Origin of the sequence: Staphylococcus sp. Marseille-Q5304, assembly GCF_943737015.1 — a bacterium.
Classification (GTDB): Bacteria; Bacillota; Bacilli; order Staphylococcales; family Staphylococcaceae; genus Staphylococcus; species Staphylococcus hsinchuensis.
The window spans coordinates 2,133,845-2,189,219 of sequence record NZ_CALSFP010000001.1; the positions used below are offsets into that span (position 1 = coordinate 2,133,845).

General features: G+C 31.0%; 52 protein-coding genes and 8 pseudogenes (1 of these 60 only partly in view). 43 read left to right on the forward strand and 17 right to left on the reverse strand.

Features of this window, described 5'->3' with window-relative positions; translation table 11 throughout:
• The 5 genes from NGI30_RS10605 to NGI30_RS10620 form a co-directional block, all read left to right on the forward strand.
• Positions 1-79 carry the 3' portion of a permease gene (locus NGI30_RS10605; RefSeq protein ID WP_251943807.1) on the forward strand. The gene continues 806 nt to the left of window position 1, outside the view, so 79 of the gene's 885 nt are visible here — the last part of the coding sequence; its start codon lies beyond the left edge, outside the window; the stop codon is at positions 77-79.
• A gap of 13 nt (positions 80-92) precedes the next feature.
• The gene (locus NGI30_RS11420; protein WP_095327645.1) at positions 93-221 is read left to right on the forward strand and encodes a hypothetical protein; all 129 of its coding nucleotides are present in this window, start codon (positions 93-95) and stop codon (positions 219-221) included.
• Between the two features lie 342 nt (positions 222-563).
• Positions 564-2,624 carry a heavy metal translocating P-type ATPase gene (locus NGI30_RS10610; protein ID WP_251943809.1) on the forward strand — a complete coding sequence of 687 codons (2,061 nt, stop codon included), beginning with the start codon at positions 564-566 and terminating at the stop codon, positions 2,622-2,624.
• 17 nt (positions 2,625-2,641) lie between these two features.
• Positions 2,642-4,072 carry a multicopper oxidase family protein gene (locus tag NGI30_RS10615; RefSeq protein WP_053031306.1) on the forward strand — a complete coding sequence of 477 codons (1,431 nt, stop codon included), beginning with the start codon at positions 2,642-2,644 and terminating at the stop codon, positions 4,070-4,072.
• A 19-nt stretch (positions 4,073-4,091) separates the two neighbouring features.
• On the forward strand, positions 4,092-4,637 hold the full coding sequence (locus NGI30_RS10620; RefSeq protein ID WP_053031304.1) for a DUF1541 domain-containing protein: 546 nt from the start codon (positions 4,092-4,094) through the stop codon (positions 4,635-4,637).
• 318 nt (positions 4,638-4,955) lie between these two features.
• On the opposite strand, the gene NGI30_RS10625 is transcribed toward NGI30_RS10620, so the two are convergent.
• A complete protein-coding gene (locus NGI30_RS10625) occupies positions 4,956-7,457 on the reverse strand; it encodes a beta-mannosidase (protein WP_251943811.1) in 2,502 nt (833 codons plus the stop codon).
• A 631-nt stretch (positions 7,458-8,088) separates the two neighbouring features.
• Between NGI30_RS10625 and NGI30_RS10630 the strand changes: the two genes are divergently transcribed.
• From NGI30_RS10630 to NGI30_RS10670, 10 genes and pseudogenes are all read left to right on the forward strand, one after another.
• Positions 8,089-8,685 carry a hypothetical protein gene (locus NGI30_RS10630; RefSeq protein WP_251943813.1) on the forward strand — a complete coding sequence of 199 codons (597 nt, stop codon included), beginning with the start codon at positions 8,089-8,091 and terminating at the stop codon, positions 8,683-8,685.
• Positions 8,686-8,696: 11 nt separating this feature from the next.
• Positions 8,697-8,843 (forward strand): class III lanthipeptide, encoded by a 147-nt coding sequence (locus NGI30_RS11470; protein WP_353505251.1) that lies wholly within the window; start codon positions 8,697-8,699, stop codon positions 8,841-8,843.
• 56 nt (positions 8,844-8,899) lie between these two features.
• Positions 8,900-11,458 (forward strand): class III lanthionine synthetase LanKC, encoded by a 2,559-nt coding sequence (lanKC, locus tag NGI30_RS10635; protein ID WP_251943814.1) that lies wholly within the window; start codon positions 8,900-8,902, stop codon positions 11,456-11,458.
• A gap of 7 nt (positions 11,459-11,465) precedes the next feature.
• The gene (locus NGI30_RS10640; protein ID WP_251943816.1) at positions 11,466-11,591 is read left to right on the forward strand and encodes a class III lanthipeptide; all 126 of its coding nucleotides are present in this window, start codon (positions 11,466-11,468) and stop codon (positions 11,589-11,591) included.
• A gap of 23 nt (positions 11,592-11,614) precedes the next feature.
• Positions 11,615-11,734, forward strand: coding sequence for a class III lanthipeptide (locus NGI30_RS10645; RefSeq protein WP_251943818.1), 120 nt, complete (start codon positions 11,615-11,617; stop codon positions 11,732-11,734).
• Between the two features lie 163 nt (positions 11,735-11,897).
• A complete protein-coding gene (locus NGI30_RS10650) occupies positions 11,898-12,518 on the forward strand; it encodes an ABC transporter transmembrane domain-containing protein (RefSeq protein WP_251943821.1) in 621 nt (206 codons plus the stop codon).
• 35 nt (positions 12,519-12,553) lie between these two features.
• Entirely contained in the window at positions 12,554-13,516 is a 963-nt protein-coding gene (locus NGI30_RS10655) for an ABC transporter ATP-binding protein (RefSeq protein ID WP_251943823.1), read from the forward strand.
• A gap of 109 nt (positions 13,517-13,625) precedes the next feature.
• Positions 13,626-13,918: pseudogene (locus tag NGI30_RS10660) on the forward strand (PadR family transcriptional regulator).
• Complete coding sequence (locus NGI30_RS10665) at positions 13,905-14,471, forward strand: HAAS signaling domain-containing protein (RefSeq protein WP_251943827.1); 567 nt, start codon at positions 13,905-13,907, stop codon at positions 14,469-14,471. Before NGI30_RS10660 ends, NGI30_RS10665 begins: the two are co-directional and overlap by 14 nt.
• Positions 14,468-14,863 (forward strand): NDxxF motif lipoprotein, encoded by a 396-nt coding sequence (locus NGI30_RS10670; protein ID WP_251943829.1) that lies wholly within the window; start codon positions 14,468-14,470, stop codon positions 14,861-14,863. Before NGI30_RS10665 ends, NGI30_RS10670 begins: the two co-directional genes overlap by 4 nt.
• A 408-nt stretch (positions 14,864-15,271) precedes the next feature.
• Here the strand turns inward: NGI30_RS10670 and NGI30_RS10675 are convergent, their stop codons facing one another.
• The gene (locus tag NGI30_RS10675; protein ID WP_251943832.1) at positions 15,272-16,249 is read right to left on the reverse strand and encodes a tRNA dihydrouridine synthase; all 978 of its coding nucleotides are present in this window, start codon (positions 16,247-16,249) and stop codon (positions 15,272-15,274) included.
• A 318-nt stretch (positions 16,250-16,567) separates the two neighbouring features.
• Between NGI30_RS10675 and NGI30_RS10680 the strand changes: the two genes are divergently transcribed.
• The 3 genes and pseudogenes from NGI30_RS10680 (at position 16,568) to NGI30_RS10685 (ending at position 18,700) form a co-directional block, all read left to right on the forward strand.
• Entirely contained in the window at positions 16,568-17,332 is a 765-nt protein-coding gene (locus NGI30_RS10680; RefSeq protein WP_251943834.1) for a tandem-type lipoprotein, read from the forward strand.
• A gap of 1 nt (position 17,333) precedes the next feature.
• Positions 17,334-17,617: pseudogene (locus NGI30_RS11525) on the forward strand (hypothetical protein); the annotation flags it as partial.
• Between the two features lie 304 nt (positions 17,618-17,921).
• A pseudogene (locus tag NGI30_RS10685) lies at positions 17,922-18,700 on the forward strand (tandem-type lipoprotein).
• 536 nt (positions 18,701-19,236) lie between these two features.
• On the opposite strand, the gene NGI30_RS10690 reads toward NGI30_RS10685, so the two are convergent.
• A complete protein-coding gene (locus tag NGI30_RS10690) occupies positions 19,237-20,058 on the reverse strand; it encodes a low temperature requirement protein A (RefSeq protein ID WP_251943837.1) in 822 nt (273 codons plus the stop codon).
• 410 nt (positions 20,059-20,468) lie between these two features.
• Between NGI30_RS10690 and NGI30_RS10695 the strand changes: the two genes are divergently transcribed.
• The 5 genes from NGI30_RS10695 (at position 20,469) to NGI30_RS10715 (ending at position 24,937) form a co-directional block, all read left to right on the forward strand.
• Positions 20,469-21,248, forward strand: coding sequence for a tandem-type lipoprotein (locus NGI30_RS10695; protein WP_251943839.1), 780 nt, complete (start codon positions 20,469-20,471; stop codon positions 21,246-21,248).
• A gap of 30 nt (positions 21,249-21,278) precedes the next feature.
• Positions 21,279-22,061, forward strand: coding sequence for a tandem-type lipoprotein (locus tag NGI30_RS10700; RefSeq protein ID WP_251943841.1), 783 nt, complete (start codon positions 21,279-21,281; stop codon positions 22,059-22,061).
• Between the two features lie 30 nt (positions 22,062-22,091).
• The gene (locus NGI30_RS10705) at positions 22,092-22,877 is read left to right on the forward strand and encodes a tandem-type lipoprotein (protein WP_251943843.1); all 786 of its coding nucleotides are present in this window, start codon (positions 22,092-22,094) and stop codon (positions 22,875-22,877) included.
• Positions 22,878-22,980: 103 nt separating this feature from the next.
• Positions 22,981-23,679 carry a type 1 glutamine amidotransferase domain-containing protein gene (locus NGI30_RS10710; protein WP_251943845.1) on the forward strand — a complete coding sequence of 233 codons (699 nt, stop codon included), beginning with the start codon at positions 22,981-22,983 and terminating at the stop codon, positions 23,677-23,679.
• 334 nt (positions 23,680-24,013) lie between these two features.
• Positions 24,014-24,937: a hypothetical protein gene (locus NGI30_RS10715; RefSeq protein ID WP_251943847.1), complete on the forward strand. Its 924-nt coding sequence runs from the start codon at positions 24,014-24,016 to the stop codon at positions 24,935-24,937.
• Between the two features lie 402 nt (positions 24,938-25,339).
• Here NGI30_RS10715 and NGI30_RS10720 read toward each other — a convergent pair whose 3' ends face one another.
• Positions 25,340-26,074 (reverse strand): NAD-dependent protein deacylase, encoded by a 735-nt coding sequence (locus tag NGI30_RS10720; RefSeq protein WP_251943849.1) that lies wholly within the window; start codon positions 26,072-26,074, stop codon positions 25,340-25,342.
• 273 nt (positions 26,075-26,347) lie between these two features.
• On the opposite strand from NGI30_RS10720, the gene NGI30_RS10725 reads away from it, so the two are divergent.
• The 5 genes from NGI30_RS10725 (at position 26,348) to NGI30_RS10745 (ending at position 31,505) form a co-directional block, all read left to right on the forward strand.
• Positions 26,348-27,718, forward strand: coding sequence for a YfcC family protein (locus NGI30_RS10725; protein ID WP_251943851.1), 1,371 nt, complete (start codon positions 26,348-26,350; stop codon positions 27,716-27,718).
• Between the two features lie 42 nt (positions 27,719-27,760).
• Positions 27,761-28,654, forward strand: a complete 894-nt coding sequence (locus NGI30_RS10730; protein ID WP_251943852.1) for a succinylglutamate desuccinylase/aspartoacylase family protein — start codon at positions 27,761-27,763, stop codon at positions 28,652-28,654.
• 12 nt (positions 28,655-28,666) lie between these two features.
• A complete protein-coding gene (locus NGI30_RS10735) occupies positions 28,667-29,485 on the forward strand; it encodes a MurR/RpiR family transcriptional regulator (protein WP_251521715.1) in 819 nt (272 codons plus the stop codon).
• 12 nt (positions 29,486-29,497) lie between these two features.
• A complete protein-coding gene (locus NGI30_RS10740; protein ID WP_251521718.1) occupies positions 29,498-30,625 on the forward strand; it encodes a M20 family metallopeptidase in 1,128 nt (375 codons plus the stop codon).
• 211 nt (positions 30,626-30,836) lie between these two features.
• Positions 30,837-31,505: a M15 family metallopeptidase gene (locus tag NGI30_RS10745; protein WP_251521721.1), complete on the forward strand. Its 669-nt coding sequence runs from the start codon at positions 30,837-30,839 to the stop codon at positions 31,503-31,505.
• Positions 31,506-31,696: 191 nt separating this feature from the next.
• Here the strand turns inward: NGI30_RS10745 and sph are convergent, their stop codons facing one another.
• The gene (gene sph, locus NGI30_RS10750; protein WP_418129332.1) at positions 31,697-32,632 is read right to left on the reverse strand and encodes a sphingomyelin phosphodiesterase; all 936 of its coding nucleotides are present in this window, start codon (positions 32,630-32,632) and stop codon (positions 31,697-31,699) included.
• A 330-nt stretch (positions 32,633-32,962) separates the two neighbouring features.
• On the opposite strand from sph, the gene NGI30_RS10755 reads away from it, so the two are divergent.
• The 9 genes from NGI30_RS10755 (at position 32,963) to NGI30_RS10795 (ending at position 41,721) form a co-directional block, all read left to right on the forward strand.
• Positions 32,963-33,586 carry a DUF805 domain-containing protein gene (locus NGI30_RS10755; protein ID WP_251943854.1) on the forward strand — a complete coding sequence of 208 codons (624 nt, stop codon included), beginning with the start codon at positions 32,963-32,965 and terminating at the stop codon, positions 33,584-33,586.
• 138 nt (positions 33,587-33,724) lie between these two features.
• The gene (locus tag NGI30_RS10760; RefSeq protein WP_251943857.1) at positions 33,725-34,234 is read left to right on the forward strand and encodes a cupin domain-containing protein; all 510 of its coding nucleotides are present in this window, start codon (positions 33,725-33,727) and stop codon (positions 34,232-34,234) included.
• A gap of 177 nt (positions 34,235-34,411) precedes the next feature.
• The gene (locus NGI30_RS10765) at positions 34,412-35,905 is read left to right on the forward strand and encodes an aldehyde dehydrogenase family protein (protein WP_251943860.1); all 1,494 of its coding nucleotides are present in this window, start codon (positions 34,412-34,414) and stop codon (positions 35,903-35,905) included.
• Positions 35,906-36,154: 249 nt separating this feature from the next.
• Positions 36,155-37,003 carry an AhlS family quorum-quenching N-acyl homoserine lactonase gene (gene ahlS, locus NGI30_RS10770; RefSeq protein ID WP_251943864.1) on the forward strand — a complete coding sequence of 283 codons (849 nt, stop codon included), beginning with the start codon at positions 36,155-36,157 and terminating at the stop codon, positions 37,001-37,003.
• 12 nt (positions 37,004-37,015) lie between these two features.
• Positions 37,016-38,146: a zinc-dependent alcohol dehydrogenase family protein gene (locus NGI30_RS10775; RefSeq protein ID WP_251943867.1), complete on the forward strand. Its 1,131-nt coding sequence runs from the start codon at positions 37,016-37,018 to the stop codon at positions 38,144-38,146.
• A gap of 219 nt (positions 38,147-38,365) precedes the next feature.
• On the forward strand, positions 38,366-39,241 hold the full coding sequence (locus tag NGI30_RS10780) for an ABC transporter ATP-binding protein (protein ID WP_251943870.1): 876 nt from the start codon (positions 38,366-38,368) through the stop codon (positions 39,239-39,241).
• A complete protein-coding gene (locus NGI30_RS10785) occupies positions 39,238-39,969 on the forward strand; it encodes an ABC transporter permease (RefSeq protein WP_251521743.1) in 732 nt (243 codons plus the stop codon). Before NGI30_RS10780 ends, NGI30_RS10785 begins: the two co-directional genes overlap by 4 nt.
• A gap of 61 nt (positions 39,970-40,030) precedes the next feature.
• Entirely contained in the window at positions 40,031-41,122 is a 1,092-nt protein-coding gene (locus NGI30_RS10790; protein ID WP_251944010.1) for a sensor histidine kinase, read from the forward strand.
• Positions 41,119-41,721, forward strand: a complete 603-nt coding sequence (locus tag NGI30_RS10795; RefSeq protein ID WP_251521746.1) for a response regulator transcription factor — start codon at positions 41,119-41,121, stop codon at positions 41,719-41,721. Before NGI30_RS10790 ends, NGI30_RS10795 begins: the two co-directional genes overlap by 4 nt.
• 118 nt (positions 41,722-41,839) lie before the next feature.
• Here the strand turns inward: NGI30_RS10795 and NGI30_RS10800 are convergent.
• The 7 genes and pseudogenes from NGI30_RS10800 to NGI30_RS10830 form a co-directional block, all read right to left on the reverse strand.
• Positions 41,840-42,055 (reverse strand): annotated as a pseudogene (locus NGI30_RS10800) (hypothetical protein); the annotation flags it as partial.
• A 472-nt stretch (positions 42,056-42,527) separates the two neighbouring features.
• Entirely contained in the window at positions 42,528-43,295 is a 768-nt protein-coding gene (locus tag NGI30_RS10805; RefSeq protein WP_251521749.1) for a tandem-type lipoprotein, read from the reverse strand.
• Between the two features lie 15 nt (positions 43,296-43,310).
• A complete protein-coding gene (locus tag NGI30_RS10810) occupies positions 43,311-43,523 on the reverse strand; it encodes a hypothetical protein (protein WP_251943872.1) in 213 nt (70 codons plus the stop codon).
• Between the two features lie 4 nt (positions 43,524-43,527).
• Positions 43,528-44,298: a tandem-type lipoprotein gene (locus NGI30_RS10815; RefSeq protein ID WP_251943874.1), complete on the reverse strand. Its 771-nt coding sequence runs from the start codon at positions 44,296-44,298 to the stop codon at positions 43,528-43,530.
• Positions 44,299-44,527: 229 nt separating this feature from the next.
• Positions 44,528-44,920: pseudogene (locus NGI30_RS10820) on the reverse strand (hypothetical protein).
• Between the two features lie 98 nt (positions 44,921-45,018).
• Positions 45,019-45,693, reverse strand: a complete 675-nt coding sequence (locus tag NGI30_RS10825; protein ID WP_001105987.1) for an IS6-like element IS257 family transposase — start codon at positions 45,691-45,693, stop codon at positions 45,019-45,021.
• A gap of 108 nt (positions 45,694-45,801) precedes the next feature.
• On the reverse strand, positions 45,802-46,368 hold the full coding sequence (locus NGI30_RS10830; RefSeq protein WP_044466833.1) for a DsbA family protein: 567 nt from the start codon (positions 46,366-46,368) through the stop codon (positions 45,802-45,804).
• Between the two features lie 174 nt (positions 46,369-46,542).
• On the opposite strand from NGI30_RS10830, the gene NGI30_RS10835 reads away from it, so the two are divergent.
• On the forward strand, positions 46,543-46,857 hold the full coding sequence (locus NGI30_RS10835; RefSeq protein ID WP_251943876.1) for a hypothetical protein: 315 nt from the start codon (positions 46,543-46,545) through the stop codon (positions 46,855-46,857).
• Between the two features lie 35 nt (positions 46,858-46,892).
• Positions 46,893-47,123, forward strand: a complete 231-nt coding sequence (locus NGI30_RS10840) for a hypothetical protein (protein WP_251943878.1) — start codon at positions 46,893-46,895, stop codon at positions 47,121-47,123.
• Positions 47,124-47,590: 467 nt separating this feature from the next.
• On the opposite strand, the gene NGI30_RS10845 is transcribed toward NGI30_RS10840, so the two are convergent.
• Positions 47,591-48,265 (reverse strand): IS6-like element IS257 family transposase, encoded by a 675-nt coding sequence (locus tag NGI30_RS10845; protein ID WP_001105987.1) that lies wholly within the window; start codon positions 48,263-48,265, stop codon positions 47,591-47,593.
• A 56-nt stretch (positions 48,266-48,321) separates the two neighbouring features.
• On the opposite strand from NGI30_RS10845, the pseudogene NGI30_RS10850 reads away from it, so the two are divergent.
• From NGI30_RS10850 to NGI30_RS10865, 4 genes and pseudogenes are all read left to right on the forward strand, one after another.
• Positions 48,322-48,936: pseudogene (locus tag NGI30_RS10850) on the forward strand (replication initiator protein A); the annotation flags it as partial.
• A gap of 16 nt (positions 48,937-48,952) precedes the next feature.
• Positions 48,953-49,249, forward strand: a pseudogene (locus tag NGI30_RS10855) (protein rep); the annotation flags it as partial.
• Between the two features lie 877 nt (positions 49,250-50,126).
• Complete coding sequence (locus tag NGI30_RS10860) at positions 50,127-50,915, forward strand: HAD-IIB family hydrolase (protein WP_011304070.1); 789 nt, start codon at positions 50,127-50,129, stop codon at positions 50,913-50,915.
• Positions 50,916-51,090: 175 nt separating this feature from the next.
• Positions 51,091-51,429, forward strand: coding sequence for a DUF4260 family protein (locus NGI30_RS10865; RefSeq protein WP_251943880.1), 339 nt, complete (start codon positions 51,091-51,093; stop codon positions 51,427-51,429).
• Positions 51,430-51,576: 147 nt separating this feature from the next.
• Here the strand turns inward: NGI30_RS10865 and NGI30_RS10870 are convergent, their stop codons facing one another.
• From NGI30_RS10870 to NGI30_RS10885, 4 genes and pseudogenes are all read right to left on the reverse strand, one after another.
• Complete coding sequence (locus NGI30_RS10870) at positions 51,577-51,993, reverse strand: VOC family protein (protein WP_069821423.1); 417 nt, start codon at positions 51,991-51,993, stop codon at positions 51,577-51,579.
• A 237-nt stretch (positions 51,994-52,230) separates the two neighbouring features.
• Positions 52,231-53,220: a biotin synthase BioB gene (gene bioB / locus NGI30_RS10875; RefSeq protein ID WP_041080315.1), complete on the reverse strand. Its 990-nt coding sequence runs from the start codon at positions 53,218-53,220 to the stop codon at positions 52,231-52,233.
• Between the two features lie 58 nt (positions 53,221-53,278).
• Positions 53,279-53,546, reverse strand: a pseudogene (locus NGI30_RS10880) (aminotransferase class III-fold pyridoxal phosphate-dependent enzyme); the annotation flags it as partial.
• A gap of 1,365 nt (positions 53,547-54,911) precedes the next feature.
• Positions 54,912-55,133 (reverse strand): hypothetical protein, encoded by a 222-nt coding sequence (locus NGI30_RS10885; protein WP_002440830.1) that lies wholly within the window; start codon positions 55,131-55,133, stop codon positions 54,912-54,914.
• Positions 55,134-55,375 lie beyond the last annotated feature (242 nt).

Genomic DNA, 55,375 nt, shown 5'->3' on the forward strand with positions numbered 1-55,375 from the left:
AAAATTTGTAGTCTTATTCGTTATCGCAATTTTAGTTGTGGCTATTGTTACAGGTTTGATAGTGAACATCATTATTTAAAGGGGGTGAGTTAATGGGAATCAAAGATGTATTAAATAAAATGAAACCTCAGGATCAATCATGTTGTTCTGTAAAAATTGAAGAAAAAACAGAGAAGAATGAAAAAGAACAGCAGGATAATAATAATTGTTGTAACAATTAATTTAGAAGTCTGTAAAATATATGCTTATAACAAATAAGCGAACGACAAATTCCAATGTAATAGTATGGAATTTGTCGTTCTTTCGTTTCAGTTAAGGAAAATTTGCTAATGCTAACATTGGTCAGAATGTATTGTCATGCGATAGTTCAGATGAAATCGTTTAATTAAAATCTTGTTTTAAACATCGATGACAAGGTCTATTGTAGGACGTGTAGACATCATTTTCGGAATGATATAAATAAATCCATAAATGGAGATAAATCAAATCTATTTATACCGCGGGGGGGTATGTGTTATAGTATAAGTAACTTTACTATAACATTTTCATCAGGAGGGGTTAATTTGAATAATAATGGTGAAGAGCATAATCATCAAAATCACATGAATCATTCCAATCAAATGCATCATGATAACCATGCCTCACATCATCATAGTGGCCATGCACATCATCATGGAAATTTTAAAGTTAAGTTTTTTGTTTCATTAATTTTTGCAATACCTATCATTCTTTTATCGCCACTGATGGGTGTTAACTTACCTTTTCAATTCACATTTCCAGGTTCTGAATGGGTAGTGTTAATATTAAGTACAATTTTATTCTTTTATGGTGGTAAACCGTTCTTGTCTGGTGGTAAAGATGAAATTGCTACAAAAAAACCAGGTATGATGACCTTAGTTGCCCTAGGTATTTCAGTAGCTTATATTTATAGCTTGTATGCTTTTTATATGAATAACTTTAGTAGTGCAACTGGTCATACAATGGACTTTTTCTGGGAATTAGCAACCTTAATTTTAATTATGCTATTAGGACATTGGATAGAAATGAATGCTGTCGGAAATGCTGGAGATGCTTTAAAGAAAATGGCAGAACTGTTACCTAATAGTGCTATTAAAGTTATGGATAATGGCCAACGCGAAGAAGTTAAAATATCAGACATCATGACTGATGATATCGTCGAAGTAAAAGCCGGAGAAAGCATTCCAACAGATGGTGTTATCGTTCAAGGACAAACATCTATAGATGAATCCCTAGTCACTGGAGAATCTAAAAAAGTACAAAAAAATCAAAATGACAACGTCATCGGGGGTTCTATTAATGGGTCTGGAACAATACAAGTCAAGGTTACAGCTGTGGGAGAAGATGGATATCTTTCTCAAGTTATGGGACTTGTTAATCAAGCACAAAATGATAAATCTAGTGCTGAATTGTTATCTGATAAAGTAGCGGGTTATTTATTCTACTTTGCTGTAATTGTTGGCGTGATTTCTTTTATTGTCTGGATGCTCATTCAAAATGATGTTGATTTTGCACTCGAACGTCTTGTAACTGTGTTAGTCATTGCTTGTCCACATGCTTTAGGATTGGCAATACCTTTAGTCACTGCACGTTCTACTTCAATTGGTGCACATAATGGTTTAATTATTAAAAATAGAGAGTCTGTAGAAATAGCTCAACATATCGATTATGTAATGATGGATAAAACTGGTACTTTAACTGAGGGTAACTTTTCTGTGAATCATTATGAAAGTTTTAAAGAAGGATTAAGCAATGATACTATATTAAGCCTTTTTGCCTCATTAGAAAGTCAATCTAATCACCCATTAGCTATAAGTATTGTTGATTTTGCGAAAAGTAAAAATGTTTCATTTACTAATCCACAAAACGTTAATAATATTCCAGGTGTCGGATTAGAAGGTCTAATTGATGATAAAACATATAAAATAACAAATGTCTCTTATCTTGATAAACATAAACTTAATTATGACAATGACTTGTTTACTAAATTAGCTCAACAAGGTAATTCAATCAGCTATTTAATTGAGGATCAACAAGTCATTGGTATGATTGCTCAAGGAGATCAAATTAAAGAAAGCTCAAAACAAATGGTAGCTGATTTACTGTCAAGAAATATTACACCAGTCATGCTTACAGGTGACAATAACGAATTGGCACACGCTGTCGCAAAAGAATTAGGTATTAGTGATGTCCACGCACAACTCATGCCAGAAGATAAGGAAAGCATTATAAAAGATTATCAAAGTGACGGTAAAAAAGTCATGATGGTTGGAGACGGTATCAACGATGCGCCGAGTCTTATAAGAGCCGATATTGGTATAGCAATTGGTGCAGGCACAGATGTTGCAGTGGATTCAGGTGATATCATACTTGTTAAAAGTAATCCATCAGATATTATTCATTTCTTGACCCTTTCAAATAATACTATGAGAAAAATGGTGCAAAACTTATGGTGGGGTGCTGGATATAACATTGTAGCAGTCCCTCTTGCCGCCGGTCTATTAGCTTTTATTGGTTTAATATTATCACCAGCTATAGGTGCAATACTGATGTCTTTAAGTACAGTCATCGTAGCAATTAATGCTTTTACATTAAAATTAAAATAAAAGGGGAATACAAATCTATGAGTAAAAATATATTTACGATTTTTATTATTTTGTTTTCAATATTACTTATAAGACCTCATAATGTATTGGCAGAAAGTATGCACAATATGAATATGGAAGAAGATAAACAAAAACAAAATGATGAAATGGATATGGAAGGACACGATGAAAGAAAAAAATTAAATTCCTCAAAAGGAATAAATGAAATAATTTTTCCGGAAATTTTAAAATCTGAAAAAGATAAAAATGGATATGAGAATTATACATTAAATGCACAGGAGGGAAAGACAGAATTTTATAAAGATAATTTTTCTGAAACTTTAGGATATAATGGAAATCTGCTCGGACCAACTCTGAAACTTAAAAAAGGTGAAAAAGTAAAAATTAAGTTAGTTAATAATTTAGACGAAAATACGACATTTCATTGGCACGGTCTTGAAATTGATGGAAAAGTAGATGGCGGTCCTTCTCAAGTTATAAAACCAGGTGAAGAAAAAATAATTAAATTTGAAGTCAAACAAGAAGCTGCTACATTATGGTATCATCCTCATCCTTCTCCAAATACTGCTAAACAAGTTTACAATGGACTATCTGGTCTATTATATATAGAGGACGGTAAAAATCATAATTATCCTAATGAGTATGGAAAAAATGATTTACCTATAATCATTCAGGATAAAACGTTTATATCAAAAAAATTAGATTATTCAGAAACAAAAGATATAGATGGTACTCAAGGTGATACAGTAATTGTTAATGGGAAAGTAAATCCTAAATTAACAACAAAAGAAGGAAAAGTTCGTTTAAGACTTTTAAATGGTTCTAACGCTCGAGATTTAAATCTTAAATTAAGTAATAATAAAAGTTTTGAATACATTGCTTCAGATGGGGGATTTTTAGACAAACCTCAGCAGTTAAAAGAGATAAATTTAGCTCCCTCTGAAAGAAAGGAGATAATTGTCGATTTATCTAAATTAAAAAATGGTAAAGTCAACCTTGTCGATAATGATAATACTGTGATTTTACCAATAAATAACAAAGAAAAAAGTGATAATAAGGAAATAACTACCAAAATAGATAAGAGAATAAAACTAGAAGGTATGGATGATAAGGTCACTATTAATGGCAAAAAATTTGATCCTAATAGAATAGATTTAACGCAAAAGAAAGATAAAAAGGAAATTTGGGAAATTGAAAACGTTAAAGACAAAATGGGGGGAATGAAGCACCCATTCCATATTCACGGTACTCAATTTAAAGTTGTTTCAGTAGATGGGAAGGCACCTCCAAAAGATATGAAAGGTAAAAAAGACGTTATATCTTTGGAACCTGGTCAAAAAGCCAAAATCGAAGTTGTTTTTAAAAACACCGGAATATTCATGTTTCATTGTCATATCCTTGAACATGAAGATAGCGGTATGATGGGACAAGTAAAAGTAACAAAATAATAAATAAGGAATTTTAAATATGTATAAAAAATTAGGGTTTATTATATTAGCATCAGGATTAGTATTGTCAGCTTGTTCAGATGGAAAGGAAGAAGATAAAAATACTAAAGATCAAAAACAAGAAGAACATATGGAACACAAAAGTGAAAGTAAAGTTCCAGACGATATGACAAGTACAGATGATAGTAAATTTAAAAAAGGTGACAAAGTTACTATCACAGCAGGACACATGCCAGGTATGAAAAACGCAAAAGCTACTGTTAAAGGCGCTTATGAAACATATGCTTATGTCGTAAGCTATACACCTACCAACGGGGATGAAAAGGTAAGTAATCATAAATGGGTTGTTAATGAAGAGGTTGCCGATGCTCCAGAAAATGGATTTAAGAAAGGTGATACAGTGAAATTAGAAGCTGACCATATGCCTGGAATGAAAGGTGCAGAAGCAAAAATAGATGATGTAAACAAGACAACTGTTTATGTAGTTGATTATAAATCGACTGAAAACGATAAAATGGTAAAAAATCATAAATGGATGACAGGAAATGAACTGGAAGCACGCTAAAAATCTAGTTCTAAATTGAGAAATAAATAAATATAAAAAATATTCTTCTTAATCAATAATTTAAATAACTTATTATTGTTAAGGAGAATATTTTTTTAGTGTGTAAATTAAAAAGAATTTTAGAAGAATAACATTTATCAAAAAATTGTTCATTACCTTATTAATTGAAATTATATAATTAAAAACCGCATCATTAACTGATACGCAGAGGCGTATCACAAATAAAACTAAAAAGAGAGTGAGACAGGAATCGAGTTTTTTATAAAGATTTCGTAGTCTCACTCTCTTTTGTATTTAGAAGTACAACCATTAAGAAAATTAAAGTTGTGTGGTATTTAAAGACTTTATATTAAATTGTTCTTCAAAAGCATGTAAATCTAATGAAGTCGACAATGATTGTTTAGCCACAGTGATTGATTTTGGCATAGTAGGCGTTAAATCAAAATAATTATCACTGAATATACAATCATCTTTATTTAGATCAAGTTCGACGTATTTTGCCATTTGAGTAGAAGTCAAATGAATGATATATTCTTGCTTGTTTTCAGTAATTGAATACGTAATTTCTGGTGTTTTAAACTGGAACGCTTTTGGTTTTACAAAAAGCTTTACACCTGTGGCTATGATGGAATCTGATTCATATAATGTATATTCAAGATATACTTCTTTTAATTGAGCTTGAGTTAAATTATGGTATTGCAATGGTGAGATATTGCTATGTTGATGGGCATCCACATATACGTCAATAACTGAAGTATCTAATGTATGGTTATTTTGTTTAAGTGACCATTTTAAAAAACCGTGAAATGGCGATGGTGAATCATTAGCGACCGTCATCGAAACGGTTTGGTTTTTAATAGTGACAATGGGTAAAATAGGAGCGTAAAAACGCTTGGTTAAATATTGCTGTGCCTTCCATCGACCAAAGTAATCTACGCCTGACCATGAAATGGTTGGCCAACAATCATTCATCTGCCAAATAAGGACACCTCGACAGTAATCGTTTTCTGAACGGAAATGTTCAATTGAGTATTGCATTACAATAGCTGCTAGCACTTGTGACAGATATACATAATCAGTAAAATTTTGGGGCATTTTAAATTCAGTTTGCATATAATTATCGATAATAGCATTTCCATCTTTACACTTCTGATGTTCCAACATGACAGGTGAATTTGGTGATTGTTCTGATTTATCTGCAAATGTACGAATGGTTTTCATGTTGGGATAACTTTGAAACCCCATTTCAGAAATAAAACGTGCATCTATATTTTGAATCGATTCGTAAGGTGCTTGCCCATCATATGCTAGATAATAGTGAAAATCACCGTCTCGTGCATAAGCGAAAATGGATTGTGTATCTTTTTCAGATTTGGTATTTGGTGATGAATGTTCATAAGGTATTTGAGGTGCAATCTTGTGGACAATATCAGATATTAATTCAATAAAAATTTTCTTGTAGCGTCGTTGCATTAAATTTTTAATATGTTCATCCGTAATTTTAGGTACATCAAAGAAGGCACGTGTATTTTCTGTACGTGGATCATCACTTGTTAACATCGTATAGGTCATGTCGATTTCATTATTGCCAAATAATAAAATTAAACTTGGATGATGTGCAATACGTTTAATATTCTGTGTGAGTTCAACAGTAATATTTTCTAAAAACGCTGGATCGTTTGGATAAGATTGACTCGTAAACATACAATCTTGAATGACTAAAATGCCATATTGATTACATAAATCAAAGAATTGATCTGAAGGGTAATATGCCCCGCCCCAAACTCGTATACAGTTGATATTTGAATTTACACAATCTCTAATTTGAGCAGGTAAATCATATGCACGTGTCTGATTTAATATCGCATCTCCAATAATCATATTGGTACCTTTAATAAAAATAGGCGTATTATTGATAAGAAATTCGAATTTAGAACCGTCGCGATCATTCTCGCGATTTAATTCAATGGTTCTTAGGCCAATTGCATAATCTGTACAATCAATTAATTTATCATCTTTATACAATGTAACGTTTACTGTGTATAAAGGTTGCTCACCATAGCCAATGGGCCACCATAAATGTGGGTGCTCAATCAAGAATGTGTGTTCTAGCATTTGCTCATCGTTAAAAGTAACTGATGTTATCAGTTTCTTATTAGGATCATATAAAGTAAGTACTAAAGATAGGTCTTGCGTAACGACTGATTCAGAGCTGACATTTAATTCAACAGAGTCTTTATAATGTGTTTGCTTAAATTGAAGTTGTGGAACATTTGTATCATTTCCAAATTGAATCGAAATAGACTTCCATATGCCAGAATCAGGCAATTTAATGCCAAAATCCCATCCAAACATGCATTGTGCTTTTCTTAAATAAGCTAAACCATTCGAAGCTTGTTGTTCCAAATTTTTTAAATATTGTACGGGTGAAGAGAACTTAATTTCTATTGTGTTTTCACCGTTAACTATATAAGGTTTGATATCAATGTCATAGTGACGATACATATTATTTGTTTCTATGATTTTATGATTATTGATAAAAATTGTCGCCAAGGTATCAAGACCGTCACAACTTAATACAATTTTATTACTACTTAATACGTTAGTGTCTATAGTAAATGTTCTAGAAAAGCTATAATCATAATTAAATAAATGTTGAATTTGGTTTTCATTATTTGCGTAATAAGGATGATCGATTAAATGGTTTTCAAGTGCGCCACTTATGACAGTACCAGGAATTGTTACGGGAATATCATGTAAATATTTATTCTCGTTTAGATTATTTAGTATCCAAGTCCCATTTAAATCTATTACATTCATTTTATCGCACTCCTCAAAAATTTTACTCTTCGTATAATTTATAAAATTCTCTGTGCTAAATCACGTATGCTTTGATTCGGGAAGCCAAGGTGTAAGTACATAAAATGTATGGAACAAACCAGGATATAATTAACCGAGCTTGTCCTCTGCTTTGATTAACTTTAGTGCGATAATTTTACTTTCTCTTAATAACATTTCGTCTGTGCCCATTTATATCAACATTGGCAGTATATGTTTATAGTACCACAAACAGGTTAAACATACGGATTCGTTAATTGATCGTTCCGTGCGTACGGAATGTAAATATTTGTTACTTTTGTGGGTGGTTGGTTTGAACCAAAGTAAATATATTAATTAGGAAATCTACTAACAATACATATTAATGTTAAAAAGTCTTAGAGATGAAAACTCAAAGTAAAAATACTTAGCAAGAAGGGGGTATTTATTAACATAAAATTATATAACAATAATATATAGTTTCATAATTTTAGAAAAAAATTAGATTTTATAGAAAAAAATATTAGGTTGATGATATAATGATGATGTAAGCAAATTATATATTGAATAAGGAGTGTAAAAAAATAGTAAAAAAAATGTTGGTATATTAAAAAATTTAGTAAACGATGAAGAAATGACTTCAAATGCTTCGGTAGTATTTTGGGGAGAGAAACCATTAATAATTACTTCGGCACATAGTGTCTATGAGTGGTATAGTAAAAGTTTTCCAGAAAGAATTTATTTTTTTGATAATTTTGGAAAAAAAGTAAAGGTTAACTACATAGTTTTGAGTAGAAAATGGATTGATGAAGGTATATTAGATTTTGATACTGCTATCTTAGTTCCTGAAAAAATCAATAGATACAGGTATGACAAAATTCAACCAAAATTTTGCGTGAGTAAATCAGAAAAGATATTAGTAATATCTCAAAAGAAAGGACTATTTAAAAATAAAATTGTTTCTTATAGAAGAAATATTTTTAGTGATGATATATACGGTTCAAGCATGATCGGCATAAAATTAAAATCAAATGCTGGACTTTCTGGTTCACCTTGGTATTACGAAAGTAATAATAAGCAATACCAAATGTCCAATACTAGTTTTTCATTCAAAAGAAATAAAAAATTGACCTTCGCTCCTTATTGGGATCACTACATCGAAAAAATGTTCGAATTTTCAGAAAACTTTGTATGTAATCATGATGAATTTGTATATTACTCATTAAATTAGGAGGTGAAATAATGAGAAAGAATAATGTTTTGAAATTACAAGGTATGTGTTCGAAAAAGTCATCAAATTATCAAGCTTCAAACGCGAGTGTTTTGTGTAAAAAGCAAAGTACTGCTAGCATTATCTTCTGTGTTTTTCCTAATGGAAAAAATAATTGAATAAATCACACCAACTGAAATTTATTTCAGTTGGTGCGAATAGGGAGATGAAAATTATGGATTATAGATATGTAAAATATATAAATGATAGTTGTTATTATACTAAACCTACTATTCAAAATTTAGGTAATATAAATTTATCCAATATTCCAACTAACTACACAAAAGTCTCTGGAGCTCATTGGGTAAGTCTATCTAATCATAATCAAAATTTGCCAGAACAAGGGTGGAAAATACATATCAGTACAAACTTAAAAACTGCAAAACAAACACTAGATTCAGTTGCTGAGCTTATGTTTAGTGAAAATGTATCATTTAAATATGTGAAAAGTATGCATGAATTAATTTTGAAAGATTCTAAATATGGAGATCGGAGTTCTTCAGGTAAATTTATTACTATTTATCCTTCATCTACTGATCAATTTATAGATTTATTATTTAAGTTAAAAGAAAAATTATCCTATTTGCCTAAAGGTCCCTACATTTTAAATGATAAAAGATGGTACGAAAGTAATATTTATTTTAGATATGGCGGATTTATACCTAAAACTTTATACAGAAATGGAGAATTTTTGGATGCGATAGAAGACTTAAATGGAAATTTAATAGAAGATCAAAGAAAACCATTTTATTCTATACCTGATTTCATTGAAGAACCTAATCAAATAAAAAAAATGGATATAGAAACAGGAGATGACTACAAGAGAACTAATTTAGATGATTATTCGATAAAAGAAGCTTTACATTTTAGTAATGGAGGGGGAGTCTATTTAGCAAGTCATGAAAAATGGGGTGAAGTCATACTAAAAGAAGGAAGACCATATGTAGCTTCTGATTTAGATGATGTTGATGCTTTTAAAAGAATTCATAATGAAGGAGAAACTTTAAAAAAACTAACAACTTCACAATATCCAGTTAAAATATATGATGATTTCGTAGCATGGGAACATAAATTTATTGTTGAAGAATATATACATGGGGATTCATTAACTTTTTGGATAGTGAATAATTATCCATTTTCTTCAAGTGAAAAAAATGAGGAATATGTAAAGTCCTCAATTAAGATGTTAAATGATTTAATTAAATCAATAGAAGAAATTCATAGTCATGGTATTGGATTTGGTGATCTTCAACCAGCAAACATTATGGTAACCCCTGAAGAAAGAGTAAGATTAATCGATTTTGAAACCGCAGGCCCTGTTAAAGGTTCTATTGCAAGTGTAATGACCCCTGGTTTCATAGGAGACCCTAAAATGTGTAAGGAACAAAGTGACTGGTTTGCTGTATCAAGAATTGCTAAACAAATGTTTATTCCTATAGGTAGCGTGCAAGACATATCACATAATTTAGAAAAAATACATATTAAATGGATTGAAAAAGTTTTTGGATTAGAAGCTTTAAATATTATCAAAAAAATAGAAAAAATTTGTAATAAACATAATTCAATTCCTATGAAACAATTAATAGATTCTGTTGAAATTTCAGTTAGAGAGTTTAATTTAAATTTAGTTAAAGAGAAACTAATAAATTCTATAAAAAAGGATTTAAAAAGTGGAGAATCGCTAATACATGGTGATATAAGACAGTATGAAATGAATTCTGGCAAATGGAACGTATTAACTGGAGGGTTTGGAGTAATAATGGCCCTTAAAAGAGCTAATGAATGGGATGAGAAACTTAGCTATTGGATTGAAAATATAGAAGACGAATTTTTGATGAACTTAGAGGATGGTCTATATACAGGAAAGATGGGGATATGCAATGTTTTGATTGAGACTAATTACATAGAAAAAGCTAAAAAATTAGTTGAAACTATAGATATTTATTCCAAAAAACATGATATATCTATCGCTTCTGGATTAAGTGGTTTAGGTTTAGGATTTTTAAGTATTTATTACGAATTTAAAGATGAATTCTACTTGAATCAATGTAAACAAGTAGCAAAATTACTTGAAAGTAATTTTATAAAAAATATTCCTATTTATACTTTTGATTATGACATAGTAGATAAAGGGCTTCTTACAAGTTGGGCTGGAGCTTCTTTGTTTATGACTAGTCTTTATAAAGTCACTGGTGAAAAAAAATGGTTAGTAATCTCTAAAAAGATGTTAGAAAGAGAGTTGAACAATACATTATTTGATGAGGATGGGTTATTGCAAACAGATGATGACTTTCGAGTTCTCCCCTATTTATCTAGTGGAGGTAGTGGTTTAGCAATACCTATAATTGCAATCCAAAATATTGAAAATAGCAACGAATGGATACAAGAACTAAAAGGTATAGCTAAAATTGCTCATAGTAAAACATTTTATAATGCAGGATTATTCCAAGGATCTACAGGTATATTAGCTATCAGTCATTTATTGGATAATTATTTAAATAGAAAAGATTTAGTAAATGCATCTTTATTTACTCTAAATTTATTTTTAATTGAAACTGATGATTGTTTGTACGTTCCTGGGGACTCTTGTTTCAGAGTTTCTTCAGACATTATGTCGGGTGCTGCTGGCTTGTTGACAGTTATTCAAGATATTATAAGTGGTTCTCATTTTTCTTGGGTACCGCTACTTAATATAAATAAAATATTCAATTTAGATAACATTAAAAGGGGGTGAAGTATTAATGAAGAAAGTTTTAAATATGCAACAAATACAAAGTAAGTCTAAAAAGAAAAAGTCAAGTCCAAAGCAGTCAAGTGCTAGTTGGGGTTGTGCGCCTTCAAGTAACACTAGTTGGTTCTTCTGTTAATTTATATTTAGGGGGAAGTTTAAATGAATAAAGTCCTATCTTTACAACAAGAAATAATTTCAAAGGAAGTACAATTAAAAGCAAAATCATCAAAAAGCCAAAATTGTAAAAATAGTAGTCATGCAAGTTGGTTTATCTGCTAGAAATAGTTATTAAAAATAGAGACAATGAAGGTCTCCCTTTATTGTCTCACTTTTTATGAAGGTGATAGTCTTTGAATGTATATAAAATATTTAAACTTATGTTAAATAACAAAAACAAAAAATTACGTTTATCCTTAATCGTTTTTCTGTCTTCCTTTTTACCATGACTTCTTTGTATATTCCTATATTAATAAAAAATATTATAAATGAAATGGAAAATAATAGGATAAATATATTTATTATTGTTTCTTTGGTCGTATTTTTGATCTTAAGGTCATTAATTGAAGGAATAAATGAATATATAATATCAAAATTTGGAAATATATTAATTAGAGATTTACAACAAATTATATATAATAAACTGATACATTATCCAATTTCTTTTTTTGATACATATAAAAGTGGTGAATTATCTAGTAGATTGGTAAACGATACAGAAGTAGTAAAAGATTTAATTACCTTTCATATTCCGAAAGTTATTAATGGGATAATCATGGTTATCGGTGCCATTGTATTAATCGCATTTCTAGATTGGCAACTGACTTTAGTTATATTATTAATAGTTCCCCTGATTTTTGGTATTATCTTTTCTTTAATGAAGAAATTAGAAGATACAGGAGAGAAACAACAGTATGAAATATCTAATTTTATATCCCAAACGCAAGAGACATTTAAAAATATTAAAATGGTAAAAGCATCTACTGCTGAATATTCAGAAAAAATATTATATCAAAAAGTATTAATAATTTATTTAAAGTTAATTTATATGAAAGCAAAGTTATAGCTTTAATCTCTCCTTTAGTTAATTTTTTATTAATTTTGGGACTGTTAGTTATAGCAGGATATGGTGCATTTAGAATCAAAGATGGAACATTAGAGTTAAGCACTCTTATTGCATTTATAATTTATTCATTTCAGTTAATGTCCCCTATGAGTTCTATAAGTGGTTTTATAGGAGAATATCATAAAGCTAATGGTGCTTTTAAAAGTTTAAATAAGATTATTAATAAAGATGAAGAAAGAAAAAGTAATCATTTTATGAATGATTTTAGATTAAATAGCAATTTATCATTTAATAATGTAACTTTAGAATTTAATGGTAAGAAAATTCTTGATGATATATCTTTCACAGTTTATAAAGGAAGAAGTCTTACAATTATTGGGCCTTCAGGTTCAGGTAAAACAACATTACTAAATATATTAGAAAAATTTTATAATGTTACAAGCGGTAACATAACTATAGATGGTGTTGATATTAACCAAATTAATACTCATTCTTTAAGAAAAAATATTGGCTTAGTGAGCCAAGATATCCCAATTATAAGTGGTACTATCAAAGATAATTTATTATATGGATTGTGTGAAGAAACAATAACAAATGACAAAATTCATAAATGTTTAGACTTCTCGATTTTAAACAAACTAGTAACTAATCGAATAGATAACATTAATAGTTATGTTGGAGAAAGTGGAAATATACTATCTGGTGGAGAAAAACAAAGAATAAATTTAGCAAGATTGTTTTTAAAAAACCCTAGTATAATATTGTTAGATGAAGCAACTTCAAATTTAGATAACGAATCCAAAAGTGCAATCTTAAAATCTATTTTAGAGCTAACACGCAATAAAACGACTTTGAAAATTACACATAATGTGCAAGAATTACATGAAACAGAAGAGATACTTTTTATTGAGAACGGTAAAATTCTTTTTAAAGGGCTACACGGAGAATTATTGAATAATAATGAAAGATATAAAAAAATTATTAAAGTTTTATCTTAGTATTTTAATTACCATGTAATATAAGGTAGTGTTTTTTATATCCCACGATCCTTATTAGGAGGCCATTTAGATAATGAATGTTCAATTTAAAAAAGGTGTATAGGAGCTATTGGTATTATTAATCATACACCACCAAGATCAATATGGTTACTCATTAATTCAAATAATAACTAAAAAGATAGCTCTAACAGAAGGCACAATTTATCCATTGTTGTGTAGGCACGTTAAAGAATGTTACTTAAATAGTTATTATGAACCTTCAAAGGACGACCTTTCACGTTAATACTATACAATAACTATAAAAGGTAACGAAAGACTAAAAAGTTAATAAAAGAATGGAATATATTAATTGAATCAATAAACTCATTTAGGGAAGAGAGTGATTTTTATGAACAAAAATGAATACATTGAAGTATTAAATAGACGTATAAAAAAAATAAGTAGAGAAGAAAAAAAAGATATTCTAAACAAATATGAATCCCATTTTATTAGTGGTTATAAAGACAAGAAGAATGATGATGAAATGATTAGAGATATAGGTGTGCCTATTAAAATCTCTAATGAAATTAATGTTATGACAGCTTTACATGATGTTGAAAAAGAAAAAAATATTAAAGATATTTTTAATGTAATTTTTTCTATAATGGGGCTAAGTTTTTTTAATTTTATCTTTATAGGATTCAGTCTATTTGCTATTCTGCTATTTCTACCTTTCATATTAGCGTATTTTATCGCAATATCAGTCATGATATGTTCACCAGTAATACTATTCGTAATGGGAATTATAAATGGATTCGATACTATATCAATAAATGAAGTTTTTGAAATGATTAAAGGGGTATTTTTAGGACTCATCTTGACACTCGTAGGATACTATTTTATGAAAAACTTTTTTAAATTTCTTACTTTTTACTTAAAATGGAATCTAAATATATTTAAGAGGGAGGGCATATGATGAGAAAGTATTACATATTCGGTTTATTTTTTTTACTGATATTTGCTACTGGGTGTTCTAATACACATTATAATGTAGGCGAAACGGATAATAAAGATTTAGAAAAAAAAGAAGCACCCCAAGATATTTTTAATTATAAAACTACTAATACTCAACTATCAGAACAAGAAATAAAAAAGGCAATTAAGTTATATCTCAATAAAGATGAAGATTTAAGTAAAGCAAAAGAATATTACCAAGATAAAGTGGATTCAGAGGAAAAATTAAGTATGGATGAAAGTAAAAAAATAAAAAAATTAAATGAGTTAACTAGGAAAAATGATAATAATTTCTATAATTATATAAGAAAAAATAGATTGCCTGAAGACTACAAAAATATACATATAAAATAAATAAGTATATATCTAGTTCAAATAAAGAGTTTGAAAATCTAGATAAACAGATTGATTTAACAATTAAAAAACTCACTAAAAATGGTGAATTTTCAACTAAATATTTCGAGGGAATTAAAGCTGACAGTAAAATTGTAAATGGTAAAGAGCAGGATAAAATCGAACAGTTCTTAAAAGAAAAAAACATTAAAACAAAAGCTTTTAAATGAGGATAGTAAATTTTGATTTTGGTGAGTAAAATAATTATTTGAAAAAATTATGTTTACTTAATTTTATAAAAATAACGAATAATATCAATTGAGAAATCATAATGTGATATGCTCCCTTCAAAGTTTTCATTTTTAAATGTCTACTTTTAAGGGGGACATATCATTTTTTACTAATGTCACTCAGATTATAAAAGTTGTACTACGATTCTTGTTCGTCCATTTGGGCTTCAAATTCATCGAGTAATGCGACTGCTTCGTCAGTTGTGTTTGTTTGCATCAGTTGATGTCGTAGTTCGCTAGCCCCTCTGATACCACGGACGTAGATTTTAAAGAATCTGCGTAATGGTTTGTATAGGCGAGGTTCATCTTTTGAATATTTGTTGAATAATGCTAGATGTAATCTCAATAAACCTAATAGTTCTTTACTTGTATGTTTGCGAGGTTCTTTTTCAAATGCAAAAGGATTATGAAAAATACCTCTTCCGATCATGATACCGTCGACGCCATATTTTTCAGCAAGTTCAAGACCTGTTTGTCTATCTGGGATATCACCGTTAATAGTTAACAACGTATCTGGTGCGATTTCGTCACGCAATTCTTTGATCGCTTCAATTAATTCCCAGTGTGCATCGACTTTACTCATCTCTTTTCTAGTACGGAGATGGATTGATAAGTTCGCAATGTCTTGTTCGAAGACGTGTTTCAGCCAATCTCTCCACTCATCTATTTGATAATAGCCTAGACGTGTTTTAACACTGACCGGTAGACCTCCCTCTTTAGCCGCTTGAATGATTTCAGCTGCAGTTTCAGGTCGCAGAATCAGGCCAGAACCTTTACCTTTGCTTGCGACATTAGCTACAGGACAACCCATATTTAAATCAATACCTTTAAAGCCCATCTCTGCCATGCCGATACTCATTTCTCGAAAATGCTCTGGCTTGTCTCCCCATATATGAGCCACCATAGGCTGTTCATCCTCACTGAATGTTAGACGTCCGCGTACACTATGAATACCTTCAGGATGGCAGAAACTCTCAGTATTTGTAAATTCAGTGAAAAACACATCTGGTCTACCTGCTTCACTCACAACGTGACGAAAGACGATATTCGTAACATCTTCCATAGGTGCCAAAATGAAAAATGGACGTGGTAATTCACGCCAAAAATTTTCCTTCATAATATATTTAAACCTTCTTTTCTATAAATGTTTCTACTTTTTATCCATAATGATATTACTATAAATTATCAAATTACACAAAAGGATTTTTACCAGTAACTAACTTTATAAAGAAATAACTGTCAGTTATCTAAATAGGTGGTGCCAATGATAATTCTATCAACGCAAATTATTAAAAACAATCACCCTTTTTAATAATTTAAAATTAAATAGATTTGCAACTTATTTTTTAGTAATATTAAAGTGTAAGAGGCATTGTAATACCGTTATTGAAATAAATTTTGAAACCTGAAAATAGAAAGTTGTGAATAAACGAATATGATAAGAAGACTACTTTTTTTAATCATTTTGATAAGTTTAACTTCATTTATTAGTGGGTGTGGGTTGTTAAACATAGAAAGCGGGAAGGAACGAGAAATTAAGAAAAGCTTTTCAAAGACGTTAGATATGTATCCAATTAAAAATCTAGAGGATTTATATGATAAAGAAGGGTACCGTGATGAACAGTTTGAAAAAGGTGATAAAGGCACATGGGTATTGCAAGACCGTATGACGGTTCGTAAAAAAGATAAAAAATTTGAATCTAGAGCTATGGTGCTTTTTTTAAATAGAAATAATAAAAAAGCAACTGGAAAATTTTATTTTAAAAAATATGGCGAAAATGAAAAGGCAAACAGGGATGAAGTGTATCCAGTTGAACTAAAAGATAATAAAATTGTATTGAAGAAACAAATTTCTGATGCAAAATTGTCAGAAGAATTAGAGCAATTTAAGTTTTTTTGTCAGTATGCAAATTTTAAAAATTTAGATAAATATAAGAACGTGAGTATTTCGAGTAATCCTAATGTGCCTAAATATGAAGCTGAGTATCAGTTAGATAATAATAATTATAACGTAAAAAGAATCAGGGATCTTTATGATGTGTCGACAAAAAAGGCTCCTATTTTAAAAATGCAATCTGTAGGAGAATTAAAAGGAAACAGTATTGGATATAAAAATATTGAATATATATTCAGTCAAAATGAAGATGAAAATATAAAGTTTTCTAATTATGTAAACTTCCAACCGAGTAAAGGAGAATAATATGGTAAGTAAATATCAAATCGATTCTCATAATATAACTAAAAAACAGAGAGTACAACAGCTATTTCAATGATAAGTTATGAAATAGAGAACGCCAATAAGAATAATCTAACTAAATTTGATATAAAAGACCAATTGGAACATTACCAGGTGATTGATAAATTCCCTTCAAATCTAAAATACGTCAATAGTTATACTGATCCCAAAACAGGTACCACTGCTACTGCATTTCTAAGTACATATACTGATAAAGTTACAGTAGGAATGACGAGAACCAATATACATAAAACATTTTAAATAACCTAATATATAGAATTTAAGGGCTTCAGCATTGGTAAAATTAATTATTAATTTATATGCAATGAACAAATGTTTTTGTAAGCGATAATTTAATACATTAAATTCAAATGTATTTTGGAATATAAAAAATAAAATGCATTTCAAAGACAATAAAACCTGTTGATTTAAAAATGCCAATAATTATAAAATTAAATAGATTTAAAACCTATTTTTTATTAATATTAAACTATAAGATAGTGATTGTAACATTAAATACTGAAAAAATTATAAAATAGAAAGATGTGGGAACGTGAAACATTTTAGTAGTTTACTTTTTTTAATAACTCTAACAGGTTTAGCATTTTTTATTGAAGGCTGTGATATGTTGAATATAGATAGTGGTAAGGAACGAGAACTTAAGAAAAGCTTTTCAAAGACGTTAGATATGTATCCAATTAAAAATCTTGAGGAACTATATGATAAAGAAGGTTATCGAGATGAAGAATTTGATAAAGATGATAAGGGAACATGGATAATTAATTCTGAAATGGTCAATCAACCAAAAGGAAAAAGTATGAAATCAAGAGGTATGGTTTTATATATGAATAGAAATACACGAACTACTAAAGGATATTTTATTGTAAGCGAAACAACTGAAGATAGTAAGGGAAGACCACATGCAACAGAAAAAAATATCCGGTTATAATGAAAAATAATAAAATCATTCCTACCGAGAAAATAAAGGATAAAAAATTAACAAACGAAATAGAGAACTTTAAATTCTTTGTGCAATATGCAAATTTCAAAGATTTAAATGATTATAAAAATGGAGATATTTCATATAATCCCAATGTGCCTAGTTATTCAGCAGAATATCAATTAGATAATGACAATTATAATGTAAAGCAACTGAGAAAACGGTATAACATACCAACAAAACAAGCGCCCAAATTATTATTAAAAGGAACTGGTGACTTAAAAGGATCGTCAGTGGGTTATAATCAATTGGAATATACATTCGTAGAAAAGAAAGGGGAAAATATATTCTTTTCTGATTTTATGAACTTTAATCCAAGCAGTGAGGATTAATCATGAATAAAAAAGATTATAAGATAATAATGCAAGGTGTTTTAGAACTACGGTTCCTTTCGTTAGGATAATTCAAAACCTATAATTGAAAAGTCACTACTATTAGGTCATTAACGGCTTATAGTGGCTTTAACTGTACGCTACTATGGAGTTTATCATTTATTTTGGGTTGGTTTATAATACCAAAACTCGTCAAAAAAATATTAACTTCAGATAATATCAAAGTAATTAAGCATTTTGAGGTGAGAGATGGAAATTAATAAAATATGAAAATCATATTTTTGGATACAATCCCAATCGCCTCGTTTCTTGGAATTTACATAGATAGTTAATTATATATGAATTAATAAATAAGCTAAGCAAAAATTTGCTTAGCTTTTATTGTTATAAGTATTTAAAGAGAGTAAGTTAAATTATTCTCTTTCTAAATGTGTGTAAATGTTAATGATTGCACCAATTATAAATACGATGAAGAATATGATAAATCCAAATATTTCAACTGAATGCACTTCTTCATGGGATAAAAATTTATTCATTTACAAGAATATGGTGTCTAATGAAAATATTAATAATAAATGTAGATAAATCGTTAGGAACCCGGTTTGACTCGTAGTGTTTTTGTCGGTCATTTTATAATGATAAGTGTAGAAAATAAATAATATAGTGATGAATATGAAACTAAATACGTATTTAATGTCTAGATCTGTCAATTTTATATTCTGAATTAATAATACAAGACCTTCGCCAAATATTAATATTACTAATAGGCTTAATCTTTCAGTTAAATGATTGAAAAATACAGGGTTTCTATGTGAAATTTTGTAAAAACATAAAGGAAATGTTGCTACTATTAATATTCCGACAAAATAAACCCAAAAGTTAATCGGTGCAGGTAAAAATAGTGAAATGATAGAAATAATAATTGTTAGTATTAATCCTGTTGTATACGTTTTAACTAGTTTTCCTTCAACATCTTTATTATCAAGTAAGTGGTTCATGTAATATTGTATGACGATGCTTAAATATATGATTGTTGACATGATAACAAACGGTTTAAAGGTTTGTTGGAATTCTGCGTTTATTGCTTTAGATAATATAATAATTAAATACATATCTATAAATACGAATAGGTATTGATACCATTTTTTGTTAAAAAATCGATTTACTAGAAGTGTTCTGTAAATCCATATAGAGAAAAACACAAGAAATAGCATGAAACTTTTTCCTAAATCTTCATAGGCCATTAAATTATCCGATATACTTTCCACAGTTTGATTTATGGTTGATAATACATACACGAATATTAAATCAAAGAATAATTCCGTCATACTGACATCTTTTTTATCTATTCTTTCCATTATTTCACCTCTTAATTTTATAAACAGCCGTCTTCATATTACAGCATGAGCCATTATTTATTAATGTGTCTTATAACTATCGTTAAACTATTTACCTCTTATGAATAGGGTTTAATCATAATCATCAGAGTACAACGTAAAAAGATAATGTATTACCAAATTGTATATATAAGAATTTTCTTTTTTGAAAAGTGTAACAGTATAAGTTAATCAAAAGTATTTTTGATTAGGCTTACCTTTCATCAGTCCTCTATAAAATAATTTATTAACGAACAAAACTATATTTAAAATTTGTAAAATATACTAGAATTAAATAGTATGACCAATATTTATTTGCTAATATAAAGGTGAGGATTTACTGGTTATTAATTATAGATTAGTTAGTTTTAAAAATAGAAAGATGTGAATAAATGAATTTTTTTAAAAGGTTATTACTATACATATTTGTACTCTTTGCATCAATACTCATTAGTGGTTGCGGTATATTAAACATAGAAAGTAGTAAAGAACGGCAAGTTAAGAAAAACTTTTCAAACACGTTAGATACCTTTCCAATCAAAAATCTAGAGGATTTATATGATAAAGAAGGTTACCGTGACGACCAGTTTGAAAAAGGTGATAAAGGTATGTGGGTAATCAGATCAGAAATGATTATCCAACCAAAAGGAAAGAATTTGAAATCAAGAGGCATGGTTATTTATATGGACAGAAATACCAGAATGACTTCAGGGTACTTTGTTGTCAATGAAATAGGTAATGCTAGTAAAGGTAGAACTCATGATTATGAAAAGAAATATCCAGTAAAAATGGAAAATAATAAGTTCATTCCAACTAAAAAAATTAAAAACGACAGTTTAAAAAGAGAAATAGAGGATTTTAAATTTTTTGTACAATATGCAAACTTTAAACAATCAAAAGATATTTACAATGGGGATGTATCATATAACCCGAATGTACCTAGTTACTCGGCTGAATATGATTTGAAGAATAGTGATTATAACGTTAAACAATTGCGGGACAGGTATAAAATACCGACGAAACAAGCACCCAAATTACGATTAAAAAGAATGGGTAAATTGAAAGGTTCATCATTAGGATATAAAAACCTTGAATATATATTCGTAGAAAATCAAGAACAAAACGTTTACTTCTCAAGTAGTATGAATTTTAAACCAAGCGAGAATAATTAATTAGTTTTGAACATAGAAAGATGTGAATAAATGAAAATTTTAAAAAGGTTATTACTATACGTATTTGTACTCTTTGCATCAATACTCATTAGTGGTTGCGGTGTATTGAACATAGAAAAAAGTAGTAAAGAACGACAAATTAAGAAAAGCTTTTCAAAGACGTTAGATATGTATCCGATTAAAAATCTAGAGGATTTATACGAGAAAGAAGGATACCGTGACGACCAGTTTGAAAAAAGCGATAAAGGAACTTGGTTACTTCACTCAGAGATGGCTATACAACTTAAAGGAGAAGATATAGAAACTAGAGGTATGGTGTTAAAAATTAATAGAAACACAAGAACATCTAAAGGGCATTATATAACCAATACACTTTCGTATGATGATAAAGGAAGACCGCAAGATAATAAAAAAAAGTATCCAGTGAAAATGGAGAATAATAAAATAATACCTACCAGAAAAGTTGAAGATAGCAATATAAGAAAAGAAATAAGACAATTTAAGTTTTTCGCACAATATAGTAATTTTAAAGATTTCAAAGATTATAAACATGGAAAAATATCGTACAACCCTAATGTGCCAAGTTACGCAGCAAAATATCAATTAGATAACAACGATTATAATGTTAAACAACTCAGAAAAAGATATGACATACCAACAAAACAGGCACCTAAATTATTGTTGAATGGTTCAGGTGACTTAAAAGGTTCATCAGTTGGTTATAAAGATATAGAGTATACCTTTGTCGAAAATAAAAAAGAGAATATCTTTTTTACTGATAGTATATATTTTAAACCTAGCGAAAATAATTAATTAGTTTTGAAAATAGAAAGATGTGAATAAATGAAAATATTAAAAAGGTTATTACTATACGTATTTGTACTCTTTGCATCAATACTCATTAGTGGTTGCGGTGTATTGAACATAGATAGTAGTAAAGAACGGCAAATTAAGAAAAGCTTTTCAAAGACGTTAGATATGTATCCGATTAAAAATCTAGAGGACCTATATGATAAAGAAGGTTACCGTGATGAAGAATTTGATAAAGGTGATAAAGGGACTTGGATACTTGATTCTCAAATGGTCATTGAACCGAAAGGAAAAAGCATGAAAGCAAGAGGAATGGTTATTTATATGAATAGAAATACTCGAACAACGAATGGGTATTTCTATGTAAGTGAAACCTCAGAAGATAGAAAAGGTAAACTACATGATACTGAGAAAAAATATCCAGTAAAAATGGAAAATAATAGGATTATACCAATCAAGAAAATTAATGATAAAAAAATAAAAAACGAAATAGAAACCTTTAAATTTTTTTCTCAATACGGAAACTTTAAAGATTTAAAAGATTATAAACATGGAGAAATATCGTACAACCCTAATGTGCCAAGTTACTCAGCAAAATATCAATTAGATAACAACGATTACAATGTTAAACAACTTAGAAAAAGATATGACATCCCAACGAAACAGGCACCTAAATTATTGTTGAAAGGTTCAGGTGACTTAAGAGGTTCATCAGTTGGTTATAAGGATATAGAGTATACGTTTGTCGAAAATAAAAAAGAGAATATTTATTTCAGTGATAGTATAGACTTTAACCCTAGTGAGGATGAAGCTAAGTAATTACCCAATTCATTGTTTATAATCCCACATTAATGTGTAATTTTAAATTTTCTCTAGGTATGTAGCTTTTTATAACTTAAATAAGTTAAAGGAGACTAGGATTATGAGTAAAATTATGATTGTTAATACAAGTACGAATAATTTTGAGGGTACTAGTAAACCGACAGGTCTATGGCTTGGAGAACTTGTTCATTTTTATGATTATTTTAAATCTCATAATCATAAAATTGATTTATTTAATATTAATGGTGACATTACGCCGATCGATCCGGTTAGTTTAAAACCGTTGATGTTAGATAGTGTGACGAAAGCGTATTTCAATGATGAATCATTCATGGAATTATTAAGAAGTTCCAAGCCTATTGAAGAAGCAAATCCTACAGAATATGATGTGATTTATTTTACTGGTGGTCATGGTGTGATGTTTGATTTTCCTAATAATGACACGATTCAACATGCAGTTAATGAAGTATACAACCATGGCGGCGTGGTTGCGGCAGTTTGTCATGGTATAGCGGCTTTATTAAATGTAAAAGATAAAAATGGTAGATATTTTATTGATAAAAGAGAAATCACAGGCTTTTCGAATATTGAAGAAGTATTAGCAAATCGTAAAAATATCGTGCCATTTATGTTAGAAAGTGAAATTAAACGACGTGAGGCACGATATAGCAAAGCCAAAATTCCATTTACGCCTTATGTAAAAGTGGATAATAGATTGGTAACAGGACAAAATCCACAGTCGGCAAAACAAGTTGCAGAAGCGGTTGATCATATACTTAAAAATGATGTATCTGAGTAAATTTATTCATAATTTAAAAATATTTCATGCACGGCATAATAATAAATGAATTTTACAAGTTTATATAAAGGTGTCTGAGACAAAAATAGATGTCTCAGACTTTTTTCAACTAGGCAGTAAATCTCTTAATTAAAAACGCTCTTATATCAATCATAATTATCCTTGCAGGAGTAGGACTACGAAATCTCTATTAGAAACCTATATTTCTGTCCTACTCTTTTTTTATAATTTATAAAAAAGCATAAAACAACACAATATTTATGATATATTGTTATTGGAATACATATTTTAAATTTATTTGTATTACTTTCAAATTTTAAAAGGGATGGAGAAAATGAAAAATATTAACAAATTTTTATTAACATTTGGTTCACTTAGTTTGGCTATGACTTTAACGGCATGTAGTAATGGGGAGAAAACAGAAAAGCAAGATAATAATAAGGAAAAACAAGAGGCTACGACGGATAAACAAGACAAACCAAAACAGGAAAGTAATCAATCTGAGACACAAAAAAATGAAAATAAGAAAAATGACAATTCACAAGAAAATGAACAGAAATTAGACGATAAAACTAAATTGGCTTTAGCATTTTTCGCGAAAGGCACTGAAAAACACATGTTGTCGAGAGACGAAGTTTTAACAGGAGTTTTCACAGTAAGAAATGGTAGTGAGTCTGAAAAGAAACAATTATATAAGCTCGTGTTGTCAAAAGAGGATTCGGTCGTAAATGCACCTCAAGGTATGAAATTTTACAAAGTTTATCCTCCAATTGGTAATTTTACGTCTATCATCGGTATCAGTGATAAAAAAATAATTGCAGCTAGTACCCAAAGTAGACTAGACTACAAACAACTCTTGAGAACCGGAAAAGAATTTAATACACAAGATTTATATAAGCAATTTAAAAATAATTCATCCTTACCGGAATTAGCGAATAAAATCGAAATTTCGAATCAAAGCCCTGCGGAAGATGAAGAGAAACTAAAAGATTATGAAGAACATGAGAGCACGGTAACTATGGCACATTACCGATCACAAATTTATCAAAAAATTACAGAATTTAACGGTAAACCGTTTGATACAGATAAGTACTTAGTTGATAATGTAAAGCAAAAAGATGATGGTGGATGGCTAGTTAACTACCGTGATAAAAGAACCGCAGAAATCGTAGGTACTTTTACAACAGAAGGAGAAAATAAAATTGTTAAAAAAGACGCTAATGGTAATGTCATTAAAGAAAAAACATATGAAGAGTAGCTTCAATCCAATTAATTTTCTTCCATAAATTGTGTAAGGGTATTTGAAGATAATACTAACAATAAATGCAGTATATCATTATAAAAAAATGGCAAGAATGGAATTAACCATTCTTGCCACTTTACTATTTATCATAGACTTTTAATTAAAATTTGTCTTTTAAGTCTTTCGCTTTGTCTTTAAGTTCTTCTTGTTTATCTTCGTCATTTTTAATTTCTTCGGCTTTATCTTCTGCTTGTTCTTTGAATTCGTCAAATTTACTCATAATAAATGCCTCCTTTAAATGATATATATCTACTATTCCTCAAAAACAGGACTTTAAACATTTATTGGAAAACAATATTTAAATTCAGTAATAATTGTCACTTTTCTTTTTGAGGTTAGACTGCCGTTTTAGTGACCTCACTGTGACTCACGTAAAGAATCGATTACTGACACCATATCGTCGTTAATGACTAATGTCGCATCCTCATCGTAAGGCGTTGTATCTTTATTAATAATAATTAAATTTTCTCCTTCGAAATTTGAAATGAGTCCTGCTGCAGGTTGAACAATTAACGACGACCCTAAAACGACGAGTGTGTCTGCAGTTTTTAATTTATGAAGTGCATTAAAAATAGTACCTTGATTTAACATTTCACCATATAAGACAATATCGGGTCTAATAGGGTTTCCGCATTTATCACAATGGCGTAAATGATTGTCGATGACTTCATGTTTTGTATATTTATGTTGGCAATGGAGACAGAAGAATTGATTTAACGTTCCGTGCAACTCGTCCACGTTTTGGCTGCCTGCATCAGAATGTAGACCGTCTATATTTTGAGTAATAACACCGTTGGATTGATGATTCTTTTCAAGTTCTGCAATCCATTGATGTACAGTATTTGGTTTTTTATCGGCGAATAATAAATATCGGTGACAAAAATCTATAAAGCCTTCTGGGTCACTTTCTAAATAATCGGAACTTAATATATATTCGGGTGAGTAGCCTTTTTTAGCGATTTCATCGTTTAGACCACCGATTGAGCGGAAGTCCGGTATCCCGCTTGCGACAGAAATACCTGCCCCTGTGAAGAAAGCGATATTTTCTGAGTTTCTAATAATATCATCTAGATGTTGTATTTTATGATTCATTGATTTCACTCCAATAAATTTTGATATCACGACCAACGATTTCACGTTAATTGTAAAATGCTGCAAAGCGTTTAGCAAATTTCAAAGTTATGTAACTCCTGACAGTTCGCTCCGCATACCAACCCCAAAAAACCCTCCACTAATATTTACTATTTACATTATTTGAATATTCTGGTAACTTTATAAGTAGTAAATGCTACATAAATTAAATTTATGTAGTTTTTATTTCAATTAATTTTGAAAGCGCTTTCTAAAACAAAGGGGAACGAGGCTATGAAACAAAAATTAAAAATGCCGAATACTTTTGTCATTTTATTTGGCCTTTTATTCATCGTATGGATATTGAGTTTCATTATTCCTTCTGGTGAATTTGCAAGAAAGGGTTCAAATGATGAAGTTGTAGCTAATAGCTTCAAGTATATTGATCATGTTTATCTCAATATCTTAGATTTCTTTATGGCTATACCTAAAGGAATGATTGAGACCGCTGATTTAATATTTTTAGTGTTAATCATGGGTGGTGCCGTAGCGGTAATTGAAAAACAGGGGACTTTCAATGCTGCGGTTTCTAAACTTATTTATAAGTCTGGCGGTAACAAATACATTTTAATTGTAGTTATTGGTATCGTATTTGGTTTAATTCATGCTTTTGGTGTAAGTGCGAATGCAGTTATTGCGTTTATTCCATTGGGGATTATTTTAGCTAAGAAATTGAAATTGGATGCCATCGCAGGTATCGCTATCGTCTATTTAGGTTACTATGTTGGGGCCGTTGCACCGATATTTGATCCTATTGCGTTAGGTGTCGCTCAAACGATTGCTAAATTACCTATTTTCTCAGGAACTATGATGAGAATTTATATGTTCATCGCATTTATGATTGTCACTTTGATTTATACGTGTATGTATATTCGAAAGATTTCTAAAGATCCGAGTAAAAGTATTATGGGTGAAAAGAAGTTTTCAGATGAGATTATTCAAGATAACCCGGATAGAGACGTTCCATTTACTTGGAGACAACAATTGATCATCTTATGCTTTTTCTTAACGATAGGGATTTTTGTATATGGTTCATTACAAAGAGAATGGGGCGTTGAAGAATTAGCAGCATTATTTATTATTGATGGGATTGTTACCGCAATCATTGCTAAAGTGAAACCGAATGATTTTGTTGCAACGTTTATGGACGGGGCTCGAAATATTTTATTCGGCGCATTAGTTATTGGTGTAGCACGTGGTGTGACTGTGCTTATGGAAGATGGGAAATTTATCGACACGATAGTTAACGGTGTGTTTGTACCTTTAAGTCATCTGTCACCAATGACTGGTGCAGTAGCAATGTTTATTTTTAACCTATTATTCAATTTATTAATTCCTTCAGGTAGTGGTCAAGCAGCAGTTGTCATGCCTTTAATGACGCCATTGGCAGATATTTTACATGTTACAAGACAGACGGCAGTCATCGCATTTAAAATGGGTGACGGTATTACTAATATGATTACACCAGTTTCAGGAACACTTATGGCAGTACTTGCGATTGGTGGAGTTCCATTTGGAAAATGGTTTAAATTTGCGTTTCCACTCGTAATTTATTGGTCAATTGTAGCGATTATATTTGTAATTATCGCTGTTCTAACAAATTAGGGTCCTACGTAAGAGGAATATATTTAAAGGAGTGCTTCCATTATGAAAGAAATAACTTTCCAAAACCCAAGTTTATCTACTTATGATGTATACGAGTTTAACGATAATGAGGAAGGTCCAGAAATTGTTTTTACAGCTGGGATTCATGGTGTAGAACAAACTGCGATTCACGTAGCATTTCAGTTAATAGAATTACTACCTAACTATTCAATAAAAGGTAAGGTAAAGATTATTCCGATTGTAAACAAACCAGCTTATTTTAATAGAACGAGAACATCGCCTTATGATAATTTGGATTTGAATCGAATTTTCCCAGGTAATAAAGATGGTTCCCAATCGATGCAATTAGCGCATCATATTTGGCAAGAAACACGGGAGGCATATTACATCATTGATTTGCATTGTTGTGGGCAGCATGGATCGAATTACGTGATGAGTTTGTATCAGGATTATGAAGAACAATATAAATTAGCAAGCCAGATTGGAATTAAACATGTGGTGCGTTCAGGCGGCGCTTCTGGACAATTGTTTTTAGAAGCTTGTAAAGTTGGTCAGCAAGCAGCACTTTTAGAATTAAAAGGTGGCCAGCCTGATGGAATGGTTGATTTAGAAACTGCTCAATTCGCACTGAAACGCATGTTTAGTTTATTGAATTCAATCGGTGTCATTAAGACACAACATGGTAAAAATGATGTTGCAATAGATGACCTTATTTTTCATGAAAATATAGAAACAATAAGTGCAAAAAAACACGGCTTCTTTAATCCTAAACGACACTCAGGCGAACATTGTTTCAAAGGAGATGTATTAGGTGAATTAGATAATGAAACAATTTTAGCACCGTATGATGGTTTAATTGCCGCAATCAATTATCCACGTTATACATTTTCAGGAGAACGAATGGTAAGATATGCTAAACTTTATGAAAATAATTAAAGGAGCTTAAGTATGGCGAATGTTATTACATCAATCATTGAAGATAAATACAACACACTTTCCACAGGGAAGCAGAAAGTAGCTAACTTTATTTTAGACAATTTAAATGAAAGTTCTTATTTAACTTTGATTCAAATGCAGAAAAAGGTTGGCGTCAGTGAAGCAACGATAATTCGCTTTGCATATACAATCGGATTTAGTGGTTATTCTGAATTACAGGCAGCTATAAGAGATAGTATCTTTCAGACCAATCAAGATGTAGATGAGACGAAAGGGACATTTGATTCAATTGAGAGAGACGTTCAGTTGATACGCGAAGGTGCTGATAAAATAGACCACGCTACTTTAACAAAGGCTGTTAATTTAATACATGAAGCAAATAAAGTTTACATCATTGGTAAAAACACTTCGAAAGCGACTGCAGAATGGTTCGGATATGTATTAAGCACTTATAGATCTAACGTGATAATTGTTTCTCAAAGTAATTTAAATCAATATAAGTTAGATATGATGGAGAACGATTTACTCATTACAATTTCATTCCCAAGATATCATCGCGAAACTTTTGATTTCTTTAATTATGCAAAGTCACTAAATCTTAAAACAATCAGTGTTACAAATAATACTTTATCTCCATATTATCAACCTTCTGATGTGGCGATTTTAGCCAGAACAAATAGAGATGTGAGTGGGTATAACGAAATAGCACCTGTGATTAGTATTTTAAACCTTGTATTTAGTAGTTATAGAGAAGAATATAATGAAGAAGTTCAAAAACGTATTCAAAAATTAGAAGAACTCAATGATGATTCAAATAATTTAATTGAATAGGAGCGTTAGGCAATGAACGTGATACAAACATATTTAACTGAACATGAACAAGAAATTATAGATGATATTAAGACATTCGTGAAAATAGAATCACCAACCGCTGATAAGCAAGCAGTTGATGAAGCGGGTGCTTGGCTATGTAACAAGATTCAGTCATATTTAGACATTAAACCTCAAATAATTGAACAAGAAGAGACCGGCAACCACATTCGTTTTGAATTTGGTGAAGGTGAAGAGCAAATATTAATTAGTGGTCATTTTGATACGGTGTGGCAAAAGGGTGACTTACCTTTAGTCGAAGAAGATGAAACCATTTATGGCCCTGGTGTCATTGATATGAAAACAGGCGATGTCCAAATATTATGGGCATTAAGAGCGTTAAAAGAACATGATACGACAACGAACAAAAAAATAGTCGTCTTATTTAATGGCGACCATGAAGGTATTGCATCTCCTACATCACGTCCTTACATTGAATCAGAAGCACGCAACAGTAAATTTGGTTTAGTGGCGGAAGCTGCAACAGGTGAAACTGGTGCACTTAAAACCTTTAGAAAAGGCATCAATAGATATACGATTCAATTTAAAGGGAAAGGTTCGCATTCAGGCAATGATCATCAATCAGGACAAAGTGCGATTCAGGAAGCTGCACATCAAGTCATTGATCTGGAAAATATGACCGATTATGAACAAGGTACAACAGTGAATGTTGGAGAAATTCAAGGTGGTTCTGGAATTAATGTAAGACCTGAACATGCACAAATTAAAGTTGATGTTCGTATAACGACACCACAAAATGGCAAAGAGATTAATGAACGCATCCATGCTTTGAAACCATATAATAATCAAGTTGAGATTGAGATTCAAGGTGGAGAAGTACGACCAGTGATGATGAAGACCGAACAAACAGAGGTATTATTCCAACAAGCCAAAAGCTATGCTCAATCAATAGGCTTTGAACTCGAACAAGTTGCCGTTGGAGGAGGAAGCGATGGGAGCTTTATTGCTGCTCAAGGAACACCTACCTTAGACGGATTAGGGGGCGTAGGCGGTGGCCCTCACGCAAGAAACGAACATATAAATAAAAAGTTTGTAGTGCCAAGAACAACATTACTTACTGAGCTAATCAAAAACCTATAAAGTCTTTCATAAGGTACAAAGAAGAAATTTCGTAAAATTAAGCGCTGGTTACGAACCAGCCTTTTTTTAATGATAAGATTTATAAAATCACTATATAAGCTCCTTTTTAAGTATGGTATTATATAATTAAAATAATAAGGTTTTTTAGAATATTATTACTATTGAATGTTTGTCAATCGTTATATAATTCATACAATTGGGGGTATCTGAGATGAAAAAATTAATAATAGGCATCGTGTTTATAAGCATAATCCTCATGGCGTGCTCAAATCAGTGGCGTAAGGATGACGCTAAGCCAGGTAATACAGACGCACATAAAAAACAAGGAACCAATAACAATCATAAGAAAAAGATAAAAAATGGAGTAACATTTATAGACGATATTTTAATCGTAAATAAGAAAATACCACTACCATCAGATTATAATCCAGGTGTTGATAAATCTGCTAGAACTGCTTTAACGAAGCTACTAAATGATGGAAATAAAAAAGGACTCAAGCTCACAATCACGAGTGGTTTTAGAAGTTATCAAAGACAACAAACATTATTTAATAATTACGTGAAAAAAGATGGGGAGAAAGCAGCAAATAAATACAGTGCGAAACCCGGTAGTTCAGAACATCAATCTGGGTTATCGTTTGATATAGGCTCAACTAAGACACCTCAAGTTAATTTCAATACAGATTTTGTTAAGACGAAAGCAGGTAAATGGTTGAAAGCACACGCACATGAATATGGGTTTATTATAAGATATCCGAAAGGCAAAGAAACGATTACTGGGTATCAATACGAACCTTGGCATATACGTTACGTTGGTAAGAAACATGCTAAAGCTATTTATGAATCTCATCTTACATTAGAAGAGTACCTTGGGTTATAACCTGGGAAATAAAAAGAGTCTGAGACAACTATTTTTGTCTCAGACTCTTTTTCAACTAGACAGTAGAGGTCTGAATTGAATATGCGCTTATATCAAGCTTTTCTCAATTCTAGTCATCCCTGCCAAGGTGGAACTACGAAATATCTATTAGAAAATTCGATTTCTGTCCTATTCCCTAATTCATATGTGTTTTAAGTTCCAGTTGAAGCGGCTAATGGGTAATGATCTGAATAATCGTTATATTGATAATCTTTACCCCATGATGTGACCGACCATTGTGGTGACTTAGCTTTGTGTACTTTGTTATCCCATGAACTTGGTTGTGCATGATCTTTATCAGGTAGAATGTAATCTAAATGTTGCGGTGCTAGTTTTGGATAATTGTAATGTGCAATACCATTTGTTTGCGTGTCCCAACTATAATTATGCCCACTGAAAGATGTAGGTTGCGTGACATTTAAATGATCGAACATTTGACTATATTCATCAGATCCTTTGATTACATTAAGGTCACCACCGATAAAGACAGCTTCATCTTTAGGGATTTGTTTATCTTTAATGAACTGGCGAATTTCATGCATTTGACTTTCTCTAATTGTGCGGTCTTTTCCTTTTATACATGAACCATCTTCAGCTTGTAAATGTGTTCCAATGATATGATACGGTTTTCCATTTTTATTTATTTTAATATATGCAAAACCTTTATTACTGAATCCATCTGCGCCACAGCCATTTTTATAAATGTGTTGTTCTTTTTCTAAAATAGGCCATTTACTCACAATATTTACACCCCCATTTACTACTTTAGCAGGGTTATAAGAGCCTGAAGTACGATTCCAACCTTCTTTATTTTTTCCAACGATAGGTGTTTGATATGGATATTGTGATGATAAATTATTTAAAAATTGAGTTGTTGCTTGTTTATCGAATAATTCATTAAAAATGATAACGTCTTGATTTTGTATGTAATTTGCTTTTGGAATTAAATTAGCGCGTTGCATTTGTCCCCAGTTTGGATAAATTGCTTGTGGCATAAAGTAGACATTATGTGTCGTAATTTTAAAATCATCTGGGTATTTCGCAGCATCTGCTTTATGATAAGAAAATATTGATACACTCGTAAGCAGTGTAATAATCAATATTGCAATAAATTTACGCCCATTTAAATAGTTTTTTAAAATCAGAAGCGCCTCCTATAAGATGTTTATTTCAATATTAATATATCAAATAAGTTATTCTATTTTTCCAAATTTACTATTTATTTAAAAAGTAATATGAGTGTAATGGAATTCGAGTTGCTCTCAATGCTTAATAATTGTAATACTTTAAATATCTAAACAACAAAATAATATAGATATTAGTATTTTGATGAAGTATATATATTTCTACCTTAATGTAATTGTTTTTTACAATTATGTTTCGTATAATATAATTATCAAATTATGGGGGAAATATGTATGGAAGATACTCAAAATCAAGTAGTGAAAAGTTACAAAGAGTTTTGGACAAGGTTTTTAGATGTAAAGGGAAGATCTAGAAGAGCGGATTATTGGCATCCATTTTGGATTAATTTTGTTATTTCATCACTTTTAGGGATTGTTTCTGCTGGGTTTCTTAGCAGTCTGTTTGCTTTAGCGATCATTATTCCAACATTTACAGTCATGGTGAGACGTCTACATGACACCAATCGTACGATGGCGTTAGCGATAGTGTCATACATTAGTGGATTTATTGCAACGTTTGCTGCGGTTATGTTTGTATTTGCTATAGTCGCCGCTGCAAGTGCGAGTGGTTCTGGTGTGATTGGACTTACATTAATCGCAGGCGCGTTTGGGACAGTCGTTGCAGGTCTAGTGGCACTTTATACGTTAATCGTGTTAATCATTCCTGGTGACAACACACCAAATAACTATGGTGATGGCGGAAGTTGTTTAAAGCATACTCAAGGAAACTTCTATAATCAACGACCTCAATCTGAATCATATGCACAAAATTCTACTGGTACTACAGCTACCAACAATAGTGTACAAATTGATGAGAATACAATGACTCAAAATGAAAATAATAAATCACAATATTAAAGTTACATAACTTACCAAGAATCGAAACGATAGAGATGTCGTTTCGATTTTTTGATTTCTATACCTAAAATTTAATCAGTAATTTTCTCAAATGTGGTTAAACAATAATTAAATAGAAATTTAAAAGGAGTGTTTAGCGTGAAACAACAAAACGATATTGAAGTTGTAACATTACAGTTTGAAGATGATGGGGCTATTCCTAACAACCCCCATTTTCCCGTACTCATTTATAAAAATGCAATGGACAGTAACGACCAATTAACAGAAATAATAAATGAAAATATATGGGGGAATTCATGTGTAAATGGTGTTTTTCCATATCATCATTTTCACAGTAATGCACACGAATTACTTATTGTTCTGCAAGGGGAAGCTCAAGTGCAATTAGGTGGAGAACAAGGTGAAACGGTGCATGCTGAAACAGGAGATGTTGTTATCTTACCAGCAGGAACGGGACATAAGCGATTAGATGCAAGTTCAGACTTTAAAATTTTAGGTGCCTATCCAAATGGTGACACGCATGATATGTGTTACGGAGAACAAAGTGAACGTCCTCAATCACTTGAAAATATAAAATCAGTACCACTTCCAGAAAGCGATCCAATTTATGGCAAAGAAGGTCCGCTATTCGAGCATTGGAAAGCGTAAGAATGTGATTGTTGTGCTATTTAATAAAATCCCTCCCTCTTAATATATGAGCTGAATATTTTAATAATTCATTTTAAAATCATATAATATAGTAACAAACAGAATATAATTCGAGTTATAAGCAAATGTATATAGATATGTGTTTTTAAAATATAGCACGGTAAGGAGTGTATAAATATGACAAACATTAACGTTAGAGATTTTATCAATGAAAGTTATGGTCTATTTATCAATAATGAATTCCAACAAAGTAGCAGTGGCGAAACACTTACTGTATCAAACCCAGCAAACGGTGAGGATTTAAGTAAAGTCGCACGTGCAAATAAAGATGATGTCGACAAAGCTGTGCAAGCTGCGACAGATGCTTTTGATAGTTGGAGTAAGATTTCTAAAGAAAAACGTGCGGATTATTTATTAGAAATTAGTAGAAAAATGCATGAAAATACTGAGCGTTTAGCAACAGTTGAATCATTACAAAATGGTAAGCCATATCGCGAAACATCAACAATTGATATTCCTTTCGCGGCAAATCATTTTAAATATTTTGCTAGCGTCTTAACAACGGACGAAGGTTCAGTGAATGAAATCGATGAGAATACAATGAGTCTCGTTGTACATGAACCTGTGGGTGTTGTCGGTGCTGTTGTAGCATGGAACTTCCCAATGTTATTAGCATCATGGAAATTAGCGCCAGCACTTGCTGCAGGTAATACAGTTGTGATTCAACCTTCTTCTTCAACTCCGTTATCATTAATTGAAGCGGCTAAGATTTTCCAAGAAGTATTACCAAAAGGTGTGGTAAACATCTTAACTGGTAAAGGTTCTGAATCAGGTGACGCGATCTTTAAACATGAAGGCGTGGACAAATTATCATTCACTGGTTCTACTGATGTAGGTTATGGCGTAGCTGAAGCTGGTGCAGAACGCATTGTACCAACAACGTTAGAGCTTGGTGGTAAGAGTGCCAACATTATTTTCGATGATGCGAACTTAGATCAAGTCGTTGAAGGTGTACAACTTGGTATCTTATTCAACCAAGGTGAGGTTTGTAGTGCAGGATCTCGTTTACTCGTACAATCATCAATTTATGATAAATTAATTCCTAAATTGAAAGAGGCATTTGAAAATATTAAAGTCGGAGATCCATTTGATGAAGATGTGAAAATGAGTGCTCAAACTGGTCCAGAACAAATTGAAAAAATCGAAAGCTACGTTAAAATGGCCAAAGAAGATGAGGGTGCTAACATTATCACAGGTGGCGAACGCATCACAGATAATGGCTTAGACAAAGGTTATTTCTTCCAACCAACAATGATTGAAATTGACAGTAACAAATATAAATTAGCGCAAGAAGAAATCTTCGGTCCAGTACTTGTAATCGAGAAATTCGAAGATGAAGCAGAAGCTGTGAAAATTGCTAACGATTCAGAATATGGCCTTGCAGGTGGTATCTTTACAACAAATATCAACCGTGCATTAAACGTATCTAAAGCAATGCGTACAGGCCGTATTTGGGTTAACACTTACAACCAAATCCCAGCAGGCACACCATTCGGCGGTTACAAAAAATCAGGAATTGGTCGTGAAACTTACAAAGGTGCTATCAAAAACTATCAACAAGTTAAAAACATCTTTATTGATACAAGTAATGACACAAAAGGTATGTACTAAATTCTGAATTAAGGACTACTCAGTTTTAAAAATACCTTAAACCAATCGCTAATAAATTTTAAAAATTAAACAAATATCAGTAACTACCCAAAGTTTTAAGACAAAGCTTTGGGTAGTTTTTTTATTTTATGAAATTCTACACGGCTCAACGAATTCAGCCATTCTGTATAAAGCGTAAAAATGCACATTTTTTGAAAACGCTTACAAACAGAGTTATAATATACTAAAAATTTCAAAGGGGTTGTTATGATGGTAAATGTTAAGAAAGAACGCATGAAGATTTACGTATTGGACAATGGGCGCATGCAGATGGACAAAAATTTGATGATCGCGAACTCGAACCAAGCAACGACCGACAACCCGAATCAACCCAATGAATTACACGAATTTCCGATTTACACAGTGTTTATTGATCATCCTGATGCGAAGATTTTATTTGATACTGCTTGTAATCCAAATGCGATGGGAGACGAAGGACGCTGGATTACGGCTACGCAAAAGGCCTTTCCTTATTTCTCAGATGAATCATGTCACTTGCCAAATCGACTAGAACAACTAGGCGTAGATCCAAAAGAAGTCGATATCGTTGTCGCTTCACATTTACATCTAGACCACGCTGGCTGTTTAGAATACTTTACGAATGCAACGGTCATCGTGCATGATGATGAACTAAGTGGTGCGATGAAAGGTTACGCTCGTAATCAACAAGAAGGGGCATATATTTGGAGTGACATCGATGCATGGATTAAAAATGATTTAACTTGGAAGACAATTGCACGTGATCAAAATTACTTACATTTAGTCGATGGCGTTAAAGTCTTAAACTTTGGCAGTGGTCATGCATGGGGAATGATTGGCCTAGAACTTGAAACTGAAGAATTAGGCACACTGATACTAGCATCTGATGCAATTTATACCAAAGAAAGTATGGAGCCTACGTTGAAACCACCTGGCATTTTATATGATTCAATCGGTTGGGCAAGATCTGTAGAAATGATTAAGCGTCGAGCTAAGGAAAAGAACGCCAAAATTTGGTTTGGACATGATCGTGAACAATTTGCTGGCTTCCGAAAATCTACAGACGGTTATTACGAGTAAGGGGATGGTACAATGGAAACAAGAGCAGCAGTATTGTATGAAATGGGACTTGAAGCACCTTATGAAAAATCAAAACCTTTAAAGATTGAAACGTTACAGTTAGATGAACCGAAACCACATGAGGTACTATTAAAAATTCATGCGGCAGGCTTATGTCACTCAGATTTATCAGTGATTAATGGTAGTCGTCCGAGACCATTACCGATGGCTTTAGGTCATGAGGCGACTGGTGAGATCGCGCAAGTTGGGAGCGATGTAACTGATTTCGAAGTGGGTGATCACGTAGTTTGTACATTCATACCGAGTTGCGGTAAGTGTATCCCTTGTAGAGAGGGACGTCCAGCACTATGTGAAAATGGCGCTGCTTCTAACGAGGCCGGTGAAATGTTAGAGGGAGGCTACAGACTCTCTAATAAAGATGGTACAGTACATCATCATCTCGGTGTTTCTGGCTTTGCTGAATATGCGGTCGTATCTGAGAACTCTTTAGTTAAAATCAATCCTGAAATTCCATATGAACGTGCGGCAGTCTTTGGATGTGCGGTGATCACAGGTATCGGTGCAGTAATGAACACAGCACAAATTCGTCCGGGTAGTAATGTGGCAGTCGTTGGACTCGGTGGTATTGGTTTAAATGCGATTCTCGGCGCGAAACTAGCGGGAGCTAATGAAATCATCGCTTTAGATATTAATGAAAATAAATTCGAACTAGCAAAAACATTAGGCGCGACAGCTGTCTTCAATTCAGGCGACGAAGATATCGTGGATCAAATTAAAGATTATGTATCAGGCGGTGTCGAGTATGCTTTCGAAACAGCTGGCGTTGTCCCTGCTATGAACGTAGCATATGCAATTACAAAGCGCGGTGGCACAACAGTGACAACAGGTCTTCCAGATCCTAAAGCTAAATTCGCCTTTCCACAGGTTACTTTAGCTGCTGAAGAACGTACAATTAAAGGTTCGTATGTAGGAAGTTGTGTCCCATCTCGTGATATCCCTCGATTTATTAGTTTATATCAACAACATCGATTAAATGTTGATCCATTGATTAGTAAAACGATTAAACTCGACGAAATTAATGAAGGCTTTGACCAATTGGCAAGTGGTGACGTAGGTCGCTTAATTGTCACAATGTATAATTAATCCCCATTGAAAGTTCAAAGTTTAAGTATGGCTAAAATAAATATTACCCAGGAAATATAAAGAGCCGATGATTCGGCTCTTTTTTTATGTCTTATATGAAATATAATCATTGTTTAACACGAAAATAATGACATTTGTCATATTTAATTGATGACAAAGTGAACTAATCACCCTTATGAATATTTGATAATCTTTAATTAAAGAAAAGGAGGGTGTTGTATGATAGAAATTAATGACTTATCAAAACGATTTGGAAAGCAACAAGTACTTGAACATATTTCTTTAAATATAGAAGAAGGCCAATGTAGCGCATTAATTGGAAAAAACGGCGCAGGCAAATCGACACTTATTAATATTATAATTGGTCACAGTGCTTTAGACACTGGAACAATCAGTGATCCAGAACAATTAATCAATAATCAAAGTATGGGAATCTTATTTCAAAGAACACAATTTCCTAAATTAATGAAAGTAAAAGACTTATTTAATTTGTATCAATCATTGTATAAAAACCCGATGAGTAAGCAACGTTTTCTAGAAATTACACAGTTCAGTGCACGACAAATGAATCAAATGGCGACAGCGCTATCAGGTGGGCAACAAAGAATATTAGATTTTGCTCTGACTTTAATAGGGAACCCACAATTAATTATTTTAGATGAGCCTACGTCAGCAATGGATATTGAGACTAGAGAGCATTTCTGGTCAATTATTCGTGCGTTAAAGAAAGAAAATAAAACAATTCTATATACTTCTCATTACATTGAAGAGGTTGAGAGAATGGCTGATCATATTGTGTTACTCGACAAAGGTAAGATACAAATGGACGACACACTCGAAAGTATGAAAGAAAAAGAACGTCTATCAATCCTTTATTTACCAAAAAAATATGAAGAAGTGACTGAAAAACTGAGTGAAGGTTGTAAAGTGATTCAAGATGATTCAATCACTAAAGTTCAAACGACCAACGTGAACGAGGTTCTACCCGTTTTAGTTCAATATGATGTCGATTTAAACGAAATTGAAGTTCGCAAGACGTCATTATTAGAGATGATGTTCCAAGATAGTAATGAAGAGGAGGTGACGTCATCATGATGGCTGTCTATTTATCAACAGAATTGAAAGTATTATTCCGTAAAAAGCTTTATTTATTAATCTCGATATTGCTTCCAGTTGCATTTTATCTATTGTTTACGTCTATAATAGACTTACCAGCGAATCAACAGCAACAGTATTATAAAGAATACATGTATAGTATGGCGGTATTTAGTTTAATGAGCTTTTGTTTAATGTCCTTCCCATTAGATATGATTGAAGAGAGAAATAACGGTTGGTATCGTCATTTGATGGCGACACCGCTGAGAGCTAGTCAGTACTTTAGCGTCAAAGTGATTCGTACGATGATTCAGTTCGCGCTAGCAATTATCATTATGTTTACGGTTGCTCATGCCTATAAAGGTGTGACAATGTCTCTTCAAAACTGGATATTATCAGGGATTACTTTATGGTTTGGGGCAAGCTTGTTCCTTACTTTAGGATTAGTTATTGCTCAACTGAAAGATAGTCAAAAAGCAAGCAGCCTAGCGAATTTACTCAATTTAGGGTTAGCGATTGTAGGTGGATTATGGTTTCCAGTCAACACCTTTCCTAAATGGATGCAACATATCGCCACTAAAACACCGACCTATTATTTAAAAAATATCGCATACGATTTTGGTAAAGACCATGGCGTTAACATAGACTCGTTTGTAAAGCTCGTTGGATATAGTTTAATCTTCTTATTTATTGCTTTAATGATTAATAAAAAAAGAAAAGAGATTTAAAATGCAAAACAAAAATCAATTAAGGAAACAGTCTAAAGATGTTGGTAAAGATCTAGGTAAAATGTATAAAAATAATAATCCTTTATTAATGCGGTTTGTAGCGCTTGTTTACATTTTATTTCCTATATGGGGATTATTTTCTGATAAAAAGAGCGACCAATCATTGTATATCGTCGTCTTAATTATATTTTCATGTTCCTATATCATTATGATTTTTTATGCACACGTTTTGAAACGAAATACGACTTTTATATTGCTCGTGATACATTACATCGGGATTTGTTATTTTGTCTATGCTGGTTTACCTTTCAATAGTTTATTTTTATTCTATAGCTCTTTTGCATTACCATTTATATTTAGAGTAAAAATAAAGTCGAAAGAATTTTACGCTTTTATTTCGACGATGTTGATTTGTGCGATTATCATTATCATACTGTATCCAGATTCATTTGTGGAAATAGTAATATTTTACTTTGTAATATTAGCGATCATGTTAAACAACTATAGAATGTTAAAAGAGCACCAATTTAAGAAAGATTTAGAAGAGAAAAATCAACGTATCAATGTCTTAATTGCTGATCAAGAGCGGAATCGAATTGGCCAAGATTTACATGATTCGTTAGGCCATGTATTTGCGAGTTTAACTATGAAATCTGAGTTGGCCACGAAATTGATCGATAAAGATCCAGAAGCTGCGAAAAACGAAATGATTGCAGTAAACGAACTGTCCCGTGACGCATTGAATAAAGTAAGAGTAATCATTGATGACCTCAAAGTCCAATCTTTTGAAGAAGAAGTGACATCGGTTGAAAGGGTTTTACATGATGCGAATCTCAATTTTGAATTCCATAACAAAAGTGCTGCCCAATCACTTAATCCTGCAAAACAATCCATACTGTCTATGATATTAAAGGAAGCCATCAATAATGTGATTAAGCACGCACAAGCAACGAAAGTAACGGGTGAGCTAACAGAATCTCAAGAAACGTTAACTATGATTATTTGTGATAATGGTGTTGGTATCGATACAAACAAAGTCCCACAATTAAAAAGTATTTCCAATCGAGTGAAATTACTCAACGGTTCGCTCACCGTGAAATCTGATAACGGGACGAAAATAGAAATTGAGATACCTAGAGGTGAAGTACAATGATTTCAGTCGTAATAGCAGAAGACCAACGCATGTTAAGACAGGCCATGGTGCAACTCATTAACTTGAATGAGGATTTAGAAATAGTAGGAGATTTTGAAAATGGTATTGAAACCTTACTATTTATAGAAAAATCTCATCCCGATGTCGTCATTTTAGATGTTGAAATGCCCCAAATGACAGGACTAGAAGTGCTCGCAAAAATTCAAGAACTGAATATTCCCACGAAAGTTATTATCGTAACGACATTTAAACGTCCAGGCTACTTTGAACGCGCAGTTGCTAATGATGTAGATGCATATGTACTCAAAGAACGCTCAATTGATGATTTAGTGGATACAATCCATAAAGTAATGGAAGGGGGCAAAGAATACAGCAGTTCTTTAATGACGTCGTTATTTACGGATTCGAATCCACTCACACATAAAGAACAAGTCGTACTTCGAGAAATCGGTGAAGGACTCAGCAGTAAAGAAATTGCAGAAAAACTGTATTTATCCAATGGCACAGTCAGAAATTACACTTCAACAATCATTGATAAACTCGAAGCCGAAAATCGCTTCGATTCATGGAAAAAAGCCGTGGATAAAGGGTGGATTTAAGTATTAGATAAGAAAATAAAAAGACAAGCGTCTGCACTTTTGATGAAAAAGTACAGCGCTTGTCTTTGTTTGTGGAAGATTTGAAACTCAAAATCTCCTATATTTAGATGTGAACGGCTTATTCAGGGTCGCCGTTTTCATCATATTTTGTAACATAACCGTCTTTATCAATAATATAAGATCCTGCTAAATTACCATCTTTATCAGTAAATGAGAATCCCCATTCTCCATTGCCTTTCTTTTCAGGCTCTTTATAATTATATTCAGATGTATCTAAATAGTCACCTTCATACGATTCAACAATATCTATTACGTTATCACGTGTAACATAAGGCGCATCATTACTGTTTTGAGCTACACCGTCTTTGGAATTATTGCTATTAGCTGATGTATCGTTGTCTGGATTATCATCATTTTGCGCATTATTGTTGTTATTAGATGAAGCGTTATTGTTCGAATCAGAGTTGTTGTTTTCGTTATCATTACTTTCTTTATTATCATTGTCTTGTTCATTATTCTTCTTATCATCTTTACTCTGAGATTGCTTACTCGATTTATCAGAGTCATCCCCGCCACCCGTATTGATGTTAATGTCACATGCCGTCAATAAAATTGAAGCGGCAAATAATGGAATTGTTACATATTTAAATTTCATATACATACCCCTTTTGCTAATATTTAATAACTATTATATACAAAAAGAGTGATAAAATCTAATTAATTTTATAAAAAGTTGTATTGAATTTTAAGGCTTATTCCACTTTTCTTACATTAATTTTATGATTAGGTTTTATTTTTTTCGTATTTTACCTCGTTGGTTTGAAGTTTAAATTATTTGTAAAGCCGAGATTTTGATATTCTTTCCGATTAAAAATAAATTCCTCTCTTTTATAACTCAATGCTGTACCTGTTGAATTTCCCGTACTCTGCAATTCTAATTTTGGTGCTTTTTTCGTTGGTATATTATATTTTTCTCTCAATTGTTTAACATTATAATCTTCGTTTGAAAGTTGATATTCAACAGTATATATAGGTACATTCGGGTTATAAGAAAAGTTTCCATTAGTATAACTTGACAAATCTTTGTATATCGCATATTGGGAGAAAAATTTGAAACTTTCTATTTTATCTTTTAATTTCGTATCATTAACTTTTTTTGTTAAAATAATTTTATTATTTTTTAGTTTAACAGGGTATTTCTTTTCGTGAGAAGTTGGAGCCCCCTTTTCATCTTCATAAATATTATCGATGAAGTAGAATCCATGCGCTTTCTTTGTATTTCTATCTAAATAGAGTGTCATTCCTTCTGCTGTTAATGCGCTTCTATTTTCATGGACAAAGGAAGAACTTAAAATCCATTGACCTTTATCATCTTTATCGAAGTTTTCATCACGATGGCCTTCTTTATCATAAAGATCTTCAAGATTTTTGATAGGGTACATTCCTAATGTACTAGAAAATTTTTCTCTAATTTGTTGCTCGTGGTATGATTTGTACAACGTCCAAGCACCGCCTATTAAAAAAAGAATAAATGATAAAATGATGATTATAATATATCTCTTTTTAGTTTTCATAAATTCACACCATTTCTAAAATTGGTAACTATTCAAATATTCAATGTTATTTGGAAAACGATGTTCGTCATTTATTTCATCAAATTGAGCAAGAATTTCTCTATCTGATACGCCATAAAACTTAGCTTTTTCAATTTCATAACTAATCATTGAAACAACACTCATTGTTTCGGAATTTGCAGTTAAATTTTTAGGGTCTATTCGAAATTTTGTATTCTTATTAAACATATGCTCACCTCGTAGGCTGATATTTAATATAGTCATTTGATTTGACAAGTTTTTGTTTGCTTCGTATGAATAAATATTCTACTTTTTTGTATCCGACTGAGGAACCTTCTAAATTTCCAGTTCCACTCAATTCAAGTTTTGGTGCTTTATTGGAAGGAATATCATAGTGTTTTCGTAATTGTTTAACATTGTAATCATCGTTTGAAAGTTGATATTCTACAGAATACATTGGTACATTAGGATTATATGAAATATTATTTTGGTCATAGTTTGATAGTTCTTTAAAATTTGCATATTGTGAGAAAAACTTAAAATTCTTTATTTTATGTTTCAACTTTGCATTATCTACTGATTTTAGCAATTTGAATTTGTTATTTACTAATTTAACAGGATATTTTTGTGTTTTTTTAACTGGATATCCTTTATTATCTTCAGAAATTTTACTAATACGATAGAATCCTGTAGCTTCTCTATTATTGCGATTTAAATAAAGTACCATGCCTTCTTGAATTAAAGGCGCATTTCCTTTTTGAGTTAATAGATTTGATTGTAATACCCATTCCCCTTTATCATCTTTATCAAAGTTTTCATCACGATAGCCTTCTTTATCATAAAGATCTTCTAGGTTTTTGATAGGGTACATTTCTAAAGTACTAGAAAACCTATCTCTAATTTGTTGCTCCTGGTGTGATTTATACAATGTCCAAAAGCTTCCTATTAAAAAAATAATGAATGATAAAACGATGATCATAATATACCTTATTTTAAATTTCATAAATTCACATCATTTCTTATAGTATTGTTACATAAATACGTTAATATAAAAAATACAGTTAATTATTTGTAAATATATATATAAAATTCAGAATTTTCATTTTGTGCTGGTTGAGTTCCAGCATTAAAGTCTACGTTTGTCTGACGGGAGTCTACCGAGTTATTACGTTATACGGGTGTCCATTAGTGTTTAATATTCTAGGAATTTCTATTTATAGTTGATTTGAGGTTTAAACAAACTTGCCATTTTCGTAAATCGTTCTTTGTTTTTCTCCTTTGATAAATGCATCGTAATTATTTTTTTGGAAATCTGATAATAATACTCTTGAAGTGGCGTAACGAAAAGTTCCTTCGTCAGTAACGATAAATAATTTACGGAATAGTTTGCCATCTTTAAGGATAATCTGTTTTATTTTGTCTTAATTAAGTTCATGTGCTTCACGATGTTCAAATGTTTTAAAGTTAGTCAAAATCAACCCAAGGAAATCTTCGCCTAAGTAATATATAGATAAATCATTTTGTTTATCTTGACCTACGAGTAGACGTCCATTTTCAAATTTTTGATTTGGGAAGTTAATTTCAAAAAAGTCTAAAACTTCACGTTCTTTTAATTTAAATTGCATAATCAAATTCCTCTCTTTTAAATAGTTTATTTATAATATGGTTCTGTTGCAAAGTAAAAAAATATAGCTAACCACTAATTTATCATGTCAGTGTTCGCTTAACTTGCTAGCATGATGCTAATTTCGTGGCATGGCGAAAATCCGTAGATCTGAAGAGACCTGCGGTTCTTTTTATATAGAGCGTAAATACATTCAATACCTTTTAAAGTATTCTTTGCTGTATTGATACTTTGATACCTTGTCTTTCTTACTTTAATATGACGGTGATCTTGCTCAATGAGATTATTCAGATATTTCGATGTACAATGACAGTCAGGTTTAAGTTTAAAAGCTTTAATTACTTTAGCCATTGCTACCTTCGTTGAAGGTGCCTGATCTGTAATTACCTTTTGAGGTTTACCAAATTGTTTAATGAGACGTTTGATAAACGCATATGCTGAATGATTATCTCGTTGCTTACGCAACCAAATATCTAATGTATGTCCCTCTGCATCAATGGCACGATATAAATAGCTCCATTTTCCTTTTATTTTGATGTACGTCTCATCAATACGCCATTTGTAATAAGCTTTTTTATGCTTTTTCTTCCAAATTTGATACAAAATTGGGGCATATTCTTGAACCCAACGGTAGACCGTTGAATGATGAACGTTTACACCACGTTCCCTTAATATTTCAGATATATCACGATAACTCAATGCATATCTTAGATAGTAGCCAACGGCTACAGTGATAACATCTTTGTTAAATTGTTTATATCTGAAATAGTTCATACAGGGTTCTCCTTTTTGTTAAATTATACTATAAATTCAACTTTGCAACAGAACCTATAATATAACAAAATAACAAAGATGTTTTATCTATGTCGTTATAAATTTTATTTATTTTAGATACTTTTTATATTCCTTATAACTATAAGGATCTTTCAACTTCTTATCATTCACATAAACCGTTGGTGCCTCTTTCACACCTTTATCTTTATAGCGTCGCACATCTTTTTTAGCATCTTTCCATGATTGGCTATTTTTCGTTCTATAATCTTTTTTGATTTTATTTGTTTTACTCTTACTTAAATTCAATTTGTCTATTTGCTTATCAATTAACTTTCTAGTAATCCATTTATTCTCATGGTTAGGTTGTTTTGAAAACATAAGTTTTTGGAATTTTAAAGACTTTTTAGGCGCTATATTTTCAACAGCATGAGCGGCACGAGAACCTGTTACTGAGTCTTTACCTAAAAAAGCCATGTTCACGAATTGATAGTCAGCTTTCCCTTTATCAATATAATCTTTTTCTAGTTTAGGCATGATGTGATCATCTACTTGCTTACAATAAGGACATTTGAAATCACCATACTCCACAATTTTATTTTTAGGTTTATGATGATTACTATTTGAACATCCTGCTAAAAATAATAATATTAGAAAGCAAAATAACATTCGTTTCATAAAATAGTTACATCCTTTTTTTGACATATTATATTTAAATTTAATTAATAAAGTCAATATTTCAACGAATATGAATAAAATACAGACACTTATGAACTACAATAACTTTTAAAACTATATAAATGGTAATTTATAGATAGATACAAAACAAATACATATTAGGAGAGATGACATATGGAAAAAGCATATAACGTAAAATCAAAAGTAGTTAAAGGCTTTGCTGCATTTGCTATCATAACTGGTATGACTGTTAGCACTGGTTTAGCGGACAATCATTCACAAGCTGCTGAAAATAACCAAACACAAAAAGCATCATCTAAAAGTGCTGGTGAAATAGTAAAAATTGATGACAATATGGGTAGAATTGATTTAAATAAAAATATTACATACAATGTAGATGAAAATGGTATAGCTACATTAAAAGATAAAATACAAATAAAACAGAACAATTACCATCAACAGCTAAAGACAAAAACGGTAAAAATGTAAACATAGTTTATTTTGAAGAAAAAGGTAAATTAGGTATGCAGGTAGTTCCTAATCAACAAGACCGTAAAAAGAAAAAAGGGTCTGTTGCTAAATGTGTTATCGGAACAGCAGGCGGTGCTGTAGGAGGAGCAACAGCAGGAGGTCTTACAGGTGCTGGTGTGGGTACAGTTACATTACCAGTTGTAGGTACAGTAAGTGGTGGCGTTGTAGGTACAGTCGGTGGAGGTATCGGCGGTGCTTCAGGTGGCTACGTAGCAGGTTGCTAATTAAGGTGTGATAATTATGGAGAATAAAATGTACAGATGGCCTATACTCTTTATAGTAATAATCAATTATGTATTAATGCTAACACTCTTTTTATGGGTATCGAATATAGGGCGTTTAAATACATTATTGCTAACAATACCATTTCTTTTAATGACAATAGTATACGTTATTAATTTTGTGAATTATCATAAGGACAAGTGAATTATCAAAATAGAGAACACAAAAAGGAGCTAACCTTAAAGGTTAGCTCCTTTCTTTTAACCTAAAAAACGTAAGTCTAGGACTAACGCCTAGACTGATTTTTAGGTTTTTAAGGTTCTTCAAATTCCAATTCTTCTACATATACAAATTGATAATGTTTTGGTCTTTTCTAAAAAATTACTTCTTAATTTTTTGATATCTTCATTGGTTCTGTTGCAAAGTAAAAAAATATAGCTAACCACTAATATATCATGTCAGTGTTCGTTTAACTTGCTAGCATGATGCTAATTTCGTGGCATGGCGAAAATCCGTAGATCTGAAGAGACCTGCGGTTCTTTTTATATAGAGCGTAAATACATTCAATACCTTTTAAAGTATTCTTTGCCGTATTGATACTTTGATATCTTGTCTTTCTTACTTTAATATGACGGTGATCTTGCTCAATGAGGTTATTCAGATATTTCGATGTACAATGACAGTCAGGTTTAAGTTTAAAAGCTTTAATTACTTTAGCCATTGCTACCTTCGTTGAAGGTGCCTGATCTGTAATTACCTTTTGAGGTTTACCAAATTGTTTAATGAGACGTTTGATAAACGCATATGCTGAATGATTATCTCGTTGCTTACGCAACCAAATATCTAATGTATGTCCCTCTGCATCAATGGCACGATATAAATAGCTCCATTTTCCTTTTATTTTGATGTACGTCTCATCAATACGCCATTTGTAATAAGCTTTTTTATGCTTTTTCTTCCAAATTTGATACAAAATTGGGGCATATTCTTGAACCCAACGGTAGACCGTTGAATGATGAACGTTTACACCACGTTCCCTTAATATTTCAGATATATCACGATAACTCAATGCATATCTTAGATAGTAGCCAACGGCTACAGTGATAACATCCTTGTTAAATTGTTTATATCTGAAATAGTTCATACAGAAGACTCCTTTTTGTTAAAATTATACTATAAATTCAACTTTGCAACAGAACCTTATATCTATTAAAGCCAAATTATAATAATGAAATCAGTCATAGCAAGGAACTTCCAAATTCACAGTTCCAAAACAATGAATTTGGAAGTTCTGGAACTGTGAATTTGGAAGTTCTTGAACAGTTGAATTCACAGTCTAATGATACTGAATTTAGTAATACTGATTATATAGAGACTGAGACTAATGATACGAATGATTTGAATGATACAACTAGCAATATTTCTGAAAACGCTCATTCGAATCATACAAATCATCAACAAACTGAATTTAATAATGATGCGTTAAAATTCCAAGTGCTTGAAGAATTGCCACAACAAATCAAAGATTACTTAAGTAATTTTGAAATTAGAGAAATTCGTATTATTAAAAGTGTTTTACTTAAAGGAAAAAAATCATTTAATAATGCTCATGATACATATTACCGTTTAGAAGACGTGGAGTTCGAACTTGTCAGTGTCTTAAAACGATTTAAAGCGATGTTGCTACAAAAAAATGAAACGGTTGAAGCTATGCAAGGTTATTTGATGCAATCGATTAAAGCTGAACTAGAAGAGATACATGCGCTTAATATGCGTCGTCAAAATATGCCTAAGTATAATATCTTTAACGAATAATTCAAATGAGCTTACAGCAATTAAAGAAACCTCAAAATATTCGGTTAAGTCATCAGATTATTTAACTGGAGATAGCGAAAAAGATTCAGAGATTGTTAATGATTTAGAAAAAGGTTTATATCGAAAACGTATGTTGAGTTACGGTGGATTGCTTAAACAAAAACATAAAATTTTAAATTTAGACGATGCCGAAGATGGCAATTTGATTAATACAAGTGATGAAGATAAAACAACAGATGAAGAAGAAAAAGCACATTCAATTACGGCAATTTGGAATTTTGAAAAACAAAATTATTACTTAAAAAAAGTTTAGGAGTTTGATTTATGAGTGCAAAATACAAGAGAACTAAGTCATTTTTTATTGAGATTATTTCAGATATTGTGTTTCGAATAATTGTATTTATTCCTAATGTTTTTAATTTAATAATTCGATTTTTTAAAAGTATTGTTTAATAAACGTTAGCTTAAAAGTTAGCGTTTTTTCATGTCTTTTTGCCCCTGCGGGAACTATAGCGTTCAACCGGCATGGTTGCCCAGTTTTTACCGCAAAAAATAATTTTGTGCGTAACTGGGCAGTGTCTAAAAAATTAGTCACTGGTTTTGCTCAAATTTTTGTTTTTGGAAATAGCATATATTTATTTGGCTCATATTTGCGTTTTAAGAGCTTATATAAGTTTTTAGGCATAAAACATATGATTTACCCCTAAATCTTTAAAATGCCCCCTTAAAATTCAAAATAAAGGTATTTAAAATTTTAAAAATAAAAAAGCTACTAGCAAAAAACTAGTAGCTTAAATCTTAGTTAAATTTTGATGTAGTATTAATTTTTATATCTACGCTACAACGTCGATTCAAATTCGTGCAGTATTAATTTTTGTATCTGTGCTGCAACACCGATTACTTAAAACTAAGATTAAAAAAATCTACGAAGGTCGATTATGGTTTTTGCACCGTTTGGAGCAAACGTGTAAGTGCGCCCTTACGGGATTTAACTAGATTATAACGACGAATTTTAGACCTGTAAAGCAATAACAATTGGGTCTACCAGGTAGATAAAGTGTACAAAGTAGACCCGAAAAAGTTACTTATTTTGAAGACTTTTCGTAGATATAATTTGCTAATAAAATTTCTGTCATAATTGATAAGGAATATTATAATAAAAACTAATCTAAATAGTGGAGGCGTTAAATGTGAAATTTGTGTTTGATTTAGATGGGACTATTTGTTTTAAAGGAGAACCAGTATCAGATAAAATTCTTAATTCTTTAAAAAATCTTACGAATAGTGGTCATCAAGTTATTTTTGCATCTGCGAGACCGATTAGAGATATGCTTCCCGTTATAAGCAAGGATTTTCATGATTATACAATGATAGGTGGTAATGGTTCGCTTATTTTAAGTAAAGGAAAAATTATAAAATCTGTTTCTTTTTCGTTATCAGAAATGGAAAAAATTAAACAATTAATTAATGAATTTGATGCTACTTACTTAATTGATGGGGATTGGGATTATGCATATACTGGACCTCAAAACCATTCTATATTAAAAAATTTAGATCCTTTAAATTCGGCTAATTTAGTTAATCTAGATTCTTTAAAATCTGTTGTGAAAGTTTTGATTTTGACATCGAGTAATAATGAATTATTGAGTAAAAAATTAAATGAATTAGATGTATATGTAAATAAGCATGGGAATGAGAATGTACTTGATATAAGTCCTAAAGGTATACATAAATGGGCTGCACTTAAAATGTTAGGGATAGATAAAGGTGATTATATAGCTTTTGGTAATGATTCAAATGATATATCTATGTTTGAAAATGCACTTTATACAGTAATGGTTGGACATCATGAAGAATTAAGAAGTTTTGCTAAAGAATTTATTGAGAGTGAAGGGAATTTGGAGTTAAAAATTGTAGAAAAAATTGAAGAAATTGCAAATAAGGATATTAGCGACTTTTATGCCGAGAAAATTTATTGAAGTTGAGAAGAACCCTTAACTAAACTTGGAGACGAATGTCGGCATAGCGTGAGCTATTAAGCCGACCATTCGACAAGTTTTGGGATTGTTAAGGGTTCCGAGGCTCAACGTCAATAAAGCAATTGGAATAAAGCAATAAGGTTTAGTAATCTATAAAAAAGAGAGGGGGAGTTTTGTGGGCAATTTAATTAGATTAGAAAATGCATTTGTTTTTATTACTGCTGTAATTATTTATTTTATGTTTGGTTTTTCTTTATGGATCTTTTTATTATTCTTGCTAGTTCCTGATATTTCTATGTTAGGTTATTTGATTGATAAAAAAATTGGTAGTTACGTTTATAATATTGGTCATTCTTATATAGTTCCAATATTGATAACTTTATTTTATTTGGTGATAGGTGAAAATTTATTATTAGAAATTGCTTTGATTTGGTTTTTGAAACTCGTTTACACTCGTTTCAAAAACCATAAAAAAGTGAGGTCTTTTCATGTTTCTCGAAAAACTAAAATGTGATAACTGTAAAAAAGAAATAAGTAAAAACGAAAATATAGCAATATATACAAATACTAAAAATCTTAACGGAATAACAAATTTAAAAAGTTGGGCTAAAAACCAGAAAATATTATGCAAAACGTGTTCAAAACAATTGGAATTTTGTTGTTAATAGTTTTTTGATGTTTGTTGCATTAATTTTTCAAAATCAGTGTCGCTGATATTTGATTGAGTAAGTGTGATCAAATGACCTTCTGGGTCTTTTATAGTCATTTCTTTTGCGTTCCAAGGTTGTTCCTCGAGTTCGGAAATAACAAATTTTGGTGAAATTGTTTGTGATTTAGATTCTATATCTTTAACTAATAAGTTTAGATATATTGAATTCCCAACTTTAAAATCATTACTAGAAATCAACATTAAATCTTGATATTTTTCTAATCTTAAGTGATTCATTAGTACTTCGTTTTTTTCGTTTCTGAATTTGAAAACACTTTTAAAGCCAAGTGTTTTCTCGTACCATTTTTCTGCTTTTTCAATGTCTTGTACTAATATTTTGTTGAACATTGGCATTTGATAAAAATCCATGTTTTTCTCCACCTTTTTTAATTTTAATTTTATTGTAACTAATTACGTTACGTTAGTGTCAAAATTTGTGGTTTTTAAAACGAGTGAAACGAGTTTCTTCTTGTATCGATAATCATTGGAGGCGAAATTAATATCATTTTCCCATCTACAGGTATATCTTTACCATGAATGGATTCAATAGATTTAATCTTTCTATATAAATCTTCTTCTTGTAATTTTTAAAATCACTTTGTAAGGTCATTCTACTTTTTCTTTCAGCTCATTATATCCAGAGTCGATTTCAAATCCCAAATCTTCTATCATCTTATAATCTAATTTATTAGGCTGTCCTCCAGTAATTAAGTAGTCTCCTACAAATATTGAATTTGCTGCCTTTAAGGCCAAAGGTTGTAGTGAACGCAAATTAACTTCTCTACCGCCAGCAATTCTAATTTCTTTAGATGGATTGACAATCCTAAATAGAGATATAAGTCGCAAGCACTTCATGGGTGTCAATTCATCCATTTCTCCAAACTTTGTACCTTTAATAGGATGTAAAAAATTAATAGGAATACTATCTGCATCTATTTCTTTTAAGGCAAAAGCCATATCTATGATATCTTGATTTGATTCTCCCATCCCACAAATCACACCAGAACATGGTGAAATATTGTTTTCTTTCATAATTTCTAAAGTGTTTGTTCTGTCCTTATAAGTATGGGTAGTTACAACTTCTTCATGATAGTTTTCACTCGTATTTATATTATGGTTATATCTATCAACGCCAGATGATTTGAGCTTCTTAGCTTGTTCATCATTAGTTAAACCAAGGCACGCACATATTTTCAGTTGAGGATGGTTTGATTTAATTTCTTCTACTGTTCTACTTATATGATCAATTTCCTTGTTACTAGGTCCTCGGCCGCTCATGACAATGCAATATGTACCTATGTTATTCTCGTGAGCTACTTTGGCTCCGCTAACAATTTGTTCTTCTGGCACTAGAGCGTATCTTTGCTTTTGTTTCATATCTCTAGATTGACCGCAATAACCACAGTTCTCCGGACATATACCACTCTTAGCATTTAAGATCATATTTAATTTCACTTTTTTTCCATAATAATGTTTTCTTAATATATAGGCTTCGTTCAATAAATCTAATGTATCTATATTAGGATTTTCATATATTTTCAATAACCTCTCTTTAGTTAAGGTTTCTCCTTTTAAAATCTTTTCAGCTAAATTCATATTAATCATCCTCATCTAATATATTGTTTAGTGCTTTTTCAAAAATATTAACCATTTTTTAAATTTCTTTATTTAATATGCTTAAAATTGGAACAAAAGTAACAATATTTTCTAAAGCAATGGAACATACTATTTGGTTACCGGTGTAAGTATAGCTATGTAAAAATGCATTAACACCATGATTATCGCTTGAAAATGTTTTATAAATCTTTTGAGAATTTAAAGTAGCAGCTAAAGGTAAATCCCCCCCGTAATCGTCTTACCTAGACACATGATATCTAGCGCACCTTTTCATGATTACAAGCAAACATTTCACCACTCTTTCCTATATCTGTATTAGTACTGATAATAAAACTAAGCGTTCTAAATGTAAACTAAAAAAATAAAAATGTTTACATTAGGGGTGAAGCACTCCCATTAAATACAAAAATAAATCTGACATTTATCTAAAAAAGAGAGGCCTTAATTACTAATATTCCAAAAAACTTCCTAGAAACTCTTGAAGTTATCGTCAGACTTCTGGTTTGCATTTAACCCTACGTTTAAATAATGGTATGACCAAGAAGGGAAAATATACTTTATATATACTGTTGATGATTTTAGACAAATTTTAAATTAATGAATAATAATTTACTAACTTAAAGTTAAAAATTGAATTTTCTAAAGGTAGTAAGGTATATCTAATCTTCTTCTTAGCAGTACATTAGATATACGTTTATTTGCTGTAAACAGCTAAATAAAGTTACTCTTACGTTCTTTTGATCACGTATCGTAACATCTTTTAATTAAAAATATAAACTTGAGTGATTTGGTACGAAAAGAATGAGTCATTATGATAGCGAAAAAATCATTTTTATTCATTTAACTTTTGTACAAATCATTTATTTTTTATGCTGAAAGCAGAATAAAAAATAAGAGCATAAGGAAATACAATGCCACTTTCGTGTCAATCAGCATAGCTGATGTATTTTTCTTACCATTCCTTCGTCATTTGCTCTCACTATAAATGCGGTTATACCAGTATTTATAGTACATTTACATTAGACAAAAATGAATTAAGTAATTTTTATTCTATAAATTACGAATGGCATTATTAATGTGAACACCAATCCTATAGATAAAGCCTATTTAAAGGGCTTCAGAGACCCTTTTATTCTAGTAGAATAAAGAATTTTGAAGTTTTATTCTGATAGAATAAGCCATTTTTGACAAAATGAAACACCAAAAACGAAATTTAAGTAGTTATAGAAAATGAATTTGTGTTATTAATTGATACTTAAAATTTTAAAAAGCAATAAAACAAATCGCAAATTTTTATATGTTAAATTTTATGTTTTTTAAATTTATAAGGAGCTATTTTGGTATGAAGAGTTAGAAGTTTATTCACTAATGATTTTTTTAATCTCTTCTTTTTAAAAATCATTTTTGATATTTGATTATGTGCAAACGTGTTCTAATTTATATAAATTGAGAAAAGAGCAAGGATTCCTTTTTCAGAAATCATTAATTTATGATTTATTTGATTAAGTAAACAAAGCGCTTAATAGATTAATTATTTCTATTAAGCGCTTTGTATTTTAGATATGTATTGTCTCATTTTCATTTAAACGTATCTTTCTTTATGCATTATTGACTGCTTATAAAGGAACATTGGTAGACAAATGAATAATGATAATAAATACTACATTTATTTATAGATCCTTTGCTTTTTCATTTTTTTGCGTTTTTAATTCCTGATTTTTAAAGGCTTCTAAAATCTCTGGATGGTTTTCTTTAGCATAAAATACTAACAACGCATCCATAAAATCTATTTTACTGTCTCGTTCTTCTGCTACTAATTCATCAAATAATGGTTTGAAAGTTCTGTGTATTTTAATAGATGTTTTTTCTCTAGTTATTTTTTCTTTCGACATTTAAAATCCTCCTTAAGTATAAAACACTTACAATTTTATTAATGCATCTAAATAAACTGTAATAGTATTTTAGTTAGTTCATCTTTAACTAATTCATTTCAATATTTGCAAATTTTTTTAATAATATACTCATATTTATTATAAACATTTTGACTTTAGAAAAAGTGGAAATTGTATTATTTTAATCGAAGTAACTATATTATTTTATCATTGAGCTGACATAATTCAACTTATCGGAAGTG

Coding starts and splice junctions, on each gene's coding strand:
- NGI30_RS10650 (WP_251943821.1), top strand. CDS start 11,898: ATGACTTCTTTGTATATTCCTATATTAATAAAAAATATTATAAATGAA.
- NGI30_RS10725 (WP_251943851.1), top strand. CDS start 26,348: ATGAAACAAAAATTAAAAATGCCGAATACTTTTGTCATTTTATTTGGC.
- NGI30_RS10735 (WP_251521715.1), top strand. CDS start 28,667: ATGGCGAATGTTATTACATCAATCATTGAAGATAAATACAACACACTT.
- NGI30_RS10775 (WP_251943867.1), top strand. CDS start 37,016: ATGGAAACAAGAGCAGCAGTATTGTATGAAATGGGACTTGAAGCACCT.
- lanKC (WP_251943814.1), top strand. CDS start 8,900: ATGGATTATAGATATGTAAAATATATAAATGATAGTTGTTATTATACT.
- NGI30_RS10810 (WP_251943872.1), bottom strand. CDS start 43,523: ATGTTTAATAAGAATACAAAATTTCGAATAGACCCTAAAAATTTAACT.
- NGI30_RS10615 (WP_053031306.1), top strand. CDS start 2,642: ATGAGTAAAAATATATTTACGATTTTTATTATTTTGTTTTCAATATTA.
- NGI30_RS10680 (WP_251943834.1), top strand. CDS start 16,568: ATGATAAGAAGACTACTTTTTTTAATCATTTTGATAAGTTTAACTTCA.
- NGI30_RS10835 (WP_251943876.1), top strand. CDS start 46,543: ATGGAAAAAGCATATAACGTAAAATCAAAAGTAGTTAAAGGCTTTGCT.
- NGI30_RS10630 (WP_251943813.1), top strand. CDS start 8,089: ATGACTTCAAATGCTTCGGTAGTATTTTGGGGAGAGAAACCATTAATA.
- NGI30_RS10870 (WP_069821423.1), bottom strand. CDS start 51,993: ATGGATTTTTATCAAATGCCAATGTTCAACAAAATATTAGTACAAGAC.
- NGI30_RS10730 (WP_251943852.1), top strand. CDS start 27,761: ATGAAAGAAATAACTTTCCAAAACCCAAGTTTATCTACTTATGATGTA.
- NGI30_RS10785 (WP_251521743.1), top strand. CDS start 39,238: ATGATGGCTGTCTATTTATCAACAGAATTGAAAGTATTATTCCGTAAA.
- NGI30_RS10690 (WP_251943837.1), bottom strand. CDS start 20,058: ATGGAAAGAATAGATAAAAAAGATGTCAGTATGACGGAATTATTCTTT.
- NGI30_RS10885 (WP_002440830.1), bottom strand. CDS start 55,133: ATGTCGAAAGAAAAAATAACTAGAGAAAAAACATCTATTAAAATACAC.
- NGI30_RS10790 (WP_251944010.1), top strand. CDS start 40,031: ATGTATAAAAATAATAATCCTTTATTAATGCGGTTTGTAGCGCTTGTT.
- NGI30_RS10830 (WP_044466833.1), bottom strand. CDS start 46,368: ATGAAACGAATGTTATTTTGCTTTCTAATATTATTATTTTTAGCAGGA.
- NGI30_RS10815 (WP_251943874.1), bottom strand. CDS start 44,298: ATGAAATTTAAAATAAGGTATATTATGATCATCGTTTTATCATTCATT.
- NGI30_RS10700 (WP_251943841.1), top strand. CDS start 21,279: ATGAAAATTTTAAAAAGGTTATTACTATACGTATTTGTACTCTTTGCA.
- NGI30_RS10745 (WP_251521721.1), top strand. CDS start 30,837: ATGAAAAAATTAATAATAGGCATCGTGTTTATAAGCATAATCCTCATG.
- NGI30_RS10715 (WP_251943847.1), top strand. CDS start 24,014: ATGAAAAATATTAACAAATTTTTATTAACATTTGGTTCACTTAGTTTG.
- NGI30_RS10765 (WP_251943860.1), top strand. CDS start 34,412: ATGACAAACATTAACGTTAGAGATTTTATCAATGAAAGTTATGGTCTA.
- NGI30_RS10805 (WP_251521749.1), bottom strand. CDS start 43,295: ATGAAAACTAAAAAGAGATATATTATAATCATCATTTTATCATTTATT.
- NGI30_RS10675 (WP_251943832.1), bottom strand. CDS start 16,249: ATGAAGGAAAATTTTTGGCGTGAATTACCACGTCCATTTTTCATTTTG.
- NGI30_RS10665 (WP_251943827.1), top strand. CDS start 13,905: ATGAACAAAAATGAATACATTGAAGTATTAAATAGACGTATAAAAAAA.
- NGI30_RS11470 (WP_353505251.1), top strand. CDS start 8,697: ATGAGAAAGAATAATGTTTTGAAATTACAAGGTATGTGTTCGAAAAAG.
- NGI30_RS10645 (WP_251943818.1), top strand. CDS start 11,615: ATGAATAAAGTCCTATCTTTACAACAAGAAATAATTTCAAAGGAAGTA.
- NGI30_RS10840 (WP_251943878.1), top strand. CDS start 46,893: ATGCAGGTAGTTCCTAATCAACAAGACCGTAAAAAGAAAAAAGGGTCT.
- NGI30_RS10780 (WP_251943870.1), top strand. CDS start 38,366: ATGATAGAAATTAATGACTTATCAAAACGATTTGGAAAGCAACAAGTA.
- ahlS (WP_251943864.1), top strand. CDS start 36,155: ATGGTAAATGTTAAGAAAGAACGCATGAAGATTTACGTATTGGACAAT.
- NGI30_RS10795 (WP_251521746.1), top strand. CDS start 41,119: ATGATTTCAGTCGTAATAGCAGAAGACCAACGCATGTTAAGACAGGCC.
- NGI30_RS10705 (WP_251943843.1), top strand. CDS start 22,092: ATGAAAATATTAAAAAGGTTATTACTATACGTATTTGTACTCTTTGCA.
- NGI30_RS10620 (WP_053031304.1), top strand. CDS start 4,092: ATGTATAAAAAATTAGGGTTTATTATATTAGCATCAGGATTAGTATTG.
- bioB (WP_041080315.1), bottom strand. CDS start 53,220: ATGAATTTAGCTGAAAAGATTTTAAAAGGAGAAACCTTAACTAAAGAG.
- NGI30_RS10720 (WP_251943849.1), bottom strand. CDS start 26,074: ATGAATCATAAAATACAACATCTAGATGATATTATTAGAAACTCAGAA.
- NGI30_RS10625 (WP_251943811.1), bottom strand. CDS start 7,457: ATGAATGTAATAGATTTAAATGGGACTTGGATACTAAATAATCTAAAC.
- NGI30_RS10825 (WP_001105987.1), bottom strand. CDS start 45,693: ATGAACTATTTCAGATATAAACAATTTAACAAAGATGTTATCACTGTA.
- NGI30_RS10710 (WP_251943845.1), top strand. CDS start 22,981: ATGAGTAAAATTATGATTGTTAATACAAGTACGAATAATTTTGAGGGT.
- NGI30_RS10755 (WP_251943854.1), top strand. CDS start 32,963: ATGGAAGATACTCAAAATCAAGTAGTGAAAAGTTACAAAGAGTTTTGG.
- NGI30_RS10845 (WP_001105987.1), bottom strand. CDS start 48,265: ATGAACTATTTCAGATATAAACAATTTAACAAGGATGTTATCACTGTA.
- NGI30_RS10695 (WP_251943839.1), top strand. CDS start 20,469: ATGAATTTTTTTAAAAGGTTATTACTATACATATTTGTACTCTTTGCA.
- NGI30_RS11420 (WP_095327645.1), top strand. CDS start 93: ATGGGAATCAAAGATGTATTAAATAAAATGAAACCTCAGGATCAATCA.
- NGI30_RS10670 (WP_251943829.1), top strand. CDS start 14,468: ATGATGAGAAAGTATTACATATTCGGTTTATTTTTTTTACTGATATTT.
- NGI30_RS10740 (WP_251521718.1), top strand. CDS start 29,498: ATGAACGTGATACAAACATATTTAACTGAACATGAACAAGAAATTATA.
- NGI30_RS10640 (WP_251943816.1), top strand. CDS start 11,466: ATGAAGAAAGTTTTAAATATGCAACAAATACAAAGTAAGTCTAAAAAG.